The organism is Streptomyces sp. NPDC047014 (genome assembly GCF_040644195.1).
GTDB lineage: Bacteria > Actinomycetota > Actinomycetes > Streptomycetales > Streptomycetaceae > Streptomyces.
Window position 1 is genome coordinate 1 of sequence record NZ_JBEYVX010000026.1, and the last position, 55,023, is coordinate 55,023.

52 protein-coding genes are annotated in these 55,023 nt (G+C 74.1%); 22 read left to right on the top strand and 30 right to left on the bottom strand.

The genetic code is table 11. The annotated features are described in order from the left end of the window. The first annotated feature begins 134 nt into the window (after positions 1-134). Complete coding sequence (locus ABZ873_RS16965; protein ID WP_360871806.1) at positions 135-815, top strand: hypothetical protein; 681 nt, start codon at positions 135-137, stop codon at positions 813-815. A 64-nt stretch (positions 816-879) separates the two neighbouring features. On the opposite strand, the gene ABZ873_RS16970 is transcribed toward ABZ873_RS16965, so the two are convergent. Further along, positions 880-1,800 (bottom strand): hypothetical protein, encoded by a 921-nt coding sequence (locus ABZ873_RS16970; RefSeq protein WP_360871809.1) that lies wholly within the window; start codon positions 1,798-1,800, stop codon positions 880-882. 151 nt (positions 1,801-1,951) lie between these two features. Between ABZ873_RS16970 and ABZ873_RS16975 the strand changes: the two genes are divergently transcribed. After that, a complete protein-coding gene (locus ABZ873_RS16975; protein ID WP_360871812.1) occupies positions 1,952-2,902 on the top strand; it encodes an endonuclease/exonuclease/phosphatase family protein in 951 nt (316 codons plus the stop codon). 28 nt (positions 2,903-2,930) lie between these two features. Here ABZ873_RS16975 and ABZ873_RS16980 read toward each other — a convergent pair whose 3' ends face one another. Together ABZ873_RS16980 and ABZ873_RS16985 are read right to left on the bottom strand one after the other, a co-directional pair. After that, positions 2,931-3,674 (bottom strand): SOS response-associated peptidase, encoded by a 744-nt coding sequence (locus tag ABZ873_RS16980; protein WP_360871815.1) that lies wholly within the window; start codon positions 3,672-3,674, stop codon positions 2,931-2,933. A 73-nt stretch (positions 3,675-3,747) separates the two neighbouring features. Then, complete coding sequence (locus ABZ873_RS16985) at positions 3,748-5,295, bottom strand: DUF6056 family protein (protein ID WP_360871818.1); 1,548 nt, start codon at positions 5,293-5,295, stop codon at positions 3,748-3,750. Positions 5,296-5,548: 253 nt separating this feature from the next. Between ABZ873_RS16985 and ABZ873_RS16990 the strand changes: the two genes are divergently transcribed. Further along, positions 5,549-7,021: a hypothetical protein gene (locus ABZ873_RS16990; protein ID WP_360871821.1), complete on the top strand. Its 1,473-nt coding sequence runs from the start codon at positions 5,549-5,551 to the stop codon at positions 7,019-7,021. A gap of 9 nt (positions 7,022-7,030) precedes the next feature. On the opposite strand, the gene ABZ873_RS16995 is transcribed toward ABZ873_RS16990, so the two are convergent. Both ABZ873_RS16995 and ABZ873_RS17000 read right to left on the bottom strand, forming a co-directional pair. Then, positions 7,031-7,531: a hypothetical protein gene (locus ABZ873_RS16995; protein WP_360871824.1), complete on the bottom strand. Its 501-nt coding sequence runs from the start codon at positions 7,529-7,531 to the stop codon at positions 7,031-7,033. Positions 7,532-7,641: 110 nt separating this feature from the next. Next, positions 7,642-9,780, bottom strand: a complete 2,139-nt coding sequence (locus tag ABZ873_RS17000) for a PIG-L family deacetylase (protein ID WP_360871827.1) — start codon at positions 9,778-9,780, stop codon at positions 7,642-7,644. Between the two features lie 369 nt (positions 9,781-10,149). On the opposite strand from ABZ873_RS17000, the gene ABZ873_RS17005 reads away from it, so the two are divergent. From ABZ873_RS17005 to ABZ873_RS17015, 3 genes are read left to right on the top strand one after another with little or no spacing between them, the layout of a single operon-like run. Then, positions 10,150-10,530, top strand: a complete 381-nt coding sequence (locus ABZ873_RS17005) for a VOC family protein (RefSeq protein WP_360871830.1) — start codon at positions 10,150-10,152, stop codon at positions 10,528-10,530. A gap of 55 nt (positions 10,531-10,585) precedes the next feature. After that, positions 10,586-11,248, top strand: a complete 663-nt coding sequence (locus tag ABZ873_RS17010) for a DUF6357 family protein (RefSeq protein ID WP_360871833.1) — start codon at positions 10,586-10,588, stop codon at positions 11,246-11,248. A 15-nt stretch (positions 11,249-11,263) separates the two neighbouring features. Further along, entirely contained in the window at positions 11,264-12,520 is a 1,257-nt protein-coding gene (locus tag ABZ873_RS17015) for a DUF6357 family protein (protein ID WP_360871836.1), read from the top strand. Between the two features lie 41 nt (positions 12,521-12,561). Here ABZ873_RS17015 and ABZ873_RS17020 read toward each other — a convergent pair whose 3' ends face one another. Both ABZ873_RS17020 and ABZ873_RS17025 read right to left on the bottom strand, forming a co-directional pair. Further along, a complete protein-coding gene (locus ABZ873_RS17020) occupies positions 12,562-13,257 on the bottom strand; it encodes an HAD-IA family hydrolase (protein ID WP_360871839.1) in 696 nt (231 codons plus the stop codon). 23 nt (positions 13,258-13,280) lie between these two features. After that, positions 13,281-14,720 (bottom strand): Ig-like domain-containing protein, encoded by a 1,440-nt coding sequence (locus ABZ873_RS17025; protein ID WP_360871842.1) that lies wholly within the window; start codon positions 14,718-14,720, stop codon positions 13,281-13,283. A 138-nt stretch (positions 14,721-14,858) separates the two neighbouring features. On the opposite strand from ABZ873_RS17025, the gene ABZ873_RS17030 reads away from it, so the two are divergent. Together ABZ873_RS17030 and ABZ873_RS17035 are read left to right on the top strand one after the other, a co-directional pair. Then, positions 14,859-15,365, top strand: a complete 507-nt coding sequence (locus ABZ873_RS17030; RefSeq protein WP_360871846.1) for a GNAT family N-acetyltransferase — start codon at positions 14,859-14,861, stop codon at positions 15,363-15,365. A gap of 83 nt (positions 15,366-15,448) precedes the next feature. Next, complete coding sequence (locus ABZ873_RS17035) at positions 15,449-16,444, top strand: NAD-dependent epimerase/dehydratase family protein (RefSeq protein ID WP_360871849.1); 996 nt, start codon at positions 15,449-15,451, stop codon at positions 16,442-16,444. Positions 16,445-16,465: 21 nt separating this feature from the next. Here the strand turns inward: ABZ873_RS17035 and ABZ873_RS17040 are convergent, their stop codons facing one another. Together ABZ873_RS17040 and ABZ873_RS17045 are read right to left on the bottom strand one after the other, a co-directional pair. Further along, the gene (locus ABZ873_RS17040; RefSeq protein WP_360871852.1) at positions 16,466-18,487 is read right to left on the bottom strand and encodes a prolyl oligopeptidase family serine peptidase; all 2,022 of its coding nucleotides are present in this window, start codon (positions 18,485-18,487) and stop codon (positions 16,466-16,468) included. Between the two features lie 27 nt (positions 18,488-18,514). Continuing rightward, the gene (locus tag ABZ873_RS17045; protein ID WP_360871855.1) at positions 18,515-19,579 is read right to left on the bottom strand and encodes an AI-2E family transporter; all 1,065 of its coding nucleotides are present in this window, start codon (positions 19,577-19,579) and stop codon (positions 18,515-18,517) included. Between the two features lie 184 nt (positions 19,580-19,763). Between ABZ873_RS17045 and ABZ873_RS17050 the strand changes: the two genes are divergently transcribed. After that, complete coding sequence (locus tag ABZ873_RS17050; RefSeq protein ID WP_360871858.1) at positions 19,764-21,062, top strand: MFS transporter; 1,299 nt, start codon at positions 19,764-19,766, stop codon at positions 21,060-21,062. 50 nt (positions 21,063-21,112) lie between these two features. Here the strand turns inward: ABZ873_RS17050 and ABZ873_RS17055 are convergent, their stop codons facing one another. The 3 genes from ABZ873_RS17055 to ABZ873_RS17065 form a co-directional block, all read right to left on the bottom strand. Next, positions 21,113-21,286, bottom strand: coding sequence for a hypothetical protein (locus ABZ873_RS17055; protein WP_360871861.1), 174 nt, complete (start codon positions 21,284-21,286; stop codon positions 21,113-21,115). Between the two features lie 316 nt (positions 21,287-21,602). After that, on the bottom strand, positions 21,603-22,814 hold the full coding sequence (locus ABZ873_RS17060; RefSeq protein ID WP_360871864.1) for an MFS transporter: 1,212 nt from the start codon (positions 22,812-22,814) through the stop codon (positions 21,603-21,605). Between the two features lie 52 nt (positions 22,815-22,866). Beyond that, positions 22,867-23,826 carry an aldo/keto reductase gene (locus ABZ873_RS17065; protein ID WP_360871867.1) on the bottom strand — a complete coding sequence of 320 codons (960 nt, stop codon included), beginning with the start codon at positions 23,824-23,826 and terminating at the stop codon, positions 22,867-22,869. Positions 23,827-23,931: 105 nt separating this feature from the next. Between ABZ873_RS17065 and ABZ873_RS17070 the strand changes: the two genes are divergently transcribed. Beyond that, positions 23,932-24,894 (top strand): endonuclease/exonuclease/phosphatase family protein, encoded by a 963-nt coding sequence (locus ABZ873_RS17070; RefSeq protein ID WP_360871870.1) that lies wholly within the window; start codon positions 23,932-23,934, stop codon positions 24,892-24,894. On the opposite strand, the gene ABZ873_RS17075 is transcribed toward ABZ873_RS17070, so the two are convergent. The 3 genes from ABZ873_RS17075 to ABZ873_RS17085 form a co-directional block, all read right to left on the bottom strand. Then, positions 24,878-26,398 carry a hypothetical protein gene (locus ABZ873_RS17075; protein ID WP_360871873.1) on the bottom strand — a complete coding sequence of 507 codons (1,521 nt, stop codon included), beginning with the start codon at positions 26,396-26,398 and terminating at the stop codon, positions 24,878-24,880. The two genes, ABZ873_RS17070 and ABZ873_RS17075, sit on opposite strands and share 17 nt — an antisense overlap. Then, entirely contained in the window at positions 26,391-30,314 is a 3,924-nt protein-coding gene (locus ABZ873_RS17080; RefSeq protein WP_360872018.1) for a CDP-glycerol glycerophosphotransferase family protein, read from the bottom strand. The genes ABZ873_RS17075 and ABZ873_RS17080 overlap by 8 nt, the downstream gene beginning before the upstream one ends. A gap of 354 nt (positions 30,315-30,668) precedes the next feature. After that, positions 30,669-31,835, bottom strand: coding sequence for a hypothetical protein (locus ABZ873_RS17085; protein ID WP_360871876.1), 1,167 nt, complete (start codon positions 31,833-31,835; stop codon positions 30,669-30,671). A gap of 220 nt (positions 31,836-32,055) precedes the next feature. Between ABZ873_RS17085 and ABZ873_RS17090 the strand changes: the two genes are divergently transcribed. Next, positions 32,056-33,057 carry a hypothetical protein gene (locus ABZ873_RS17090; protein ID WP_360871879.1) on the top strand — a complete coding sequence of 334 codons (1,002 nt, stop codon included), beginning with the start codon at positions 32,056-32,058 and terminating at the stop codon, positions 33,055-33,057. Here the strand turns inward: ABZ873_RS17090 and ABZ873_RS17095 are convergent. Together ABZ873_RS17095 and ABZ873_RS17100 are read right to left on the bottom strand one after the other, a co-directional pair. Next, on the bottom strand, positions 33,021-33,269 hold the full coding sequence (locus tag ABZ873_RS17095) for a hypothetical protein (RefSeq protein ID WP_360871882.1): 249 nt from the start codon (positions 33,267-33,269) through the stop codon (positions 33,021-33,023). The two genes, ABZ873_RS17090 and ABZ873_RS17095, sit on opposite strands and share 37 nt — an antisense overlap. 44 nt (positions 33,270-33,313) lie before the next feature. Continuing rightward, positions 33,314-33,829, bottom strand: coding sequence for a hypothetical protein (locus ABZ873_RS17100; RefSeq protein WP_360871885.1), 516 nt, complete (start codon positions 33,827-33,829; stop codon positions 33,314-33,316). 242 nt (positions 33,830-34,071) lie between these two features. Between ABZ873_RS17100 and ABZ873_RS17105 the strand changes: the two genes are divergently transcribed. Further along, the gene (locus ABZ873_RS17105) at positions 34,072-34,914 is read left to right on the top strand and encodes a serine protease (RefSeq protein ID WP_360871888.1); all 843 of its coding nucleotides are present in this window, start codon (positions 34,072-34,074) and stop codon (positions 34,912-34,914) included. Positions 34,915-34,982: 68 nt separating this feature from the next. Continuing rightward, positions 34,983-35,357, top strand: a complete 375-nt coding sequence (locus ABZ873_RS17110; protein ID WP_360871893.1) for a toxin Doc — start codon at positions 34,983-34,985, stop codon at positions 35,355-35,357. 20 nt (positions 35,358-35,377) lie between these two features. Here ABZ873_RS17110 and ABZ873_RS17115 read toward each other — a convergent pair whose 3' ends face one another. The 10 genes from ABZ873_RS17115 to ABZ873_RS17160 all read right to left on the bottom strand — a co-directional run bounded on the left by ABZ873_RS17115 (position 35,378) and on the right by ABZ873_RS17160 (position 43,204). Next, positions 35,378-35,764, bottom strand: coding sequence for a hypothetical protein (locus ABZ873_RS17115; RefSeq protein WP_360872020.1), 387 nt, complete (start codon positions 35,762-35,764; stop codon positions 35,378-35,380). Positions 35,765-36,094: 330 nt separating this feature from the next. Then, positions 36,095-37,012 (bottom strand): MurR/RpiR family transcriptional regulator, encoded by a 918-nt coding sequence (locus ABZ873_RS17120; RefSeq protein WP_360871896.1) that lies wholly within the window; start codon positions 37,010-37,012, stop codon positions 36,095-36,097. 64 nt (positions 37,013-37,076) lie between these two features. Beyond that, positions 37,077-37,784: an NAD(P)H-dependent oxidoreductase gene (locus ABZ873_RS17125; protein ID WP_360871899.1), complete on the bottom strand. Its 708-nt coding sequence runs from the start codon at positions 37,782-37,784 to the stop codon at positions 37,077-37,079. A gap of 104 nt (positions 37,785-37,888) precedes the next feature. Next, the gene (locus ABZ873_RS17130; protein ID WP_360872023.1) at positions 37,889-38,221 is read right to left on the bottom strand and encodes a TcmI family type II polyketide cyclase; all 333 of its coding nucleotides are present in this window, start codon (positions 38,219-38,221) and stop codon (positions 37,889-37,891) included. A 33-nt stretch (positions 38,222-38,254) separates the two neighbouring features. Beyond that, positions 38,255-38,734, bottom strand: a complete 480-nt coding sequence (locus ABZ873_RS17135) for an SRPBCC family protein (RefSeq protein WP_360871902.1) — start codon at positions 38,732-38,734, stop codon at positions 38,255-38,257. A gap of 1 nt (position 38,735) precedes the next feature. Next, positions 38,736-38,990: an acyl carrier protein gene (locus ABZ873_RS17140; RefSeq protein ID WP_360871905.1), complete on the bottom strand. Its 255-nt coding sequence runs from the start codon at positions 38,988-38,990 to the stop codon at positions 38,736-38,738. 71 nt (positions 38,991-39,061) lie between these two features. Next, the gene (locus ABZ873_RS17145; protein ID WP_360871908.1) at positions 39,062-40,300 is read right to left on the bottom strand and encodes a beta-ketoacyl synthase N-terminal-like domain-containing protein; all 1,239 of its coding nucleotides are present in this window, start codon (positions 40,298-40,300) and stop codon (positions 39,062-39,064) included. Further along, complete coding sequence (locus ABZ873_RS17150) at positions 40,297-41,568, bottom strand: beta-ketoacyl-[acyl-carrier-protein] synthase family protein (protein ID WP_360871911.1); 1,272 nt, start codon at positions 41,566-41,568, stop codon at positions 40,297-40,299. Before ABZ873_RS17150 ends, ABZ873_RS17145 begins: the two co-directional genes overlap by 4 nt. Continuing rightward, positions 41,565-42,008: a cupin domain-containing protein gene (locus tag ABZ873_RS17155; protein WP_360871914.1), complete on the bottom strand. Its 444-nt coding sequence runs from the start codon at positions 42,006-42,008 to the stop codon at positions 41,565-41,567. Before ABZ873_RS17155 ends, ABZ873_RS17150 begins: the two co-directional genes overlap by 4 nt. Before the next feature lie 98 nt (positions 42,009-42,106). Next, positions 42,107-43,204, bottom strand: coding sequence for a SchA/CurD-like domain-containing protein (locus ABZ873_RS17160; RefSeq protein ID WP_360871917.1), 1,098 nt, complete (start codon positions 43,202-43,204; stop codon positions 42,107-42,109). A gap of 278 nt (positions 43,205-43,482) precedes the next feature. On the opposite strand from ABZ873_RS17160, the gene ABZ873_RS17165 reads away from it, so the two are divergent. Then, positions 43,483-45,111, top strand: coding sequence for an FAD-dependent monooxygenase (locus tag ABZ873_RS17165; protein ID WP_360871920.1), 1,629 nt, complete (start codon positions 43,483-43,485; stop codon positions 45,109-45,111). Between the two features lie 50 nt (positions 45,112-45,161). On the opposite strand, the gene ABZ873_RS17170 is transcribed toward ABZ873_RS17165, so the two are convergent. After that, positions 45,162-45,407, bottom strand: coding sequence for an acyl-CoA carboxylase subunit epsilon (locus tag ABZ873_RS17170; protein ID WP_360871922.1), 246 nt, complete (start codon positions 45,405-45,407; stop codon positions 45,162-45,164). Between the two features lie 323 nt (positions 45,408-45,730). On the opposite strand from ABZ873_RS17170, the gene ABZ873_RS17175 reads away from it, so the two are divergent. The 4 genes from ABZ873_RS17175 to ABZ873_RS17190 all read left to right on the top strand — a co-directional run bounded on the left by ABZ873_RS17175 (position 45,731) and on the right by ABZ873_RS17190 (position 48,960). After that, on the top strand, positions 45,731-45,958 hold the full coding sequence (locus ABZ873_RS17175; protein WP_360871925.1) for a hypothetical protein: 228 nt from the start codon (positions 45,731-45,733) through the stop codon (positions 45,956-45,958). Between the two features lie 242 nt (positions 45,959-46,200). Then, positions 46,201-47,619, top strand: coding sequence for a glycoside hydrolase family 16 protein (locus tag ABZ873_RS17180; protein WP_360871928.1), 1,419 nt, complete (start codon positions 46,201-46,203; stop codon positions 47,617-47,619). Positions 47,620-47,831: 212 nt separating this feature from the next. Next, positions 47,832-48,374 (top strand): hypothetical protein, encoded by a 543-nt coding sequence (locus ABZ873_RS17185; RefSeq protein WP_360871931.1) that lies wholly within the window; start codon positions 47,832-47,834, stop codon positions 48,372-48,374. Between the two features lie 67 nt (positions 48,375-48,441). Beyond that, positions 48,442-48,960 carry a hypothetical protein gene (locus ABZ873_RS17190; RefSeq protein WP_360871934.1) on the top strand — a complete coding sequence of 173 codons (519 nt, stop codon included), beginning with the start codon at positions 48,442-48,444 and terminating at the stop codon, positions 48,958-48,960. Positions 48,961-48,980: 20 nt separating this feature from the next. On the opposite strand, the gene ABZ873_RS17195 is transcribed toward ABZ873_RS17190, so the two are convergent. After that, complete coding sequence (locus ABZ873_RS17195) at positions 48,981-50,543, bottom strand: SpoIIE family protein phosphatase (protein ID WP_360871937.1); 1,563 nt, start codon at positions 50,541-50,543, stop codon at positions 48,981-48,983. Between the two features lie 89 nt (positions 50,544-50,632). Between ABZ873_RS17195 and ABZ873_RS17200 the strand changes: the two genes are divergently transcribed. The 4 genes from ABZ873_RS17200 (at position 50,633) to ABZ873_RS17215 (ending at position 53,722) form a co-directional block, all read left to right on the top strand. Continuing rightward, positions 50,633-51,469, top strand: coding sequence for a class II glutamine amidotransferase (locus tag ABZ873_RS17200; RefSeq protein WP_360871940.1), 837 nt, complete (start codon positions 50,633-50,635; stop codon positions 51,467-51,469). Between the two features lie 129 nt (positions 51,470-51,598). Continuing rightward, positions 51,599-52,783, top strand: coding sequence for a glutamate--cysteine ligase (locus ABZ873_RS17205; protein ID WP_360871943.1), 1,185 nt, complete (start codon positions 51,599-51,601; stop codon positions 52,781-52,783). A 103-nt stretch (positions 52,784-52,886) separates the two neighbouring features. After that, positions 52,887-53,153 carry a hypothetical protein gene (locus ABZ873_RS17210; protein WP_360871946.1) on the top strand — a complete coding sequence of 89 codons (267 nt, stop codon included), beginning with the start codon at positions 52,887-52,889 and terminating at the stop codon, positions 53,151-53,153. Further along, the gene (locus ABZ873_RS17215) at positions 53,150-53,722 is read left to right on the top strand and encodes a hypothetical protein (protein ID WP_360871949.1); all 573 of its coding nucleotides are present in this window, start codon (positions 53,150-53,152) and stop codon (positions 53,720-53,722) included. The genes ABZ873_RS17210 and ABZ873_RS17215 overlap by 4 nt, the downstream gene beginning before the upstream one ends. Here the strand turns inward: ABZ873_RS17215 and ABZ873_RS17220 are convergent. Continuing rightward, complete coding sequence (locus tag ABZ873_RS17220) at positions 53,719-54,834, bottom strand: NAD-dependent epimerase/dehydratase family protein (RefSeq protein WP_360871952.1); 1,116 nt, start codon at positions 54,832-54,834, stop codon at positions 53,719-53,721. The genes ABZ873_RS17215 and ABZ873_RS17220 overlap by 4 nt on opposite strands. Positions 54,835-55,023 lie beyond the last annotated feature (189 nt).

Sequence of the window (55,023 nt, forward strand, 5' to 3'; positions counted from 1 at the left end):
TCGGAGTCGCGCCAGCGGCGCAGCAGGAGGCGGTCGGTACGCAGTTCGGTCATGCTCCCCACCCAACGGCGCCGCGGGGCCGCACGACGCGGCCGTCCGCCGGTTCCCCTCATCTCGACCGGAGCACCTCGACGATGCGCATACGAATCGCTCTCTCGGCCGCCGTGACCGCCCTCGGCCTCCTGTTCCTGCTTCCCTCCGTGGCCCATGCCCACGGCGACGCCCTGAAGGTGGTGGTGACCGGGCAGCGGGCGGGCCATGTCACCGCCGAGATCACCTGGGAGAACGACGGGGACGCCGTCGACGAGGCGGTCTCCGCCACCGTGAACGCGGTGAGCGGTGACGGCACCCGCACCATGGGCCCGTGGATCCTGGTCCGCGACCCGGCCGCGGCTCCCGCCGGCTGGACCACGGCCGAGGTGCTGCCGCCGGGCTCGTGGAAAGTCAGCGTCGACGTCGGCTTCCCCGAGCTGGGACATGGCGAACTGGAGGTCGGCGTCCCCGTGGTGGACCCGGCCCCGGGCACCGCGGGAGGCACCGGAACCGCCGGTACCGGAACGGGCGGCACCGCGACGGCGGGCCCCGGAACCCCCGCGCCCTCCGTCCCGGCCCCCGCTCCCAGCACCGCCTCGGGCGCGCAGTCGGCCTCCGCCCCTTCTACGGCGACCCCGCCCTCCCCCGCGCCGACGGCCTCGGGCAGCTCCCAGGGTGCCGCCGTCTGGTGGACCACGGCGGGCGTGGCCGTGACCGCCCTCGCCGGAGCGGGCGTCGGCCTGCTCCTGCGCCGCCGACGGCTCCGCCGCCGCCTGGGCTGAACCGCCGGGCGTACGGACCCGGGCGCGCCCGGCAAGGCCCGACAAGGCCCGGAACGAGACGGCCTCAGGCCGTGGCCCCGCCGGCCACGGCCTCCCCGGCGCCCGCCACCGCCGCCACCAGCCGGTCGAGGCCCCGCGGGTTCATCCCGAGGAACAGGTTCGGCTCGATGAGCTCCAGTTCCATCACCACCGGCTCCCGCCCCTCGTCCAGCGCCAGATCCACCCGCGCGAACAGCGGCCCCTCCGGACCGGGTACGGCGGCCACTGCGGCCCGCGCCACGGCGAGCTCCGCCTCGGAGGGCCGGTACGGGGCGGCCCCCGGGTGCGCCACCCGGGCGTTGTCCACCACCCCGGCCTCGGTCAGCAGGGGCCCCTTGCGGATGGCGTGGCTGAACGTTCCGCCGAGGAAGACGAGCGCCCGCTCCCCCTCCGCCACGAGCCGCAGGTACGGCTGGACCATGGCGGTACGGCCCTGCTCCCGCAGCATGCGGACATGGCGTGCGGCATCGGCGAGCTGGCCGGGCTCGTAGCGTGCGGTGTCCCGCGCCCCCGCCGACACGGACGGCTTGACCACCACCGGCCGCCCCGCCCCGAGGTCCTCCTCCGCCCACGGCCCGCCCGGCTCCACGAACCGCGTCGGCACCACCGGCACCCCGCGCGCGGCCAGGTCCAGCAGATAGCGCTTGTCGCTGTTCCAGCGCACCACCGGTGCCGGATTGCACAGCCGCGTGACCCGGGCGGTGGCATCGGCCCAGGCCAGGAACTCCTCCAGGCGTCCGGCGTAGTCCCAGGTCGAGCGGATGAGCGCCAGGTCGAAGCGGTCCCAGCGCACGTGCTCCGCGTCCCAGTGCACCGCCTCGGCCGCCAGCCCCGCATCGCGCAGACCCGCCACGATCAGCGGAAGGTCCGCGTCCTGGGCCGCACCGGGCCCGCTCGTCACGACCGCGACCCGCGCGGCGCCCGCGCCGTTCCCGCCAGCACCCATGGTGACTCTCCCCGTCCTCGTCCCGGCCGCCCCCTGCGACTCAGCCGTCACTCTCGCACACCCGCCGTACGGGAACCCGGGCCGCCGCCCGTGCGTCCTGACGCGTGACAGCGGGGCGGCGGACGCCGTACGAGCGGGGCGGGGACAAGCAGTGAGAACGAACGGCGGCGCCCGGGGAAGCTCGCGCCGGCCCCGCGGCCGGTGGCTCGCCGCGGCGGCCGTGGCCGCCGCCGGTCCGCTCGCCCTCCACCGGGCCGTACCGAACCGGATCGGCGGCCTCGGCAGTCTGCTGGAGGCGTTCCTGCCCTGGCTCGGCCTGGTGGTGCCGGTCCTGCTCGTGGCGGCGCTGCTGCGCCGGTCGGCCCTCGCCCTGGTGGCCCTGCTGCTGCCCGCCGCCGTCTGGGCGGCCCTCTTCGGCCCGCTGCTGCTGCCGGCGGAGCACCGGCCGGACGACCTCCTCGTCGTCCAGCACAACGTCGCCGACGACAACCCGGATCCCACCGGCACCGCGACCGCCCTCGCCCGCGCCGAGCCGGACCTCATCGCCCTGGAGGAGCTGACGCCCGCCGCGCTCCCCGCCTACACCGCCGCCCTGTCCGCCGCGTACCCCCACCACGCGGTGCACGGCACGGTCGGGCTCTGGTCGAAGCGCCCGCTGGCGGGGGTCCGCGCGCTGGACATCCGGCCGTCCGGCTTCGGCCCGGACTGGAACCGCGGTCTGCGGGCCGTCGTCGGCACCGGGCGGGGTGAGATCGCCGTGTACGTCGCCCACCTCCCCTCCGTCCGCCTCCGCGCGGGCGGCTTCGCCTCGGGGCCGAGGGACGAGAGCGCCCGGCTGCTCGGCGCGGCCCTCGCCGCCGAGGAGGTGGACCGGGTCCTCCTGCTGGGCGACCTGAACAGCACGGTGGACGACCGGGGGCTCGCCCCGGTCACCGCCCGGCTGGAGGCCCCGCGCCGGGGCATGGCCCTCAGCTGGCCGGCGGCCTTCCCGGTGGCCCGTATCGACCAGGTCCTGGGGCGTTCGCTGACCGTGGCCGGGATCCGGACGCTGCCCGCCACGACGGCCGACCACCTGCCGGTGGCCGCCCGGATCCGGCTGTGACCCGGGGCTCCCGTGCAGCGCCGGCGGTTCAGCGCCCCGGGGCCGAGGGCTCCGCCAGAAGCTCGGGCCCGTTGTTGCGGACGTTGTTGACCGCCGTGGAGACGGCCCGGACGTCCAGCCGCCCGCCCGCCGGGGCGGCGAGCAGGGCCCGCAGTTCCTCCGGGTCCTCGTGGGAGGGGTCCAGCCATGCCTCGTAGTCGGCCGGGGCGAGCGCGAGGGGCATCCGCGGGTGGACCCGGCCGGCCGAGTCGGTGGCCTCGGTGGTGATGATGGTGCAGGTCGCCCACCAGGCCGTCGGCGCGTCGTCGTCGGCGACGGCCGGGTCGCGCCAGAACTCGTAGAGCCCGGCCATGGCCATCACCTCCTCGCCCTCGGGGCGGATGAAGTACGGCTGCTTGTACGCCTTGGCCGCGCCGGAGGCGGGCACGGACTGCCATTCGTAGAACCCGTCCGCGGGCAGCAGGCAGCGGCGCTTGGCGAAGGCGCGGCGGAAGGCGGGCTTCTCGTGGACGGTCTCCACGCGGGCGTTGATCATCCTGGCGCCGTCGGCGAGGCTCTTCGACCACGAGGGCACCAGCCCCCAGCGCAGCGGCCGCAGCCGGCGCTCCAGCAGGCCGCTCTCCCGGTCGGCGCGCTCCAGGACGGCCCACACGGTGTCGGTGGGGGCGACGTTCCAGCTGGGCTCCGGCGCCTCTCCCACGTCCGGGGGCGCGGTCTGGAAGAGGCCGGAGAGGTCTTCGGGGCTACGGGTGGAGACGTATCGGCCGCACATGCCCTCCACCCTGCCACCGGAAGCCCTCGTACGGCGGGCACACCGGGAAAACCGCCCGCGCGCGGCGGCCCGTTCAGCGGCGGTGGATGCGGTCCACGCCGTACCAGCGCGACACGCACGCGGCGACCCAGTCCCGGTCGTAGTCCCGGGTGTAGAAGGGCTCGGCGAGGCTGCCGATGGGGAGCGGCCGGTAGCCCACGTCGGTGGCGCCGCGGGCGGTCTCCGCGCGGATCCGGGCGTTCTGCGCGTCCCAGGCGGCCGCGCGGGTGACGGTGGCGGTGGTCAGGTCGCGGACGGCGGGGACGAGTACGGCCACGGAGGCCAGGGTCAGGCAGCCGGTGGCCACCGCCGCCCCGGTGAGCAGGGCGCGCCCGGGGTGCGGGCGGGCCGCCGCGTACCGGCCGAGCCAGACGCCGAGCAGCATCCCGTAGCCGCAGAGGGCCAGTTCCATGAGGACGAGGTGGCTGGTCCAGGTGCGGGCGTACGTCCAGCCGGTGGGGCCGTAGCCGCTGCGCAGGCCCACCATCACGGCGAAGGAGCCGAGGAGCAGCACGGGCACCGGGAGCAGCAGCAGGGCGGCCAGCGCGGGGCGCGGTACGGTCCGCCCGCGCGCGGGCTTCCGTACGGCGTGGCCGTAGCGGGCGCGGCCGAGGGCCAGGCCGAGGAGGACGCCGACGGCGGCGGCTCCCAGGTAGGCCCACTGGCCCGTGACGGTGTCCCACATCCGCAGCCAGTCCTGGAAGGTGGCCTCCAGTTCGGCGGCGGAGAGCGGGGAGGCCGTCTCGGGCTGCTGGGCGCGCCGCCAGCGGGCGCCCGGGGAGGTGTAGAGCACGATCAGGCCGGTGAGCAGTCCGGCGCAGTAGAGCAGGCACCAGGTGAAGGGGCGGCGGTCGCGGGCCAGTCCGATGCGGGGCAGGGCGAGCAGCCCGGCCCCGGCGGCGAGCAGTCCGCTGACCAGCGCGAAGGGCTCGCTGAGGGTGCCGAGGGCGAAGCCGGTGAGGAGGGCGGCGGCGAAGCCGGCGGTACGGGCGGGCGCGCGGGGCTGCCGTACGGTCCAGACGCCTGCGAGGAGCGCCCATACGCCGATGACGGCGGGGACGGTGTGGGAGATGGTGGCGGGGGCCCACAGCAGGACCTGGTAGGTGCGGGTCCCGCCGAAGTACAGGAGGGCCTGGAGGACGAGGGCGGCCGCGGTGAGGAGCAGCAGCAGGGGGCGGCCGCCGAGGAGCCGGACGCACTCCCGGCCGAGCAGGACCAGGCCGGCGGTGAGGGTGAGGACGAGGGCGGCGGGGAGCAGTTTGACGCCGGTCAGTCCGTCGCCGTAGACGATGCCGCTGAGGAAGGCGTTGGTGACGCGGCCGTTCTGGGTGGTGTAGAAGTCGGCGGTGATGCCGAGGACGCCGAGGTCGCGCGCCTTGAATCCGGCGCACCAGTCGTCGGAGGTGGGGCGGAGGTAGAGCCCGAGGAAGCAGCCGACGGCCAGCAGGCCCCCGGCGGCGGCGACGAGCGCGGCGCCGAGGCCGGGCAGGAGGCCGCGCGGCACCGGGGGGCGGCGGGCGGCGCGGCCGGTCGTGGTGGCAGGGGTACGGACGTCCTCGCCCTCGATCGCGGCCGTGCTCATCCACCACCTCTTCGCAGCGGGGCCCGGCGCGCCGGGCGGCCGGGGCGCCCGCCGGTCCCGGGGGCGGGGCGCGCGCGTTCCCATGATGAGCACGGGCGTGCGCCCCCGGCATCCGGAGCCCGTCGCGCGGGGGACGCCCCCGGCGGGCATCCGCTCACCCGGGCGGCGGGTGTTCCGTGGCGGCCCCCGGGGGGCTCTCCGAGGATGGGGGCTCCGGGTCCGCGCCTGCGGCGGCCCCACGGAGGGAGTGCCGATGCCCCGTGCCCTGCTGGTCCGGTGGGCGTTCGTGACGGCGGCCCTGGCGGGGGTCGCCGTGCCGCTGTGCGCGGGCGGCGCGTATCCGCCGCAGCGCTCGGCGCGGCCCGCCGGTCCGCCGGTGATCCCGGTGGTGCCGGAGCGGGGTGCGGTGGCCGGGGTCCCGGCGCCGGTGTCGATGCTGGCCGCACCCACCGTGGGGCTGCTCGCGAACGCGGTCTCGGCGGAGGGGGTTGCGGCGTCCACCGCCGCGGGCGCCCGGTACGTGGAGGGCGGCCATGTCCTGCGGCTGCCCGACGGGCGGTGGAAGTACCTGCCCGACGGCGGCACGGTCTCGGTGGTGGTCCCGGCCGGGGATCCGGCGGCGCTGCGGCAGATCGGCCGCAGCCGCGCCTGGCTCGCCGCGGGCCGGGTGCCCGGTGCCACACCGGCGCGGCGGGCGGCCGCCGAGCGCGCGCTGCTGGCGATGCGTGCCCTGCTGCGGCCGAACGGGGCCCTGGCCGCGGGGTGGACGGACGGCTGGAAGTACTCGTGGCCGCGCGACTCCAGCTTCGTCGCGGCCGCGTTCGCGCACACCGGGCACGACGCCGAGGCGTACCGGATCCTGCGCTACAGCGCGGCGACCCAGCGCCGGGACGGCTCCTGGGAGGCGCGGACCCTGCTCGACGGCTCGGGCCCGCCGGACGCCCGGCGCCGGCAGCTCGACGCCAACGGCTGGGTGCCCTGGGCGGCCTGGCAGTGGTACCAGAAGGCCCCGCGGGCCGACCGGCGCGCCCGGCTGCTCGCGCTCTATGCGATGCTCGGCCGGGCGGCGGACCACGCGGCGGACTCGCTGCGGGCGGACGGGCTGCCGCCGGCCTCCCCGGACTACTGGGAGCTGGCCACGCCCACCCCCAACATCGGTACGGCCGCTCCCCTGCTCGCCGGTCTCAACGCTGCCGCCGATCTGGCCCGCGAGGCGGGCCGCGCGCAGGACGCGGCGCGCTGGTCCCATGCGGCGGGGCGGCTCTCGGCGGGGATCGCCGCGCGGTTCGCCCCGCTCGGCTACCGGCGTACCGCCGACGGGCGGCACGGCCACGACAGCGCGGTGGCGTTCATGGCCCCGCCGTTCAACCGGGCGCCGGCCGGTCTGCCCCGGGCGCTGGACCTCTCGTACCGGGCCCTGCTGCTGCCCAGCGGCGGCCTGACGCCGGGGAACGACCCGGCGGCGCCGTGGGGCGGGAACGCGTGGACGCCCAGTACGGCCTTCTTCGCGCTCGCGTGGGCCGGTACGGGCAGGCCCGTGCGGGCGGGGCGGGTGCTGGACTGGGTGCTGGCGAAGCGGAACGGGCTGGGCGAGCTGTCGGAGAAGGTGGACCGGGAGGGCCGGGCCTCCTCGATCGCGCCGCTGGCCTGGACGGGCTCGCTCGTGGTGCTCTCGCTGGCGGCGCTCGAAGGGCGCGGGCTGCCGACGCCGCCCGCGCGGTTCTAGGACGGCGGCTCAGACGGGGTCCGTGCCCTGGCCCGGCGGCGGGGTGCTACGGGTGGCTTCCAGGGCGGTGAGGAGCTCGCGGTAGGCGCGCCGTTCGGCGGCCACGGCCCGCCAGAGCGGCGGGTGCCGCGGATCGCGGCGGGCGCGGGCCTCGCGGGCGGCGGCGAGGCGGGTCTCCCGCGCCCGGTGCAGGGCCTCGCGGGCGTCGAGGTAGCGGGGGTCGAGGAGCCGGTGGTGGAGGACCTGCGCGAAGGCCCGGTCGGATATCGCGCGGAGCCGGTCGAGCTCTTGGGCGCAGCCGGCGGGGCGGGTGGTGTCGCAGCCGTCCTCCAGGGCGCGGGAGAGCGCTCCGAGGGTGCGTCCCAGCTCGGGGTAGCCCCGGTCGGGGGCGGTGGCCGGCGCGCATCCGGCGGCGAGGGCGGCCAGCAGGGCGAGCAGGCCCGCGGAACGGGCCGGTCCGGCGCGCGGGCGCCCGTACGGGAGGCGGCACGAGCGGGTGCGTGGCGTCATGGGGCCCCGATCGCCGAGGGTGAGGAGCCGGGCCGCGCCGGGTGGGTGCCCGCCGGGCCTGCCCGTCATCCTCGCCCGGCGCGGCCCCCACTGCCACCGGAGGGGACGGCTTACGGCCTGAGCTCCGCCGAGGCGGCGGTGTCCGCGCCGGCGGCCTGCGCCGCCTCCCTCGGGGCGACGGCCCGGTGCCACGGCAGCGGCGGGCGGCTGCTCACCGGCTCGGATCCGGGCGCGGGGGCCGACAGGACGTGCAGTCCGGCGTCCAGGCCGAGCGCGGCCGCGGTGGCCGTGCCGTCGGGCCCGGCCACGGCGGCCGGTGCGCCCGTGAAGAGCATCCGGGACTCGGCCCAGTCGGGCGCCGCCCCGGCCGTGGCGGCGACGCCGACGGTGCCGCTGCCCGCGCGGCCCGCGAGCAGGGGGCCGGCGACGCCGACGGCGCCGTAGCCGCCCCGGCCGCCCGTCTCGGTGACGGCGGACAGGCGTGGCGCCGGGCCGTCCGCCGTGGCCAGGGCGGTGGCGACGGTACCGGTGCCGGGCTGCCGGAAGTACAGCCGGACGCCGTCGCCCTCCGGGCTCGCGGAGAGCGGTCCGGTGGTGGTGGGCAGGCCGGTCGGGAAGGGGCCGGCGGGCGGGGCGCCGGGGGTGGGCCGGGTCCAGGCCAGGACGGTCGTGGTGGTGGCGGCGTAGATGTGGGTGCGGCCCGCCGCGTCGGTGGCGGTGACCGGGTCGCCCTGGAGGCCCGCGCCGCCGAGGGACTGCCAGGGGCCGAAGGCGGCGCCGGGCGCGGTCTCGGTGCGGGCGCGCAGGGTGCGCCGGGAGTCGCGGACGTAGACGGTCAGGCGGCCTTCGCCGTCCACGGCGACGGCCGGGCCGCTGATCGCCGAGGTGCCGGGGATGTCGGCGGTGTCGGGGGTGCCGAGCGAGCGCCAGGGCCCGAACGGTCCGTCGGGGGCGTCCTGGACGGCGTACACGAGCTCGCGGGCGTACGCCTGGGGTGTGGCGCCGAGGGTGGTGCGGGTGCCGAGGACGGCGACCCTGCCGTCGGGGAGCCGGACGGCCGTGGCCCCGGCGTCCATGCCGGTGCCCGCGAGGAAGCGGGGGCCCTCCCAGGTGCCCTGGGGGCCGCTGCGCGTCCAGTACGCCATCCGGCCGTCGAGTACAGCGAAGGCCCACAGGCGGCCGCCGGTCCCTTCGGTCATCCAGTGGGTGCCCTCGCCGCGGCTGTAGCGGATGGCCTGGCTCCAGCCGGCTCCGGCGGGGCGGGTGGCGGTCTTGCGGTCGCCGCAGCCGGCCGGGCTGCCGCACCAGTCCTTGCGGTCCATCCAGGCGTAGGTCTTGAGGTAGCCCAGCTTCTCCTCGGCCGTCCGCGGGTCGAGGACGGGCGGGAGGGCGCTGTTGGGGTAGCTGACGTAGTTCTGGACGGAGAAGTGGGGCCGCCCGGCCGACTTCGCGTACCGCTCGGCGGCGGCCTGCACGAAGCGGGCGCCGTACATGTGGTCCTGGTGGTCGTGGAAGGCTCCGCCGCCCGCGGCCCGGCCGGGGGTGGGGTCCTGGGTACGTATGGTGGTCGGCCGGTAGCGGGCGAGGATGCCCGCTATGGCGTCCACGGCCTGGTCCTTGGTGTACGAGAACGGGGCGCCGACGGGGGTGGCGGAGGTGAGCTGGGATCCCAGCGCGGGGACCTTGGCGTCCCACAGGCCGCGCAGGCTGTCCGGGTTGTCGCCGGAGATGCTGCGGGCCTCACGCAGCTGCATCCACACCAGGTTGACCTCGGGCCGGGCGAGGAGGACGTCGACCTCGGCGCTGCCGCCGCCCGCGGTGGGTACGGCCTTGCGCTGCCAGGCACTGGCGCGGCTGCCGGTGGCCATCTCGGCGTAGGCGGCGCGGATGCCGTTCTGGCGGGCCTCGGCGTAGGCGGCGCGGTCGGCGGGGCCGGCCGGGTCCTCCAGGTGCGGGCTGTGGGCCTCGTTGCGGCCGTCGGACTCGCCGGAGGTGAGGTAGACGGTGGTGACCTTGACGCCGGTGGATATGGAGCGGCTGACGTCGGGGTTCATGAAGAAGAGGTCGTCGTCGGGGTGGGCGACGATCTGGACGACGGAGCCCTCGGTGACGCTGGGCCGGACGGCGGCCTCGGGGGCGACCCGGGGCTGCGCGCTGCCGGGGCCGGAGGCCCAGGTGGTCACGCCCACGGCGCCGACGGACAGCGCGGCGACCAGGGCCGCGAGGCGGGTGCGGCTGGGCAGGGACATCTACAACGCCTTGAGGATCGGTCCGGTGCGGGGTTCCGCCGAGGAGGTCGGCCGGCTCCCCTCGGCTCCACTGCTTCCGGAGACGACCGGGGCCGATTATGTATCGCCCGTGCGACGCTGACACACCGTCAAGCCGCATATGAGATAAACCGAGTTGATTGCACGATTTGCGCATTTTGTCCCATTCGGAAGCGTCTGACGTGCGACGTCTCGACCGCCGTCCCGCCCCGCCGTGAGCGAGGTCACGCACGCGGCCGGGCCCGGTGTGATCCGGCCCACGGGCCCGCGCTGCGCCCCCGCCGGATCGGAGGGACGATGAGACGGGCAGGGCCGCGTGCGGCCGCGAACCGGGTGGAGGGAGCGAGGACGATGCTGGGAGCCAGCGAGGCGTTCAGCGGCTTCTCGGTCGACTCGATCGAGAACGTGAGGGAGTTCTACGGCTCGACCCTCGGGCTGCGGGTCTCCGAGGAGAGCGGGATGCTCGTCCTGGACCTCCAGGGCGGCACCAGGATCCTGCTGTACCCCAAGGAGGGCGGCCACGCCCCCGCCACCTTCACCGTGCTGAACTTCCCCGTCCCGGACGTGGAGGAGGCCGTGGACGGCCTGAGCGCGCGCGGGGTGGTCTTCGAGCGCTACGAGGGCTTCGGCCAGGACGGGAAGGGCATCGCCCGCGGCGAGGGCGGCCCCCCGATCGCCTGGTTCAAGGACCCGGCGGGCAACGTCCTCTCGGTCCTGGAGACCGGCCCGTAGGGCGGCTACGGAGGCGGCTAGGCTGCGGGAGTCATCACCCGACCGAAGGACTCCCATGGCCCGCCCCTACGCCCCCGGACCAAAGCGGTTCGTCTTCGCCGCCGGTGACGGCAATGAACAGCAGGTTTCCGTGGGCGACGCCCAGGAAGCCTATGTGGCCTTCTCCGCGTTCTTCCGGGACCGGGGCGCCCAGGGCGCCGGCACGTACACCATCACTGACGAGGCGACGGGGCAGAGTCTGGTCCTCATACCGGGTCAGGGTGTGATCACCCGTACCGAGGGGGCGGACCGTCCCCGGTCGGAACACCTCCGGATCGACCGGCCCAACCGCTACCTTCTGAGCGCGATGCTGTTCTTCGAGAACGGCTGTGCCGGCCTCGACCACTTCGGCCAGTGGTTCTCCGACCCCGCCGATCTCGACGCGCCACCGGAGACCCGCGGCGCGGCCCGCGCCGCCGCGTTCACGACGGAAGCGGCGGCGCTCGGAGAGGTCGCCCGGATCTGGGCGGATTCGGGCTTCGTGGACCCGAGCGACGCGTTCCACGTCTTCTTCGACTCGCACGGCGCCGACGAGGACCGGGCCGACCGCGCGGAACTGCTCGCGCTCATCGCGTTCCTCGGCCTCGAACAGGTCGCCGCCCCGGCCGGGGCTGCCGGCGGCGAGGTCTGGGTGCGTACCGAGGCACGCCTTGCGGACGCATGCGCGCGGTGGGCGTGACGAGGCCCTGAGCTCATGAGGGACATCGTGTTCACCCGCGGCAGCGGCTGGATCCCGGTCGTGATCCGCGAGAACGACGGGCTGAGACTGATGCTCGGCGCCGGGGCCGACGCCAACCACGAACCGCGCACGTTCACCTTCCCGGTCGAGGAGGCCCACCTCGCGGTGATCCGGGAGGACCTGGCCCGGCATCTGCTGCTGTGGAGTGCGGTCCTTCCGCTGTGCGAAGCCGCCGGAACGCGTGGCCCGCTCGACGAGGACGCCGCCGTCGCACTCCTGGACCCGGTTCTCCTCTCCCCGCCCGCCGACGTCGACGCTCTCTTCCGCCGCATCCGGTGGGACAGGAACCGGCTCGTCGCCCACGGGGCCGACCTCGCGCTGCTCGGGCGCGGACAGGTCTGCGCGGCGATGCGGTCCGCGACCGGCACGCCGAATGAGAAGCGTGCCCAGGAGCATCACGCGGACCGGCGTCGCGCCGAGCGCGGAGTGGTCCTCGGCCCGCTCGACGCCGCGATTCTGCGGTACACGGGCCAGTACGCGCACGGCGCGACGATTCCCCGGCGGCTGCCGGACGCCGTCGACGCCGCGCTGCTGCCGCGAGTGATGCGCGTGATCACCACCGCGGAGCAGGCGTGCGCCGGGATGCGCATCGGCCTCGATCCACGACGGGGAAACCGCGCCACGGACAAGCAGGAGTGGGAACGGGTGGCGGCGACGGTCAGCGCGGCCGTCCGCCGCGCGCACCCCGCGCTCGCCGACGACGCGGTCCGCACGGTGAGCTCCCTGATGTGCGCGGAGACCGCGGCCCGCTCCCGGAACACACCCGCTGAGGACGAAGCGAAGCCCGCCGCCCAGCGCGCGGGGAGCGCGGAAAAGACGGCCCTGACGTTCACCGACGACAAGGGCGCCGAGAGGAAATGGCTGCGGAACGGCCCGCGCAGCGCCTCCGCGGAGTTCTGGCAGTTCGTAGGCGACCGCTCCGCCGCGGACAACGAGGTCTTCACCATCGAGGACGAGCAGCGGGGCGAGGGCATCCAGCTCCACTTCTACGCGGACTCCGCCGCCCGGATCACCACGGTCCGCGAGGGCAGGGGCGGCGCGGATCCGGCGTACCGGGTCGAATACGTCCTGGTCGACGGCCTCGCCGCGTACCGGGACCTGGTGACCGCCTTCGCCCTCGGCGGCTGCGCCGCGCTCGACCCGTTCGGCCCCTGGATCCCGGACGCCGCGGCCTTCGAACGCGCCCGCCGGGCACGCCGCAACGCCCGGTAGGGCGCGGCGCGGCCGGTCCCGCCCCGCCCCCGCGAGGGGATTCAGCCCGGCAGCAGGTCGAGGACCGGGGTCAGGGACGCCGGGCGGTGGGTGACCGGGAGGTGGTCCACGAAGTGGACCGGGCAGCCGAGTTCGCGGGCCGCGCCGTCCGCCGTGCGGTCGTCGCCGACCATCAGGACCTCGGCCGGTGGCAGGCCCAGCCGCTCGCAGGCCGCCCGGAACATCCGCGGGTCGGGCTTCTGCGTGCCCAGCTCGAAGGAGAGCACATAGGTGTCCACCAGCTCGTCCAGCCCGTGCGCCCGGAAGATCGGCCGCAGGTCCCAGCCGACGTTGCTGACCACGGCCACCGGCACACCGCGGCGCCGCAGCTCGCCCAGCGTCTCCACGGCGTCCGGGTACGGGCGCCAGGCGGCGGGGCTCATGTGCCGCTCGTACAGCGGCCCCACCAGCTCCGGATCCGGCAGGCCCGCCGCCTCGGTCAGCCCTCCGTAGGCCGCGCGGTGCAGGGCGGCGCTCACGTCCCGCTCGTCCCACGCGGCCCGGAGGTGGTCGGGCACGTGCTGCGGCGCCGGGCCGCCCGGCAGCGCGCCGTACTCCGTCAGCCGCCGTACGGCCCCCTCGAACTCCGCGTCGGACAGCCGCGCCCCGGTCTCCTCCAGGGTGGCCCGCAGCCACTCCTCGACGGACTCGATGCGCAGCAGCGTGCCGGAGAAGTCGAACATCACTCCCTTGATCATGAGCTGATCGTACGGGCCGCCGCTCAGGTGGTCGGGTGCAGCCTGCTGGGCGTGTGCGGGGCCGCCGCCGGGGCCGTGTCGGTGTCCGCCAGGGCGCTGCCCGCCAGCCAGGACCGCCAGTCGACGTTCCAGTCCCCGAAGCCGTTGTCGAAGGGCGCCATCGGCTCGCCGCCGCTGTTGACCACCTCGACGATGTCCCCCTCGCGGACGGTGTCGAAGAACCAGGCGGCGTTCTCGGTGCTCATGCCCGTGCAGCCGTGGCTGACGTTCTCCTCGCCCTGCGCCTCCACCGACCAGGGCGCGGCGTGGATGTACTCGCCGCTCCAGGTCACGCGCGTCGCGTAGGAGACCGGCAGGTCGTAGAACTCCTTGGTGCCGCGGGCGATGCCGACGCTGTCCCCGCGCATGCGCACCTTCTGCTCCTTGCGCAGCACCACCTTGATGCCGCTGCGGGTGCGGAAGCCGGCCTTTCCGGTGGTGACCGGGATGGTCCGGATCACGCGGCCGTTGCGGCGTACGGTCATCCGGTGCGTGGCGGAGTCGGTGACGGCCTCGATCCGGTCCCCGATGGTGAAGCGCAGGTCCTCGGAGGGGCCGCCGTGGTGCTCGCCGACCTCGACCCCGTCCAGCCCGCTGCGGACGCGGACCTCCGTGTGCGCGGGCCAGTAGGTGCGCGGCCGGAAGTGCAGGGTCGCGGGGTCCACCCAGTGCCAGGCCCCTTCGACGTGCGGCTCCGAGGTCACCTCCAGCGCCTGCTCCACCCGGGCCCGGGCGAGCGGGTCGGCGGCGGGCACCGGCCGGCTGAGGGCGGCGGTCACGATCTCGCCCGCGCCGTACGTGCCGGGGCCCGGCCCGAACTCGGCGGTGAGCCGGCCCCCGTCCGCGGGCGGGCTGGTACGGAAGGCCATGGCCACGCCGACGGGGGTGCCGGCCGCGTCCTGGGCGCCGACCCGCACCGTGTACGTCTCCCCCGCGCGCAGCGATTCGCGGTTCGCCCACCGGTCCCCGTGCGGGCCGAGCACCCCGGCGAGGTGGCGGCCGCGGCTGTCCCGGACGGTGACGTCGGTGATCCGGCCGGGCTGCGCCAGGCCGATCTCCAGCGGCCCGCCGGCGTCGGTGGGCCGTCCCTCCGGGCGTACGGGGTGCGTCCCCCGGCCGGGCGAGGGCTCCGGCAGGACGGCTCCGGCGCCGCGCGCGGTGGCCCGTACGCGCTGCTCCTGCCAGCCGCTGCACAGTCCGGGCCGGAACACCCGTGCCGCGCAGGGCCCGGCGCCGGAGGCCGGTCCCTCGTCCAGCACCCGGCCCACCAGCAGGGTGACCGACGTCTCCCGCCCCGGGCCGGAGGAGGTCCCGTCGGCGGTGGCCCCGTCGGGGGTCCGGCCGGGCGCTGCGGCGATGGCGAGCATGGCCCCCGTCACCGCAGCGACGGCGCCCCACGCCTTGGTCGGTCGTGTCCGTCGCATTCGTGGCATAGCCGTATCAAACCGATGGAGGGCCAACCCGATGATCATGCGCTCGGGCGGTGCGGCCGAACGGGCTCCCGAAGAGAACTCGTACGGAGCACAGCGCCCCGGCCGGAGGGGTCGGGGAGAATGGCCCCCATGCCCATACGAGCGGTGCGCCCCGACGAACTGACGGTCCTCCAGGACATCGAGAGGGCCGCCGGGCTCTGCTTCCGGGAGGTCGGCATGGCCGAGATCGCGGAGGACGAGCCGCCGACCGCCGCCGAGCTCGCCGCCCACCTCGACGCCGGACTGGCCTGGGCCGCGGCCGGTGCCGACGACCTCCCGGTGGCCTACCTCATCGCCGAGCGCGTCGAGGACGCCCTGCACGTGGAGCAGGTGTCCGTGCACCCGGACCATGCCCGCCGGGGCATCGGCCGCTCGCTGCTGGAGCACCTGGCCGAGTTCGCCGCGGGCGAGGGGACGGCCGCCCTGACGCTGACCACCTTCGCCGCGGTGCCGTGGAACGCCCCGTACTACGCCCGCTGCGGCTTCCGGGTCCTGGACGAGGGCGCGCTCACCCCCGGGCTGCGGGAGATCCGGGCGCGCGAGGCGGCCCACGGCCTGGACCGGTGGCCGCGGGTGTGCATGCGGCGCGACCTCTGAGCCCGGCCGCCGTGCGCGGCGGCTTCCTTCGCCCAGCGCGAAGCGGGCTCCCGGGCGCGGCCGGGGTGTGCTGAGGTGGCGGTATGGATCTTCTGATACTGGGCGGGACCGCGTGGCTGGGCCGTGAGCTGACCCGGCAGGCGCTGGAGCGCGGGCACGAGGTGACCTGCCTGGCGCGCGGGGAGAGCGGTGAAGTCGCCCCAGGGGCACGGCTGGTGGCGGCGGACCGGGCGGAGGGGGCCGCCTACGCCGGGCTCCTCGGCCGGGACTGGGACGCCGTGGTCGAGGTCTCCTGGCAGCCGGACTTCGTCCGCGACGCGCTCACGGCGCTGGCCGGCCGGGCCCGGCACTGGACGTACGTCTCCTCCATCAGCGCCTACGCGAGCCATGGCACGGTCGGCGCCGACGAATCGGCCCCGCTGCTCGCCCCGCTCGGCGCGGGCCGGGCGGACCGGGAGGAGTACGGGGAGGCCAAGGTGGCCTGCGAGGCGGCCTCGCGGGCGGCCGTGGGCGACCGGCTGGTGATCGCCCGGCCCGGCCTGATCGCCGGTCCCGGTGACGGCAGCGGCCGCTCGGGCTACTGGGTGGCGCGCTCGGCGCGGCCGGTGGAGCAGCCGGTGCTCGTGCCGCGCTCCCCCGGCCTGCCCACGCAGGCGGTCGACGTCCGCGATCTGGCGGGCTGGCTGCTGGACCTGGCCGAGCGGGGCACGACCGGCACCTACGACGCGGTGGGCCCGGTGGTCCCCTTCGAGGCATGGGTGGAGCTCTCCCGGGAGGTGGCCGGGCACACCGGGCCGGTGGCGGAGGCGGAGCCGGGGTGGCTGCTGGACCAGGGCGTCGGGCAGTTCATGGGCCCCGAGTCGATGGCGCTGTGGATGCCGGATCCGGAGTGGGCCGGTTTCTGCGCCCGCGACGGCTCCGCCGCGCACGCGGCCGGGCTGCGGCACCGGCCGCGGGCCGAGATGCTGGCGGACCTGCTGGAGTGGGAGCGGGCGGAGGGCCTGGACCGCCCGCGCCGGGCGGGTCTGAGCACCGCCCGGGAGCGCGAACTGCTCACCGCGCTCGCCGGGCAGGCGTAGGGCCCGCCGTCCGCCTCCGGGTCAGCGCGGGCTGAGGCGGTCCCACAGGAAGGTGTGGACCAGGGCCTTGTTGAAGGCCGTCTGACGGTGGTCCGTGGCCCCCGCGTGGCCGCCGCCGAGGTGTTCGTGGAAGAGCACCGGGTGCCCGGCCTCCCGCAGCCGGGCGGCCATCTTGCGGGCGTGGCCCGGGTGCACGCGGTCGTCGCGGGTGGAGGTCAGCAGGAGCAGCGGCGGATAGGCCGGACCGTCCGAGGCGATGCGGTGGTACGGGGAGATGGCCTCCAGGTGGGGCCGGTCGGCCGGGTCGTCCGGGTCTCCGTACTCGGCGGTCCAGCTGGCCCCGGCGAGCAGCTTGTGGAAGCGGAGCATGTCCAGCAGCGGCACGTGCGCGACGACCGCGCCGAAGAGCTCCGGCTCGCGGGTGAGCATGGCCCCCATCAGCAGGCCGCCGTTGCTGCCGCCCTCGATGCCCAGCTGGGCCGGGGTGGTGATGTCCCGGGCGATGAGGTCCCGGGCGACGGCCGCGAAGTCCTCGTAGGCGCGGACCCGGTGGGCGCCGAGGGCCGCCCGGTGCCAGGCCGGCCCGTACTCGTGCCCGCCCCGGATGCCGGCGACCACGTACGTGCCTCCGCGCGCGAGCCAGGCCCGGCCGGTGAGGGCGCTGTACTGCGGGACCATGGAGACCTCGAAGCCGCCGTACCCGTAGAGCAGGGTGGGGCCGGGGCCGGGCCGGTCCTCGGGGCCGACGACGAAGTACGGGACGCGGGTGCCGTCCGGGGAGGTCGCGAAGTACTGGCGCACACACAGCCCGGCGGTGTCGAAGAGCGCCGGGCTGCGCTTCACGCTCTCGGTGTCCTCCTCGCCGGCCGTGCCCCGGTACAGCGTGGAGGGCTGGAGGAAGCCGGTGACGAGGTGGAAGTACTCGTCCCCGACGTCGGGGTCGGTGGAGGTGACCGAGGCGGTGGACAGCGGCGGTACGCCGGGCAGCGGCGCGCGGCTCCAGCCGTCCGGGCCCGGGGTGAGCAGTTCCAGCGCGGAGGAGACGTCGGCGCGGGTGCCGAGGATGAGGTGGTGGCGGGTCCAGGTGTAGCCGGCGAGCGCGGTGCGCTCGTCCGGGGTGAACAGCACCTCGGCCCGCCGGTCCCCGGCCAGGAAGGCGGGGAGGCCGAAGGCGAGCAGGGCGCCCGCGGGGTGGCCGAGCCACGGCGTGCGGAGGGTGACGGTCAGCCAGTCGCGGAAGACGGAGGCGTTGGCGTCGTCCGGTACGTCGATCTTCACCGGCGGGGCGGCCGGGTCCTCGGGCAGGAGGAAGAGCTCCTGGTTCCAGAAGTCGATCTGCCGGTGCACGAAGTCCCGTTCGAAGCCGGGGGTGTCGTCGTGCCAGCCGGAGGCGGACAGGTCCGAGGCCCGGCCCTCGAAGACGAGCTCCGCCTCGCCGGGCGGGGTGCCGCGCCGCCAGCGGCGCACCTGGAGGGGGTAGCCGGAGGGGGACATCGATCCGGGGCCGAAGTCCGTGCCGAGCCAGACGCTGTCGCGGTCGATCCAGTCGATCCGGGTCTTGGCCTCGGGGACGGTGAAGCCGTCCGGGACGAACTCCAGGGTCTCCAGGTCGAACTCGCGCACCACGCAGGCGTCCGCGCCGTCCCGGGACAGCTGGACCAGGGCGTGCCGGTGCTCGGGGGCCAGCACCCGGCTGCCCGCCCAGGCCCACTTCTCGCCCTCGGCCTCCGCCAGGGCGTCGAGGTCGAGCAGCACCTCCCAGTCGGGGCGGTCGGTGCGGTACTCCTCCAGGGTGGTGCGCCGCCACAGCCCGCGGACGTGCTCGGCGTCCTGCCAGAAGTTGTAGAGGTGGCCGCCGCGGCGGACGGCGTACGGGATCCGGCCGTCGTCGTCCAGTACCTCGCGCATCTCCTGTTCGAGGACCTTGAACCCGGGCGCACCGGTCAGCGCGTCCACGGTCTCGGCGTTGCGCTCCCGGACCCAGGCGAGGGCGGCCTCGCCGGATACGTCTTCCAGCCACAGGTAAGGGTCTTCTTCGCTCATCAGGCGATTGTGCCGGACGGCGGCGGTTCAGTCGCCGGCCGTGAGGCGGGCGCCGAGACGGGCCTCGCGCAGCGCCGAGTGGACCGACCAGGTCACCGAGACCAGGGGGACGGCGACCACGGCGCCGACCACCCCGGCGGCGATGGCGCCCGCGACGACGGAGATCGCGACGACGAGGGGGTGCAGGCGCACGGCCCGGCTCATCACCAGGGGATGCAGCAGGTGACCCTCGATCTGGCCGATGACCACGATCAGCGCGACCACGACGGCCGCGACGACCGGCCCCTTCGCCGCCAGTGCCACCACGGCGGCGATGGCGAGGGCGACCGGGGAGCCGATGAGCGGGATGAAGGCGGCGAAGAACTCCAGCAGGGCCAGCGGCACGGCCAGGGGCACGCCGAGGAGGTAGAGCGCCAGGCCCACCAGGACGGCGTTGGTCGCCGCGACGACGACGATGCCGTGGGTGTAGCCGGTGAAGGTCCGCCAGGCGGCCCGTCCGGCGATGGCCACGCGCTCGCGCGCCGAGGCGGGCAGCTGGGCGCAGAACCAGGCCCACTGCCGGTCCCCGCCGTGCAGGAAGAGCACCGAGCAGAAGACGCCGAGGGCGAGGACGGTGAGGACGTGCACCAGGTGCCCGGCGCCGCTGACCGCCTGGCTGAGCAGGGTGGAGCGGTGGCTGGAGAGGTATTCGGCGGCCTTGGCCTGGACGTCGGACAGGGCGCGCGGACTCAGCCGGAAGGGGGGCCGCTCCAGCCATCGCTCGATGCTGCCGAGGCCCGCGCGGAACTCGCGGACCAGGGTGGTGCTCTCCCCCGCGACGGCCTCGCCGACGAGGGTCAGCACGCCCAGGAGCAGCACCGTACTGCCGAGCAGGCAGCAGGTGACGGCGAGCGGGCGGGGCACGGCGCGCGCGAGACCCCGGGTCGGCGCCCACAGCAGGGCGGTGACGACCAGGCCGAGGAAGACGGCCACGGCGATCTCGTGGAAGCGGCCGAGGACGGCGAAGACCACGTAGACGGCGGTCCCGACGACCAGCAGGCGCCAGGCGTACGACGCGGCCGTGCGCAGGAGTGGTGACACGGGCTGCGGCATGCTCCATGGGTGCCACGGCGGGGCGGGGATGCCACGCGCCGGGCCCCGGATTCGCCCGTCCGGGGCGGGCCGGGCCGCTGCCCCGGCCCGGCCCTGGCTGGCCCCCCGCCTTCGCCCTCGCCTTCGCCCTCGTACGGAAAAACCGTTTGCCGGAGCAAGGCGCGGGCGCCGACGATGGCCTGTCGTGAGCACTTCCCGATGGACCGCCGTTCTGCCCGATCTCGCCCCGTGGCGATCCAGCCGTGATTTCCGGCTGCTGTTCTACCAGGGGACGGTCGCGTACTTCGGCTCCTTCATGGCGATGATCGCGTTGCCGCTGCAGATCAAGCATCTGACGGACTCGCCGCTGGCGGTGGGTGCGATGGGTGCGGTGGAGCTGATTCCGCTGGTGGTCTGCGGGCTGTACGGGGGCGCGCTCGCCGACGCCGTGGACCGCCGCAGGATGATCCTGCTGACCGAGGCGGGGCTCGGGCTGCTGGCCCTGGTCCTGCTGGTGAACGCGCTGCTGCCGGATCCGCTGCTGTGGCCGCTGTACGTGGTGGCCGCAGGGGTGTCGGCGCTGGCCGGGCTCCAGCGGCCCGCGCTGGACTCGCTGATGCAGCGGATCGTGCCGCACGACCAGCTGAGCGCGGCGGCCGCGCTGAACGGACTCCGCTACCAGTTCGGCGCGATCGCCGGCCCCTCGCTGGCGGGCCTGGTCGTCGCCTACGCCGGGGCGTCCTCGGCCTATGCCGTCACCGTGGTGGGCTTCGCCCTCTCCGTCCTGCTGTGCCTGCGGCTCAGCCCGGCGCCGCCGGTGGAGGGCGCGGAGCGGCCGTCCCTGCGGGCCATCGGGGAGGGGGCGCGGTACGCGTGGAGCAGGCCCGTGCTGCTGGGGACGTACGCCGTGGACCTCGCGGCGATGTTCTTCGCCTTCCCGAACACCATCTTCCCCTTCCTCGCGGACGAGCTGGACGCCACCTGGGCGCTGGGCCTGATGTACGCGGCGGGCGCGGTCGGGTCCCTGCTGCTCGGGCTGACCAGCGGCTGGGTGTCGCGGGTGCGCCGGCACGGGCTGCTGGTGGTGTTCGGGGCCACGGCCTGGGGCCTGGCGATCGTGGGTGCCGGTCTGGTGCCGGGGATCTGGCTGGTGCTGGTGTGCCTGGCGGTGGCGGGTGCGGGCGACATGCTGAGCGGGCTGGGCCGCGCCACGATCTGGAACCAGACCATCCCCGAGGAACTGCGGGGCCGGCTGGCGGGCATCGAGGTGCTCTCGTACAGCGTGGGGCCGCAGCTGGGCCAGGTGCGGGCGGGCACGATGGCGGGCTGGACGGGGACCCGGGCCGCCGTCTGGAGCGGCGGTCTGGCCTGTGTGGCCTCGGTGGCGGTGCTGGCCGCGCTGCTGCCGAAGCTGGTGTCCTACGACGCGCACACCGACGAGGACGCGCTGCGCCGGCGGGCCGCGCGGGAGGCGGAGGAGGCGGGGGCTCCCGCGGCGGGGTGAGGCGGGCGCGGCCGGGTGGACCGGGTCCCGGCGGACGGGCCCCGACGGGCTCAGCCCTCCCGTTCGGCGAGGATCCGGTCGGCCGCGTAGTGCGGGCAGTCGACGGCGTGCCAGGTCACCGAGAGGGAGCCGGATCCCGTCCGCAGGGTCCGCACCACACCGTCGTCGGCGGTGGCCTTGCAGAAGGGGCACAGCTCGGTCTTCGGGCGCAGTAGATCGAACATGCCCTGTCCTTCCCGCAGCTTTCTCACACCGGACCAATCCAGAACTATCAAATCCGGCGCCATTCGGCCGCAGTACCCGCAAGTACGGATGGATTTTCGATGCGGCGGCCCGGCCGACGGGCGCCCGAGGGCGGCGTTCGACCGGTCCCGGGGCCACCACCGGACGCGTGAAAGACCGTACCGCACACGGCAGTTGGGCGCGCCGGAGAAACGGTCGGGCCGGGTGCGCCGTCAGCCGGGCGTGGCGCGATACGTCGTACGGGTGGCGCGGTGCCGGTGGGGTGACGGGCGCCGCCCCCTCCCCCGGACCGGCCGCTCATGCCTCACGGCGGGGCAGCAGCAGGGGTGTGAGCAGCATCAGCAGACCGGCGGCGCCGATGGCCGCGCGCGGGCCGGTGAGCCCGGCCAGCAGCCCCCACAGCGCGGTCAGCGCCGCGACGGCGGTCTTGCCCGTGACCGACCACGCCGCGAGGGTGCGCGCGATCCGGTCGGCGGGGAGGTGTTCGAGGCGGTGGGTGGCGAAGACCGGATTGAACACGCCCATGCAGGTGATCAGCGCGAACTCCACGGCGACGACCAGCGCGAGCCCTTCGGCACCGGGCCGGACGAGGACCAGCCCGAGCGGCCAGCAGGCGCGCAGCGTCCCGGCGGTGCGCAGCACCCGGTGCCGTCCGTACCGGGCGACCAGCGGCCGGGCCAGCCGGGCGCCGAGGATGCCGCCGAGGCAGGGCAGGCCGAAGGCGAGGCCGTACTGCCAGGGGGCGAAGCCGAGCTCACCGAGCATGAGGACGGCGAGCAGCGGCGAGGTGGCCATGATCAGGCCGTTGACCAGGACGGTGTTGAAGAACAGCGGGCGCAGGGCCGGGTGGGCCAGGACGTACCGCCAGCCTTCGAGGAGGTCGCCGCGGCGGATGCGCCTTCCGGGCTTTCCGTGCTTTCCGGGTTCTCCGGGCTCTCCGGGCCTGTCGGCGTCGCCGCCGATGGCGCGGAGCCCGGCGGCCGAGAGCAGGTGGCTGACGGCGTCGGCGGCCAGGGTCACGACCGGGCCGAACAGGCCGATCGCCGCCGTGCCGAGGGGCGGCCCGAGCACGGTGGCCGTCCAGGTGGTGGACTCGAAGCGGCCGTTCGCCCGGAGCAGGTCCTCCGCCGGTACGAGCGACTTGAGGTAGGCGCCCGCGGCGGCGTTGAAGGCGATCCCGGCGGCGCTGACGACCACGGAGACCACCACGAGCTGCACGAGCCCGAGCACCCCGAGGGCATAGGCGGCGGGGATGCTGAGCAGCGCCGCGCAGCGCACCAGGTCCATCGCGATCATGACGGGCCGCTTGGGGCGGAACTCCACCCACGGCCCGAGCGGGATCGCCGCCGCGGTGCCCACGGCGAGCCCGGTGGCCGCCAGCAGGGAGACCTGCGCGGGCCCGGCGTCCAGGGCGAGGATGGCGATGAGGGCGAAGGCGTCGAACGCGAACCAGGTGCCGAAAGCGCTGACCCCGTAGGCCGCCCACAGCCAGCCGAACCGGCGGCCCACCGTTCTCCCCCGCTCGTCCTCGTCCTGGATCCCCGCCCCCCGTCCGGCCGGGTCAGGGCAGCGGAACTCCTCGGGCCGCGACCCAGAGCCCGTACCACTCCTCGTGCGTGAGCTCGGGCTCGCGTACGGCCGCGTCGCGGCAGGCGCGGATCCGCTCGGGCCGGGCGCTGCCGATGACCGGCGCGATCCGGGCGGGGTGGCGCATCAGCCACCACAGCAGCACGGTCTCGGGCGTGGTGTCCTTGCTCCGGGCCAGCTCGGCCAGCAGCTCGGCGGTGGCGTGCTCGGCGGGCGTCTCCTGGCGGCCGGTGAAACGTCCCTGCGCGAGGGCGCCCCATGCCTGGAGGCGGATGCCGTGGTCGCGGCAGTGCTCCAGCGTGCCGAAGGGGAAGCCGTTGTGCGTTGCGGCGGGGGTGTTCAGCAGCACCCCGGCCTCGACCCAGTCACGGCTGTGCAGGCTCATCTCCAGCTGGTTGGCGACGAGCGGTACGTCGAGCCGGGCCTGGAGGTGGGCGATCTGCGCGGCGCCCATGTTGGACACGCCGAAGGACCGTACGAGGCCCTGCCGGTGCAGGGAGTGCAGGGCCTCCGCGACGGAGTCGGCGTCGGCCAGCGGGTCGGGGCGGTGCAGGAGGAGGACGTCGAGGACGTCGGTCCGCAGCCGGGTCAGGCTCTCCTCCACCCGGCGGACGATGCTCCCGCCGCGCAGGTCGTACATCCCCGGGCGCTCCGCGTCGCCGAGCCGGATGCCGCACTTGCTCTGGAGGGTGATGCGCTCGCGCAGGCCGGGCGTGCGCGCCAGCACCTCGCCGAAGACGGCCTCGGACTTGCCGTGCCGGTAGATGTCGGCGTGGTCGAAGGCCGTGATCCCGCTGTCGAGGGCCGCCTCGACGGCCGCTTCGGCGGCGTCGATGTCCTCGGGGGCGTAGGGGCCCGGTTCCCAGCTCCCGCCGAGGCCCATGCAGCCGTACAGCAGTCGGTCTTCGTCCGCGCGTGTCGCTTCGTTCGTCACCGGGACACCCTATGCGGTCTCCCGTACCCCCGGTACGGGCCGGGTACGGAGTCCGGCACGGGGCCCGGTTCGCCCTCTGACCGGCGCATACCCAATGATGTCCGCATGCACAGACACGAGGAGACCGGGCGGCGGGCAGCACGCCGCCGGATCGGCCGCGCGGCCACCACGCTCAGCCTCCTGGCGGCGGTGGCGTGCACGTCCTCGCAGACGCCGGCCTCCGTGGCCGGGGCCGGGGCCGGGGCGGGCGGCGGGAAGCCGGACGAGGTCTCCGTCGCGACGTGGAACATGTGCGGGGTGCGGCAGTGGAGCTGCGAGGAGACCGGCAGCCCCAAGGAGAAGTTCCAGCAACTGCGCGAGCTGATGGGCGACTTCGGGGTGCGGGTGCTGCTGCTCCAGGAGGTCTGCTCGGAGGACCTGAAATCCTCGGCCCTGCGGCTGGGCCCGGAGTGGCACTCCCTCTTCGAGCCGTACGAGAACGTGGACGCGGAGGGGCGCCGCAGCGGCGTCGACTGCACCGGCCAGGGCAGCGGCAGCGCCGGCTACGGCCTGCTGGCCGCCTCCCCGCTCACCGACGCCGAGGTGATCCCGACGCAGCAGCCGACGGTGGGACTGCACCGCGGCATCCTGTGCGCCCGTGTGCCGGCGCAGGGGCTGCGGGTGTGCAACGCGCACCTCTCGCTGCGGGAGAGCGACGACGCGCATCCGGAGTGGGACTTCCGGGACGACCAGCTGAGCGCGCTGGTCGCCGCGGCGGCGGCGGACGAGCGGACGGTGTTCGGCGGGGACTTCAACTCCCCGCCGCCGACGGGTGACCGGAACAAGTCCGCCTGGATCTGGCCGCCGGAGGCGTACACGACGTACCGGGAGTGCGACCAGAAGGGCGGCTCCCGCGGCGGCCGGGCCACCCACCAGGACGGCACGAAGCTCGACTACCTGTTCACGGCACTGGCCCGCACGGGCTGCGAGGTGGCCGAGACGGAGGCGTCCGACCACCACGTGCTGGTGATGACGGTGCGCCGGCCGGCCGAAGCCTCCGCCTCGCCGGAGGTCAGTACCGCTGGTTGAAGTAGCGGCCCTGCGCGGGGGCGGAGTACATGGCGGTCACTGTGAAGGGGACCGAGGCCCAGGCCGAGGTGGTGCCGACGGCGTCCACCGCGACCACCTCGACGAAGTGGTCCCCCTCGTTCCAGGCCCAGCCGGGCTCCCACACCCAGCTCCCGTCGGGGCGCACCTCGCAGGTCCCCAGCCGCATCCCGGCCTCCTGGAGGTCCACGCGGACGGCGCCGGGGGCGTATCCGGCGAAGCCCGCGGCGGGGTTCGTCAGCCGCTGGTGGGCCACCGGGGCGGTGACGGACAGCGCGAGCTGCTGCGCGGGGGGCTGCTGCTGGGCGGGGGCGTAGGCGGGCTGCGGCTCGGCCGCGTGCTCGACGGCGATGAAGGTCACCTCGGCGCGCTGCGTCTGGTAGTTGTTGGCGTCCGCGGCGAACAGGCGCACCACGTTCTTCCCCTTGGGCCAGGGGCTGCTGCGCTCCCACATCCATGAGCCGTCGGGGGCGACCGGGGCCGAGCCCTGGTGCTTGCCGTCCAGCCAGAAGCTGACGCGCACCGCGCCCGGCGCGGAACCGGTGAAGCGGACGGTGTTGGCGGGTACGCGCTCCTGCGCCCGCGGGGTCACCACGACCGGCTTGGGGAAGGTGTCCGCGCCCCTGACCTGCGAGGTCTGCTTGAGGTAGGCGTCGATGGCGGAGGTGTCGCGGCCGGGCTGCTCCAGGCCGCCCCGGACCATCCCGATCCGGGGAGCCATCCCGTCGACCAGCAGGGTCAGCAGCGCCATGAGTGTGGGGAGGTCACGGGGTGCCTCCTTGCCCTTGGCCGCTCCGCGCGCGGAGTCGTCGTAGAGGAAGTTGAAGTTCTCCCGGCCCTGGAAGAGGCCGACGAAGGGCTCCACCTGCCGCTGGTACTGCACGTCCTGCGCGGAGGCGATCAGGTAGATGTTCGCGGCCGGGTTCGCCCCGCTGCGCACCAGGTCGGGCAGGATCGAGTCGAGGACGTGGACGCCTCGGTCGCTCGGCTCCCCCATCATGACGCGGGCCGTCTCGGGCTTGCCCTCCTTGACGAAGGTGCCGATCTGGAACTGGGGAGCCTTGGCGACGATGTTGCGCAGCCCGTACTTGAGCCCGAAGAACAGGGCGGCGCTGGCGCCCTTCGAGCTGCCGAACAGGGTCACCTGGTCCGGGGAGAGGGACAGCGCGCCCATGACACGCGAGATGAGCCCGGCGACGGACTGCTCCAGGGAGAAGTCCATGCCCCGGCACAGGTAGTAGGTGTGGGCGCCGTCGAAGTCGTCGCGGATCCAAAGAACGTTGGACCGGATGTCGTCCAGTACGCCGTCGGACCAGCCGTATCCGCCGGGCGCGGCGAAGTCCGCGAAAACGACGAGGAGATGGCGGCTGCCGCCCCGCGCGTGGGAGAAGCGGTACTCGACGGGGAGCGCCCCGGAAGCGTCCACGCCGGTGGAGGCGCGGCGGGTGCTCCGGGGTGCCGGGGTGCTCTGGGATGCCTTAGACATGCTCGGTGTCCATTCTCCTCACCGGCTGGCGCGGCACCTGACCGAGTGTGCCTCCGTTCCAGGGGTCCGCCTGGACCTGGGCGGGCTGACCCTGGCCGGGGTGGCCCTGGCCGGGGTGGCCCTGGCCGGGGTGGCCGGGATGGCCCTGGCCGGGGTGGCCGGGGTGGCCCTGGGCCGCGTGGCCCTGACCGCCGTGGCCCTGGGCCGCGTACCCCGCGTGAGCCGTCTGCTGGCCCGTACGGGTCTCCGGGCGGGCGGGGATCGCCGTGCCTGCCGCGGGGGCCTGGGCCCGGGACGGGTCGAGTTCGCCGCCGGCGATCAGGATGCGGTCGGCGAGGCGGGCCGAGGCGTAGCCGTCGTCGAGGTCGCAGAACTCCTGCTGGAACCAGCGGTAGCGGGCGGCGTAGCCGTGCTGGATGCGGTCGATGTTGCGGATCGCGCCGATCAGCTCCGGGGAGCTGAACACCAGCGGGCCCGGCGCGGACTTCTCGAAGTCGAAGTAGAAGCCGCGCAGCGTGTCCCGGTAGTGGTCCAGGTCGTAGGTGAAGAACAGGATGGGCCGCCCGGTGTTGACGAAGTCGAACATCAGGGAGGAGTAGTCCGTGATCATCACATCGGCGATGAGGGAGAGGTCCGCCATGTCCGGGTAGTCGGACACGTCGAAGACGAAGCCGTCGCCGGCGCCCGGCACCGGGTCCACGACGTTGGGGTGGCGGCGCACGAGCAGGATGTGGTCCTGGCCGAGCCGGGCCCGGGCGTCGTCGAGGTCGATACGGAAGTCGAGCTTGTACTTGCCGGGTGCGTAGAACTGGTCGTCGCGCCAGGTGGGCGCGTACATGATGACCTTCTTGCCCGGCGGCAGCCCGATGCGGCGGCGCACCTCGGCCGCCCGGTGGGCGGAGTCCGCGCGGCGCAGGACGTCGTTGCGGGGGTAGCCGCTCTCGACCATCTCGCCGGGGAACTGGAAGGCCCGCTGGAGGATGGGGGTGCTGAAACTGTTCGGGGACACCAGCATGTCCCAGTTCTGCACCTCCTTCTCCACGCGCTCCAGGTACCGCTTGTCGGCGAAGTGCACGGCCTCGATGTCGTGGCCGATGCGCTTGAGGGGGGTGCCGTGCCAGGTCTGGACGACGACCTGGCCCTCCCGCTTCTCGAACCAGTCGGGCAGGTGGTTGTTGGCGACGACGTACTTCGCCCGCGCCATGGCCTCGTACCAGTCGGGCGACCACATGCGCACCGGGCGCGCGGTGGGCGGGACGGCGACCTGGTCGTCGCGCACCACCCAGAGGTGTTCGAGGTCCAGTCCGCGCCGGACCATCTCCTCGTGGAGGGCGCGCGGGCTGTCGGAGTACTGGGTGCCCTTGAAGGCGTCGAAGAGCACGGCGCGGGTGAGGGGCTTGCGGCGGGCCTCCGGGTACGCCTTGCTCCGCAGCAGCTTCTGCCGGTAGGGGCCGCGGGCGTCGTCGGGCATGGCCGAGTGGACGAGCAGGGAGAGCCGGTCGTACGCCTCGGACTGGAGCTCGTAGCGCCGCTCGTTGTGCGCCATGTCGCTGGGCAGGGCGGGGATCAGGTCCTGGGTCATCTTGACCATGAGGTCGCCGGAGCGGTCCTCGGGCGTGACGGCCGAGGGGTCCTGGCGGCGCAGGAAGAAGTCCCAGCGGCCCGAGGCCAGCGGGATCTCCCCGGCCAGGGTGCGCATCGCGGCGGGGCTGACGACGAAACTGAAGTCCTCGCCGCCCTGCCAGCGGATCGGCACCACGCGCTCCGCGCCGTGCGCGCGGGAGCGTACGACGATGTGGGCGGTGGCGTACTCGGAGGCGTCGAGCCGGTCCTGGGCCGCGTAGCCGACGATGACCTCCAGCGAGCCGTCGGCGAGCCAGACGGCGGACTTGGCGAGCGGGAGGGTGTCGCGCTCGAAGAGCACCAGGTAGCCGGAGCCGTTGCGGTGGACGAAGACCTCGCGGTCGCCGGCCGCGGTCTGGAGCCCGGCCGGCACCCGGTAGTGGCCGTCGGCGGTCCCTTCGGCCATGACCGGGTAGATGGGTGCCTTGCGGCCCTCGACGTGGAAGGTGGTCTTCCAGCCGTTGGCGCCGGTGTTCCAGGTCTCGGGGATCCCGTCCGAGGAGTTCGTACGGTGGCCCGGGACGAGCGCCTTGACGGGGACGCGGGTGACGAAGGTGTACCAGCCCTCGCCGCCGGGCTTGAAGTTCACCCAGGCGTCGTGGCGGCCGGCGCCGCTCATGCTGGCCACCCGGAACTTGCCCCATTCGGGCAGCTTGGGGCCGAGGTAGACGCCGCCGAGTTCGAGGTGATCGCCGACGACGCGGTGCCGGGTGATGCGGCAGCGGACGGTCTCCACGCGCAGCTTGAGCTTGCCCTGGAGGAAGAGCGGGACGACCCGGACGTTCTTGTCGACGTACCGGTAGGGCGGGTTGGCGGCGCTGCCGGCGCCGCCGCGGAGTATGCCCTTGTAGCGGAAGAGGCCCCGGCTGAGGACGCCGGCGGCGACGTCCCAGGTGCCCTCGACCCATTCGCCCTTGCGCTTGAGGCGGCTGGTGTCGAAGCGGACCTGGAAGCCCGACCAGTCGTAGCAGTAGCGGCTCTGCTGGGAGTGCTCGGTGGCCTGCGGGTAGTAGGTGGTCTTCGCCTTCGCGACGACCATGCGGCCCTGCTTCTTGTTGCGCAGGGCGATCGCCTTCATGGACATGTGCCGCTTGTGCACATTGATGAAGCGGACGTAGGCGGACCCTTCGAGGGTCAGGTGGTCCTGGTCGTCCCAGTCGGCGCGGGACAGGGAGCCGTGCAGCGAGAGCTCCTTGTCCAGCCGGTAGGCGCTCTTGCCTATGCCGACCGAACGGTCCCCGAGGTAGGGGTAGTTGAGGTAGCGATGGAAGCGGCGCTGGACGGGGAGGGGGCCGCCCTTGCGCTCGAACTCGACGACGTCCAGCAGCTCCTTGAGCCGCCCCTCGCGCACCAGCAGCCACTTCACGCGGGCGTCGGCGGGGAGTTCGTCGATGATGTCCTCGTCGGCCTCGTCGAGGAAGTCGTTCGCCCACTGCATGAAGGCGTCGCGGTAGTCCTCGTCGGCGTCCGGGAGCACCTTGAGGTGCAGCATCAGGTCGGACTTGAGGCAGGCGAGGTCGTACTTGCGCTTGTGGTCGGAGTAGGAGCGCGCCCGGTGCCCGGCCAGGAAGCGGCTGACGGACTGCACCGCGGACACCCGGTCCTGGAGGTTGCTGAACTCCGTGTGGCGCTGGGTGATGGAGGGCGCGGCACCGCCCTCGCGCCGGCGCCAGAAGTAGACGATGTCGGTGAGGATGTCGACCTTGGCCGCCCGGAAGTGGGCGAACATGTTGACCCAGGAGTCCTCGTACATGACGCCTTCGGGGAAGGCAATGTAGTGGTAGTCCCAGAAGGAGCGCCGGAAGAGCTTGTTCCAGACGGTGCGGTCGTAGATGAGGTCCGGCACCTTGGTGATGTGCGTGCCGCGCTTGGCGGCGCGCATGGGCGCCTTGTGCAGCGGGGACTGCCAGCGCTTGGTGGAGTTCATCATCTGGACGTTGCCGGAGACGAAGTCGGAGCCGCTGGCCTCCAGGGTGCGGACCAGCAGCTCGTAGGTGTACTCGGGTATGACGTCGTCGCCGTCGACGAAGGCGAGGAACTCCGCCTTGGGGTGCGCGGCGCGGATGCCGACGTTGCGGGCGGCGCCCGGTCCGAGGGAGTCGGTGCGCAGCAGCCGGAAGCGGGGGTCGCGGCGGGCGAAGTCCATGGCGATCGCGGTCGAGGCGTCCGTGGAGCCGTCGTCGACCATGAGCACTTCGAGGTCGCGGAACGTCTGCCTTGCTATCGATTCCAGGCATTCCTGGAGATAGATCTCGACGTCCTGGAAGGGCACGACGACACTCAGGCGGGGCATACCTGCCACTCAGCAGACTCCTCGGTAGACACACTGGGCCCGGCGCATCGGGATCCGCCGGGGGGCGACGCCAGACCCGCCCCTGAATCCGGTCACCGCCGCTCCCCGCACGCTCGTCCCACCCGGTCGCCCCTGCCGCACACTTATACGATCCTCACAAGGTGTCCGCAGCGTAGGCCAACTGCGTGAGGGCGAGCAACTATTCACAAGCTCTCAAGGCGTCCGTTCGTTCACGAAAGCGAAGGCGCGGATCCAGCAAAGCCGATCAGAACCGGCCAACTCCCCACAGGATCGGGCCACTGCGGACGAGGTCCGTCACCGGATACCGGAACGAATCGCCCGTCGTGAGGTAGGTCACCCGACACGGCACCAGGAGCCGAAGACCAGACCGGGATCCCGCGGGTCCTGCCGGGCGACCAGCAGGCCCCCGTCGGGGTCGAGCATCGCGATCGTGACGGCGCCGCGCGCGTCGAGCGCAAGCGCGGGCAGACCGGCGCACCGGTCCCCCACCGGCGCCCACCAGGCGCCGTACTGCTCGCCCTCGGTGGGGTAGGCGGCGATCTCCGGACGCCCCTCGGCGCCGCGCTGCAACAGGACGGTGCAGTCGTAGCCGTTGACGCGGGTACGGGTGACGGCCACCGGGCCGACCCCGCCCGCCCCGCCCAGCGGCATCAGCGCGGGACTTGGCCCTGCGGGGGCCTGCGGGCGGTAGGCCACGACGCCGCCGTCGGCCGGGTGGCGCCAGAAGTAGGTGCCGGTGCCGCTGCCCGTCTCGCAGGAACTGTGCGTCCCCTCCACGGCGTCGGCCGCCACCCGACCGAACCACCGGAAGTCGGCGGCCGGACCGTCCTGGCCCCAGTACGAGGCCCCGCCCCGGAAGGGGGCCAGGAACTCGGTGCGCCCGTGCGCGGTCACGAGGGGTACGACGGAGCCGCGCACCCATTTGCCCTGATAGTCCTGCCAGTCGCCCCAGGTCCCGTCGGTCCGCCGGGTCCGGCCGCGCACGCCCGAGCCGAAGCGGGTGGCGAGCACGTGCAGGGCGCCGGAGCCGTCGGGCAGCACCACGGGAGCGGCCGGCTCGGGCAGGGGCTCCTCCCCGCGCTCGGACTCGCGCTCGGGGAAGGGGTTGCCGAGGGAGCGCCAGTCACCGAGCGGACGCCCCGTCTGGTACTGGGCTGCGACCACCAGCTCGCGGCCGCCGGGCGCGCCCTCCCGGTGGCGGGTCCCGGCGAACCAGACGAAGCCGTTGTGGTCCTGCGCCAGGGTGAACCGGCCCGCCCAGCCCTCCACGGGGAACAGCTCGGGGCCGCTCCAGAGGTCCGAGCCGGGCCGCGACTCCGTCCAGCGCACCAGACCCTCGGCGCAGCTCGCGTAGGCCGTCAGACGGCCGTCCCGGCCCAGCCGCAGCCAGCCCGGCGCCGTACGGCCGGCCTCGGCGGCCTCGGCTATGCCGGAGCCGGGCACCGCGGCCTCGGCGGAAGGGACACCCCGCTCGGCTTCCGCGCGCCCGCGTCGTGCCATGTCCTGCCCACTCCTGCCCGCAGTTGTACCTTTTGCCCATGCCGGCCCGAGGGGCCGGGGGCCAATGTACGTCAGTACGACCGCACGCAGGACCCACCCCCGGAATCTCCCCTTCCCCACCCCGGGGACGTCTCGGGGCGAACCGGATCGGGCGGGCGCGGACGCGCCCCGGGGCCGGTTCGCCGAAGATCATCCGGAGGAGACGGCCTAACCTCCTGGGATGGCTCCCTCCTCCCGCTCCCTCCCGCTCATCACCCGGCTCGTCGGCGGAAGCATCTGCGCCTACGCCCCGGCCCCCGACGCCCGGGGCGTGCTGTCGCCCGTCGCGGTCTGGCGGCCGTCCGCGGGCGACGAGGCCGAGGAGTGCGCCGTTCCCGCCGGTCTCGGGCGCGCCTGCTACACGACCCGGGACGCGGCCGTCTGCCTCGCGGAGGACGGGGCCGAGGTCTGGCGGTCGGAGCTCGAACCGCGCTCCGACGAGCGGTTCGGGCATCGGCCCGGCTGCGCGGTGTCGGTGGACGGCCGGGTGCTCTGGGTGTACCGGCCCGATGTCATGGCAGGGCGCGGCCGCCACGACCGGTGGGTCGCCCTGGACGCCGGGAACGGGGCCGTCCTGGCACAGGCGGACCTGGACACCGCCGGGCACGGCGGTGAGCATCTGGTGCACCCGGCGGACGATCACGTCCTTCTCTGCGTGGGAGAGGGGCAGGACGGCGCGGTCGTCCACCGTGCGTCGGTGACCCCGGGCCGGATGGACCTCCGCCCCTACCCCTGGCCCGACCGGGTCCTCATCGACCTGGCACCCGACGGCAGCCAGTTCATGACCGTCGACCACGGCCAGGCCGACTTCGCCCTCCACACCTACCCCGACGGCAAGGTGACGCTCACCCTCTCCGTCGACGCCTTCGGCGACCTCCCGGAGGAGAGCTGGGTGGCGTTCAGCGGCGGCTACCTGGACCAGGACACCGTCGTCGTCACCCTCGCCCGCGAGACCGAGGAGGAGCAGGAGTGGTTCCGCCACTACCGCGTCGACTCGGGCTCCGGTCGGATCCTGGGCGAGTTCGACTCCCACGCCGAGCACCCCTACGACATCCAGCTCCTCGGAGACGGGACCTGGCTGACCCGCGACCCCTCCGGGCACCCGGTCCGCCGGTGCGGCGCGGCCGTGGCCGCGCCGGAGGGGGGTCAGGGGAGGTCGTCCGGGGGTGCTTCGGTTTCGTAGACGTGGGGGGTGTCCGTGTCCCATTCGACCAGGGCCGTGCCGCCCAGGACCACGTCGTCCGGGTCGGGCATGCCGGCGCGGCGCAGGAACTCGATGACGTCCGCGTCCGAGCGGGCCAGGCCCAGGGGTTCCTCCCGGCCCGCTGCGCGCAGGGTCACCTGCCGGCCCCCCGAGGGCGAGATCCGGTGCACGACGACGGGTGCATGATGCATGCCCCCACCCTCGCCCGGTCCGGCCCGCCCGGCATCCCGGGGGCTCAGGGCGTTCGGCCGACGGTGGTGATACGGCTGCCCGCCGCGCCGCGGACGCGGAAGGACGCGGGGTCGGGGTAGGTCGCCTTCTCGGCGTTCAGGACCTCCTCGATCTCCGCCGTGAACGCGGGCCCGAAGAAGCCGGTCTCCAGCAGCAGGCGCAACGCCTCGCGCGTCGGGCCGGGCAGCGGCCGCGCCATCCGGGCCCCACCGCCGCCGACACCGCCGAATCCGGCCCGGAGGGCGGCGGTTCCGCCTCCCGTACGTGCTTCCACGCCGGCCGTGGCGTACCCGAGGAGCAGCGCCAATTCGGCCAGGAACTTGCGGCTCCCCCGGGCCATCTCCTCGGCGCCCTGGAGGGTCTGCACGGAGCCTCCGGCCACCTGGAAGTCGTCGCCGGTGCGCTGGAGGCCGCGGGCCTCGCAGGCGGCCAGGGCCTCCTCGAAGAGCCGCCCCGCCTCGTCGACCGCCTTCATCACCGTCACCAGCTGGTCGGTGTCGATGTCGCTCTCGCTCTTCACGCTGCCTCCCGGTCCGGACCTGTGCTGCACGACCGTAGGAGCCAAACGCCCCCGGCGGAACACCTTTACGTGGCCGGATCTCGCCCTTTTGCCTTCCCCGGGGCGCCGCGCCGGGCCGTGGCCTCAACTCGCCCTGCCCTCTTGCGGCTTGAACCCCTCATTTCAACAATGCACATGACAAGCGATCGGGCCTCGGTCGCCCGTCGTCCACGGTCATCCATGTCATCTGAGGGGACCCCCACATGAACAAGCCTCTCGCCGGTGCGCTGCTCTCCCTCCTGTTATCGGGAGCGGCGGTCACCCCCGCCGCGGCTGCGCCCGCACCGACAGCCCCCGCCACAGCGGCCCCCGCCGCCGTCGACTTCGCCGGCACGGTCGCGCTCAGCAACTGCTCCGGCTCCGTCGTCCGCGCACCCGGCTCCCAGCCGAACGACCCCGCGCTCGTCCTGTCCAACGGCCACTGCCTGGAGTCCGGCTTCCCGGCTGCCGGAGAGGTCGTGAAGGACCGGGCCTCCAGCCGCTCGTTCTCTCTCCTCAACTCCTCCGGGTCGAAGATCGGGACGGTGCGGGCATCGAAGATCGCATATGCGACGATGACCGACACCGACGTCTCCGTCTACCAACTCACCTCGTCCTACGCCCAGATCCAGAGCCAGTACGGCATCACCGCCCTGACCCTGAGCGACGTACGCCCGGCCCAGGGCTCCGCCATCAAGGTGGTCTCCGGCTACTGGAAGCGCATCTACAGCTGCAACGTGGACGGTTTCGCCTACCTGCTCAAGGAGGGCGGCTGGACCTGGAAGGACTCGGTTCGCTACACCCCCTCCTGCAACACCATCGGCGGCACCTCCGGCTCCCCCGTGGTCGACGTCGCGACCGGGAAGGTCGTCGCCGTCAACAACACCGGCAACGAGGACGGCGGGCGCTGCACGGTGAACAACCCGTGCGAGGTCGACCGGAACGGGACTGTGACCGTCCGCCGGGGCATCAACTACGCGCAGCAGACGTACACCCTCGTCCCCTGCATCGCCCCCGGCAACAGGATCGACCTGAGCCGTCCGGGCTGCGCCCTCCCCAAGCCGTAACCGGCCCCGTGTCCCCGCTCGGGCCGAAACGCCCAACGGCCGGGCCCCGGGCGGGGATACTCGGAGGTGTGGAACTGCACATCGATCACCGGTGGCTGCTGGAGCGGCAGGAGGCGCTGTTCAAGGACGTGGCGGTCGCCGACCACTCCGCCCTCGTCGCCGCCGTGGCCCGGCACCGGGTGAACACGCCCAGCCTGGAAGTGGACACCCCGGACGCCTACTGGCGCGCGGCCGCCCTGCTCGACGCGATCGTGCTGCTCCGGCCGCTGCCCGAGTCGAACGAGTACTTCGCCTACGGGGTCGCCGTCGCCTACATCGAGGCGTCCGGCGAGGCCGTGGAGGGCTCGTACGAGCAGTGGCGCGACCTCGTCACCGACATCCGCGCCCTGCGCGTGAGCGTCTTCGACGTGGCGGCCCGCCTGCGCTCCTGGCGGCCGGCCTAGGCAGACGGACCGTACGGCCGTCAGCGGCGCCGCTGGGCCGGGGTGCCCGCCACCAGGGCGTCCGAGACCAGGCGCGCGCCGCGGGCGAGACGGCCCAGCTGCTCCAGCTCCAGGGCGTACATCCGGATCGAGTTCTCGATGACCGACTCCGCGATGCCCATCGTCGGCAGCTCGGCGCGGCTGGTCTGGAGGGCCGCCCGCACCGCCCGCATCTCGTGCTGCAGCTGGAGCTGGACGTGCCGGGCGAGCAGGGCGTGGTGACGGGTCAGCGTCAGATAGCCGCCGTAGCGGGCCGGGAGCAGGTCCCGCAGCCAGCGCGTGGCCGTGCGCTCCCAGTCGTGCGTCCCGGGCGCCTTGACCTGCAAGGGCCAGTCCGGGCTGAGCGTAAACGTGGCCGTCTGGGGCATGCTCGTCACTTCCGGGGTGGTGTCGAAGCTCTGATCGAGACGTTCTGAGGGGCGGCCTCGGCCCAGGGGTTGACCGAGGCCGCCATGGGCGCTCTGCGGGATCCGAAGCCTGGACTCGACCCGCGGTCACGACGTGAGGAGGTTCGCCGTACCGCGGTGCGTTCGAGAGGACGTGGGGTCCTCCTTGGCATCTGTCGGATCAGGAGCGCCGTCGTCAGTAAACATATATACCGTCGAGTAAGCAAGAGTATGAAAAATTTCATGCACCAGAAAGGCTGAATATCCCCTGGTGGAACCGGGCCGGACACCCCTGGAGTCCCCGGAGTGGCTCTAGAGGAAGAAGCCGTGCTGGTCGGCCACCTGCTCGTAGTCCTCCAGCCGGGCCTGCGTCCGCTCCGGATCCGCGTCCGCCATCGCCTGGAGCAGGGCCGCCGACAGCATCCCGGGGGCCGCGTACGAGTCGAAGACCAGCCGGGATCCGGTCGCCGCCGTCAGCGCCACGTCCGCCTCGTCCACCAGCGGCCCGAGCGTCGGGTCCGTGATCAGGACCACCCGCAGCCCGGTGCTGCGCGCGGCGCGGATCGCGGACAGGGTCTCCTTCGCGTGCCGGGGCATCGCGAAGGCCAGCACCCAGGTGCCCCCGGCCGCCCGGGACTGGAGCAGCGCGTCGAAGGCCACGCTGCCGCCCCGGGTCACCAGCCGCACGTCGGGGTGGATGCGCCGGGCCGCGTACGCGAAGTACTCCGCCAGGGAGACCGAGATCCGCAGGCCGAGCACGGTCAGCGGCACCGAGGCGGCCAGCTCGCGGCCGATGTCCAGGACCTGGTTGGTGTCGGCGAGCAGCCGGCGCACGTTCTCCAGGTTCTCGATCTCGGCGTCCACGGCGGCCTGCAGCTCGTTGCGGCGGATCTGCTCGCGGGTGTCCGGGACCCGGGCGACGGCGCTCAGGGCGATCGGCTGGAGCACGTCGCGCAGGGCCGGGTAGCCGCTGAATCCCAGGGAGGAGGCGAACCGGGTCACGGAGGGCTGGCTCACGCCCACCCGCTCCGCGAGCTCGGTGATCGACAGGAAGGCGGCCTCGGTGAGGTGGTCGATCAGGTACTGGGCGATGCGCCGCTGGCCCGGCGAGAGCCGCCGGCCGTCGAAGAGCGCGAGGAGCCGGTCGGCCGGGGGGCGGACCTCCTCGGACGGCTGGCCGCTCGGCGTGATCGCGGCCGCCTGGGCGCGTGCCTGCTGCCCCGATGACACCGGCGGGCCTCCTTCTCACGTCACTGCGGCTCAAACATAGCTCACCCCCCGTGGCCGATGATGATCAGTCCTGGGCACGGGCGGTGACCGGGGCGTCGGTGCTGTCGCCCAGGAACTCGTACCAGCGGCGCTGGAGGCACAGGTAGCGGGTGTCCGCCTCGACGAGGTCCAGGAAGGAGCCGACGGTGTCCGTGAGGCGGCGGCCCAGCGCCTCGTCGGCCAGGGCCCCGGCCCCGGTGAACGCGTGGTGGGCGTTGGGCAGGCTGAACATGTCCGGGTAGACGCGGGCGCCCAGGTGCTCCAGCGGGACGCGCAGGGCCCACAGCCCCCGGTTGCCGCCGAACATCGAGGGCGAGGCCGAGACCAGCAGGGTCTGCTTGTCCTTGAAGGGCTGCGGACGGTAGCGGGAGACCCAGTCGACGGCGTTCTTCACCACCCCGGGCACGGAGGCGTTGTACTCGGGCGAGGCGATGATCAGCGCCTGCGCGTCCGCGATCCGCCGGCACAGCTCCTCGGCGCCCGCCGGCAGTCCCTGGCCCGCCTCGGTGTCCCCGTCGTACACCGGCATGGGGAAGTCCCCGATGGCGACGGGCTCGGCGACCACCCCGGCCTTGCCCACCTCGGTGGCGACCAGCGCCGCGAGCCGGGCGTTGACCGAGCCGGAGCGGGAGGACCCGGACAGGACGAGCGCGTGCAGGGAGGCCCGGGGGTGGCCGCCGTCGTGCGGCCGGGCCGGATCCGTCGGGAAGCGGTGCGGGTCGGTCGGGTTCATGCCGGTGCCTGCTCTCTGTGCGTGCGCGGGGGGTGGTGCGGGGGCGGGGCCACGCACGGCGGGACCCGCACACCGGGTGTGCGGGTCCCGTCCGGGCCGCCGGGTCACTGCGCGCCGGGGTACTCCCAGCGGTAGAACTCGTGGGCCATCGCGTCCTTCGGGCCGCGCCAGGTCTCCGGGTCGTGCGGGCTGATGTAGGCCGTGAGGCTGTCGCTCAGCCGGCGGAACTCGGGGTGCTCGGTGACCCGGGCGATGGCCGGGCCGGGCGGCCGGTCGGCCTCGATCAGGTGCATGTAGACGTCGCCGAACTGGAAGAGGCTGCGGCGTGTGACGCCGACCAGCTCGGGCAGTTCACCGGCGTCCGACTCGGCGAACAGGCCGGCGATGTCGGGGGCCGACCCCGGTGCCATGCGGGCCACGATGAGCGCCCGGTGCATCTGCTTCATCCGCGTACTCGCCTTTCGTCGCTGTCAGACAGTGCCGACGCGGGCGCTGCGGCCCTCGCGCTCGCGCTGCTCGATCTTGTCCCGGATCAGGGCCATCTGGATCGGGGAGTTGCGGTTGATGTTGTCGGTCATCCACGCGTCGTCCACGGGTGCGTCGGGCTTCATGGCGAAGTCCTGGGTCCACTTCATCCGGGTGCCGCCGGGCACCTGGAAGTACTGCCAGTGGATGTCCATGTGCGCGAAGGGGCCCGTCTCCACCCGGCGGGCGCGGACCGTCAGGCCCTCGCGGTCGACGGTGCGCTCCGAGACCCAGCTCCACACCGTGCCGTTCTCGTCGGGGTGCATGGTGAGGCGGAAGGTGGTGGTGTCGCCCTGCTGGTCGAGGACCTCCAGCGAGGCGTACTCGCTGAACAGGTCCGGCCAGGACGGGAGGTCGTTGGTCATCTCCCAGACCAGCTCCACGGGCGCGTTGACGGTGATCTCGTTCTCGGTGTGTCCTGCCATGTCAGGCTCCTGTCATGAGGCTGTTGTTGACGAGGTCGAGGAATTCCCCGGGGGTCCTGCAGCGGTCGGCGTCGGTGGGCAGGGCCCGTCCGCGCCGGTTCTCCAGTTCGCCGACGATGCCGAGCAGGCCCAGCGAATCGAGGCCGAACTCGTCGAAGGAGGAGTCCGGTCGGGTCTCCATCTCGGTCGGGTCGACGGTGATGCCGGCGGTCTTCATCAGGGCCGCCAGCTCCTCCAGGGTCAGTCGGTCGGACATGCGCGTGCTCTCTTCCTAGGGGCTTCCTACGGGGCTTCCACGGGCCGGCGCTCCGGGCAGGCTCCGCCGGTTCAGGCCCGCGCCGGCGAGCCCTTGCGGACCACGAGCGCCGCGTTCGACCCCATCCGGCCGCGGCTCAGGACGAGCGCGGTACGCAGTTCCGCGGGCCGGGCCGACCCGGTGACCACGTCGAGGTCGTGGCACACGTCGTAGACGTTCGGGGTCGGCGGGAGCACGCCGTGCTCCAGGGCCAGCACCGCCGCCGCCGTGTCCAGGGCGGGCGCGGCGCAGTAGGCCCGGCCGGTGCCGGACTTGGGCGCCGTGACGGGGACCCGCCGGCCGTACGGGCCGAGGGCCGCGGTGATCGCCGCGGCCTCCGCCCGGTCGGCCTCCGGGGTCCCGAGGGCGTCGGCGAAGACCACGTCGATGTCCTCGGGGGCGCAGCCCGCCTCCCGCAGGGCGCCGCGGATGGCGTGGGCCAGGCCCTCGCCCTCCGCGTCGGGGCGCCGGGTCCCGCTGAACGTCGCGGCGTGGCCCGCCACCACCGCCCGTACGGTGGCGCCGCGCCGGCGGGCGGCCGTCTCCTCCTCCACGACGAACATCGCGCCGCCCTCGGCGGGGACGAAGCCGCACGCCTGCTCGGTGAACGGCCGGTACGCCCGCTCGGGGTCGTCCCGGGTGCTCAGCCCCTCGTACCCCAGCTGGCAGACGATGGAGTACGGCGCGAGGGGCGCCTCCGTGGCGCCGACCAGCATGGCGGTGCTGCCCTGCCGGATGGCCCGCCCGGCGTGCGCGAAGGCGTCCAGTCCGCCCGCCTCGTCGCTGCAGACCACCCCGCAGGGGCCCTTGAGCCCGCGCCGGATGGAGATCTGGCCGGTGCTGGCCGCGTAGAACCAGGCGATCGACTGGTACGGACCGACGAAGCGCGGGCCCTGCTCCCAGAGGTGCTGGAGCTCGCGCTGGCCGAACTCGCCGCCGCCCGAGCCGGCGGCGGTGACGACGCCGACGGAGAAGGGGTCGTCCTCGTAGTCGGCCCGGCCCAGCCGGGCGTCCTCCAGGGCGAGATCGGCCGCGGCGAGGGCGTGGTGGGTGAAGCGGTCGGTCTGGACGAGGAACCGGTCCTCGACCAGGGCGCCCGGGTCGAAGCCCCGGACCTCGCCCGCCACGCGCAGCGGCAGGTGCTCGCAGCCGGCCCGGGTGACGCGGTCGAGCACGCTGACGCCGGACTGGGTCGCCTTCCAGAAGGCGTCCGGGCCGACGCCGTTGGGCGCGACGACCCCGATGCCCGTGATGACCGTACGGCTGGTCACGAGACCTCCTCCTTGGGCCGGGACATGACCACGGCGGACTGGAAGCCGCCGAAGCCGCTGCCGACGGAGAGCACGCTGCGCAGCTTCCGCTCCCGGGCGACCTTGGGTACGTAGTCCAGATCGCATTCGGGGTCGGGCGTCTCGTAGTTCGCGGTCGGCGGCACCACCTGGTGGACCATCGCGAGGACGCAGGCCGCGAGTTCGATCGCCCCGATGGCGCCGAGGGAGTGCCCCACCATGGACTTGATGGAGGTCATCGGCGTCTTGTAGGCGTGGTCGCCCAGGACCCGCTTGACCGCCGCGGTCTCGTGGCGGTCGTTCTGCTTGGTCCCGGAGCCGTGCGCGTTCACGTAGTCGATCTCGTGGGCGCCGACCCCGGCCTGGGCGAGGGCGGTCTCGATGGCGCGGGCCATCTCCAGGCCCTCGGCGGTCAGCCCGGTCATGTGGTGGGCGTTGCCGAAGGTGGCGTAGCCGCCGATCTCGCAGTAGACGGTGGCGCCACGGGCCCGGGCCCGTTCCAGCTCCTCCAGGACGAGCACGGCGCCGCCCTCGCCGAGGACGAACCCGTCCCGGTCGGCGTCGAAGGGCCGGGAGGCGTGGGCCGGGTCGTCGTTGTTCGGGGAGGTGGCCTTGATCGCGTCGAAGCAGGCCACCGTGATGGGCGATATCGGGGAGTCGGAGGCGCCCGCGATGCAGACGTCCATCCGGCCCTCCGCGATGGAGTGCACGGCGTAGCCAATGGCGTCCAGCCCCGAGGTGCAGCCGGTGGACACCGTCTGTACGGGGCCCCGCGCCCCGGTCTCCTCCGCGACGGCGGAGGCGAGGGTGGCGGGGGTGAACGCCCGGTGCAGGTGGGCGCCGGCCAGCTTGTGGTCGACGTCCCACCAGGAACCGGACTGGCTGACGGCGACGTAGTCGTGCTCCAGGCGGGTGGTGCCGCCCACGGCCGTGCCGAGGGAGACGCCGGTCCGCCAGGCGTCGTCCGTGCCGAGGTCGAGTCCCGCGTCGCGCACCGCCTCGCGGGCGGCGACCAGGGCGAACTGGATGTACCGGTCCGCGCGGGCCGCGGCCTCCTCGTCGAGGCCGTGGGCGGCGGGGTCGAAGTCGACCTCCGCGGCTATCCGGGAGCGGAATCCCGCCGGGTCGAAGAGGCTGATGCCGCGTGTCGCCGTACGCCCGTTGGACAGCAGGTCCCAGAAGGCGCGGACGCCGATGCCGCCGGGTGCGACCACGCCCACTCCGGTGACGGCCACCCGCCGGCGGGTCACGAGACGGCCCCGGTGCGGTCCGGGGGCTGCTCCCAGGCGGTGCCCTCCGGGTGCGGTGCCTCCTCGGTGTCCACGTGGCCCAGCTCGGGGCGCGGGGCGAGGGGGCCGAGGTGGAAGACCATGCGGGCCTCGGTGTCGCCGACGTTGCGGAAGCGGTGGCGTACGTTCAGCGGGACCAGCAGGCCCTGGTCGGTGCGCAGCGGGTGGGGCTCGCCGTCGAGGTCGACCTCCAGCCGCCCGGCGACGACGTACACGAACTCCTCGGAGTACGGGTGGTAGTGCTCGGCGATGGACTCCCCGGGGGCCATGATGGCCAGGCCCATGAAGCCGCTGGTGGAGCCCACCGAGGTCGGGGTGAGCACAGCCCTCAGGTCCCCGCCGCGCCGGCGGTTCGGCGGCGTCTCGCTGAGGTCCACGATGCGTGGGCGCTGTTGGGTCATGGCGGGTTCCTCCAGGCGTGGGGGGAGAGCCCCGAGGGGGATCGGGACGGGGTGCGGGGACGGGGGCGTGGCCGGGGCGGTGCCGCCGGCCGGGCGGATCACGACTGCGCCGGTGCCCGGCGGTCGGTGATGAGGCTCATGGTGTGCCGCTCGGGGCGGACGTGCTCGCCGGGAGTGGGGACCAGCTGGGCCAGGACCTCGGCCCGGTGGGTGCCCGTGATGCCGAAGACGGCGTCGGGCTCGGCGTCCAGGGGGCCGCGTACGTCGATCAGCCGGACGACGATGTCGTCGCGCTGGAAGATGCTGCTGCTCCGGACGGGGCAGTCGGGGCGCTGCGCGGCCTCCTCGTCCTGGCGGGCCAGGAATTCGGCGAGGGCCTGGCCGCGGCCTTCCTGCGCCGGGTAGAAGACCGCGTGCCGTTCCACGTCAGCGGAGTCGCTCTCGGAGGCGGCGATGTGGTGGACGGCGGGGAGCGCGGCGCGCATGAAGAACATCCGCGCGGACTCCGGGTCGGCCAGGTCCCGGTCCTTCTCCAGGTACGGGTTGATGGCCTCCTCGACGGCCCGCACCTCGGGCTGTTCGGAGACATGGCGCAGGGCGGCCATCAGGTCGCCCTGGACCTCGACGGTGCGGACCACCCGGTTGCCGTGCATGAACAGCGAGGTGCGGCACAGCCGGGTGTGGTCGTCGACGCGGGCGGCCGGGGAGGCGTAGCTGGAGAGGATCTTCGCCACGGCCTCCTCGCTGCCCGGCCTGACCGTGAAGGTGAGGGCGTGGCGGACGATGCCGGCGCCGAGCCGGGGCGTGGCCTGGAGGCGTGCGGTGGTGGGCCGGGACGCCTGGTCGTAGCCGCGGCCGGTCTCGCGCAGGACGGTGAACTTGAGCGGGCGCATGGAGCGCGCGCACGCGCCGAGGGGACGGACCTGCTCGGCGTGGTGCTCGCTGTTGACCCAGGCGAGGTACTGCGGGGCGCTCTCCCACTCGCTGGTGATCAGCCACTGCGAGGGGTTCTCGAAGGACTGGCAGAGCTGGTCGCTGATGTGGCCCGGGACCGACGCGATGTCGTTGCGGAGCTTTTCGTATGCCTCGAAGAACTGCTGCTGGGTCCCCTCGTGGAGATCCATCAGGAGGACGACCCGGAGCATGGAGCCGTCGAAGGCTGACTGCGACACCCGTTCGGACAGGGTGGTTGTCATCTACTCACTCCTTCATGAGGGGGTGGAGATCCATCGCGTACGGACCCCTCGTCCGCCACCGGTGGCGTCCGCCCGGTCCGGCGAGCGCCCCGGATCGGGGAACGGCAGGCCGGCATGTCTTCGGGGGGAGCCGCTGTCGCTCATCGTCATCCGGGAGAGGGCGTACCGCTACATGTCGGGATCAAGCGGGTGACAACCGGCGAATCAACTGGGCCTCAACCCGGATCGGGGGCATAAAGAGTCCACTTCCCCCCACAGAAACCAGGAGCCCGCAGCTGATGGAAGACAACGCCGATGTTCGCGTACCGGTTCTCGTCGTGGGCGGCTCCCTCGTGGGCCTGTCCACCTCGCTTTTCCTGAGCCGCCACGGGGTGCGGCACCTGCTGGTCGAGAAGCACTCCGGCACCTCCGATCACCCGCGCGGCCGTGGCATCAACGCCCGGACGATGGAGCTGTTCCGCACGGCAGGGGCGGAGCACGCGATCCGCCGGGCGGCGTCCGTGCTGGAGGGTGTCCAGGGCATTCTGCAGACCCGGTCGCTGACCGATCCCGACGACCACAAGTGGCTGGTCAAGTCGGTGGACCCGACCGGGGCGATCGCCCGGTTCAGCCCGACCGGCTGGTGCCTGTGCAGCCAGAACAACATCGAGCCGGTGCTGGCCGAGCAGAGCGCGGCGATGGGCGCCGACATCCGCTTCTCCACCGAGCTGATGAGCTTCGACCAGGACTCCACCGGGGTGAACGCGGTGGTCAAGGACCGCCGTTCGGGTGAGCACATCACGGTGCGCGCCGACTTCCTGATCGCCGCGGACGGCCCGCGCAGCCCCGTCCGGGAGCAGCTGCGGATCCCCCAGACGGGTAACGGCGAGCTGTTCCACAACGTCAGCGTCACCTTCCGCTCGCGCGAGCTGATCAAGGTGCTGGGCGATCTGCGCTTCATCGTCTGCTACCTGATGCGGCCGGGTGCGGACGGGGCGCTGCTGCCGGTGGACAACGACACGCAGTGGGTGTTCCACGCGCCGTGGCACCCGGAGCGGGGCGAGACCATGGAGGACTTCACCGACGAGCGCTGCGTCGCGCAGATCCGCGAGGCGGTCGGCGTACCGGATCTGGACGTGGAGATCGGCGGGAAGGCGCCGTGGCACGCCGCCGAACGGGTGGCGGAGCGCTACTCCTCCGGACGGGTGTTCCTGGCGGGCGACGCGGCCCACGAGATGTGCCCGACCGGCGCCTTCGGCTCCAACACCGGCATCCAGGACGCGCACAACCTGGCGTGGAAGATCGCCGCCGTGCTGAACGGCTCGGCGGGCATGGGCCTGCTCGACACCTACGAGGCCGAGCGGCTGCCGGTCGCCCGCGCCACCAGCGAGCGCGCGTCGGCCCGTTCGGCCGAGCACAGCCACCCGGGGTACGTGCCGCCGCCCACCATGGGCGGCGGACCGGGCAGCGGGGTCCTCACCACGGCCATGGGCTACCGCTACACCGAGGGCGCCCTCGTCGGCGGCCGTACGGACCTGCCCGTCATCCCGGAGAACCTGCGGATGACCGGCGACACCGGCACCCGCGCCCCGCACATGTGGGTGTCCAAGGACGGCGAGCGGATCTCCACCCTGGACCTGTACGAGCGCTCGTTCGTGCTGCTCAGCGGTACGGGATCGCCCTGGCGGGCGGCCGCGCAGGGGGTGGCCGGCCAGCTCCCGGTGGGCCTGGACGCCTACACCGTCGGGCCGGCGGGCGCCGATCTGCTGGAGGAGTCCGCGGCGTGGACGGAGGTCCACGGCACGGGTCCCGAGGGCGCGGTGCTCGTACGGCCGGACGGGTTCGTGGCCTGGCGCTCGGAGGGCGCCGTGGCCGACCCGGCGGGGACGCTGCGCGAGGTCCTCTCGACGGTGCTGCGCCGGGCGTGACCATCTCGTCCCCCCGTCCGCCGGCCGTGCGCGCGGCCGGCGGACGGGGTTCAGCGGCAGGTCCAGCAGCCCGCCCAGCAGCCGGCGGCCGACCGGACGGTGCGCCGGCGGGCACCGGCGTTCCCGGTCCCGTCCGCGCCGTCACGGGCGCGGTCGCGGCCCCGTTCCAGGTCCCGGTCCAGGGAGGTGCGGTGCGCGTAGCACGCGACGACGACCGCGATCGCGGCCAGTTCCTCGGGGGCGGCGACGCCCCTCTCCACCCGCAGCAGGCTCGCTATCGGGGCGTCGTTCGACATCGGCACGGCCTCTCTCACGGGGGCTGCGCGTGCGCCCTGGCGCGTCGCGGGCGGTGTTCCGGGGGCTCCGGCTGGTCCGGCTGTTCCGGCTCGTCCGGCTCGGCGGCGACGCGGGCGGCACACGGATGGCTCGGCGCTCCGGCGGGACGTGTGCCGCGGCGGCGAACCGGCCTGCGGAAACCTTTCGGTTCCCGCGGGCTCCTGTCGCGACCGACGCTACAAGCGCCCGGCGGACCCGGCACTCCGGAGCGGGGGCACCGGGAGCCGGTCACCGGGCCTCGCTCCGGGCGGAGTTCGGCCCGCGGCGCCCGGGGAGGTGGGCGGTGAGGAAGAACCAGCACCACGGGCCCCTGCTGTGCCGGGGCTGCGCCGGACGGCTGTACGCGGTGTGCACCGTGGACCGCACCGGCGGGAACAAGCTCGGCCAGTGGGAGGTCGACCACGAGATGCCCGTGGCGTGTCCGCTGTCCGGGTTGCTCCCGCTGACCGGACGGGCCGCGTCCGTGCACGACCTGCCCGGCGCGGAGGAGGTGATCGGCCCGCCGCGCTGAGGCGCGCCGGGCTGAGGCGCGACGCGCTGGTCCGTACGGGTGAGGGCGGCGGAGTACCGGCCGGCCGCCTTCACTGTTTGAACTCCCTCATCTCTCAAGTCCTTTCCCGGTTCCATCTCTTGACGGTCGCGGGGCCGCGGAGCACAGTGTCCAGCGGCGCCGTTCTGAGAGCGCTCTCAGAATGCGTCGCCCGGCTCCTCCCCCCGCACCGCGCCTCACCGCGCACACCAGAGAGGGCACCCATGCGTGAGACATCCGGCAGGAAACGCTCCACGGTCCGGCGGGCCGTCGCGGCCGCGCTCGGAACGGCGGTCCTCGCCGCGGCCGCCGCCGGCATCACCCTGCCCGCGAGCGCCGCGGCACCTCCCGTACCGGCCGGCTGGTCCCAGGTCTTCCTGGACGATTTCAACGGACCCGCCGGATCCGGGGTGAACACCGCCGACTGGCAGTACACCACCGGCACCAGCTACCCGGGCGGGCCCGCCAACTTCGGCACCGGCGAGATAGAGACGATGACCGCCGACCCCTCCAACGTCTCCCTGGACGGGTCGGGCAACCTGCGCATCACCCCGCGCCGGGACGCCGCCGGCAACTGGACCTCGGGCCGCGTCGAGACCCGCCGCTCCGACTTCCAGCCCCCGGCCGGCGGCACCCTCCGTACGGAGGCCCGCATCCAGATGCCGAATGTGACGGGCCCCGCCGCCAAGGGCTACTGGCCGGCGTTCTGGATGCTCGGCGCGCCCTACCGGGGCAACTGGTGGAACTGGCCGGGCATCGGCGAGATCGACATCATGGAGAACGTCCAGGGCCTCAACAACGTCTGGTCCACCCTGCACTGCGGCACCAGTCCGGGCGGCCCCTGCAACGAGACCAGCGGCATCGGCGGCCAGCGGCCCTGCCCCGGCGCGACCTGCCAGGCGGGCTTCCACACGTACGCCGTCGAATGGGACCGCTCGACGGCGGTCGAGCAGATGCGCTTCTCGGTGGACGGGCAGACCTACCACACCGTCCGCGCGGACCAGGTGGACGCGAAGACCTGGACCGACGCCACGAACCACGGCTACTTCATCATCCTGAACGTGGCCATGGGCGGCGGCTTCCCCGACGCCTTCGGCGGCGGCCCGGACGCGGGAACCGTACCCGGGCACTCCATGGTCGTCGACTACGTCTCCGTCCTGCGCTCCACCGGCGGCACGACTCCCCCGACCACGCCGCCGACCACCCCGCCCACCACTCCCCCGTCCGGCAACCGCGACGCGTACACGGCCATCCAGGCCGAGTCCCACGACGACCAGGCCGGTACGGCCAAGGAGACCACCACCGACACCGGCGGCGGCCAGAACCTGGCGTCCCTCGGCAACGGCGACTGGGCCCTCTTCAAGGGCGTCGACTTCGGCTCCGCAGCCGCCCGGCAGTTCCGCGGCCGGGTCGCCAGCGGGGCGGCCGGCGGGGTGAGCGGGCTCGTCGAGGTCCGGCTCGACAGCCGCACCGCGCCCCCGGTCGGCAGCTTCTCGATCGCGTCCACCGGCGGCTGGCAGAACTGGCGCACGGTCCCGGCGAACATCACGGGCGTCACCGGCAGGCACGACGTCTACGTGACCTTCACCAGCGGGCAGCCCGCCGACTTCGTGAACCTCAACTGGTTCGACTTCGGCCACTGACCCGCCCGGACCGACCGGCCCCTCCGGCCCGTCCGGCCCGCCCGACCTGCGGGGCCGCCCCGGTGTCACCCACCGGGGCGGCCCCGCACCCCTGTCCGGCACCCGTCCCGGGGCCCGGCCGGGGCCGGATGCGCGGCGCCCGCGTTTGCTCCTCCCCATGCAGGGCAGCCGCCTGGACACACACTCATATGGCCCCGAACGGAGGCCCGGACATGTCAACCACCACACTCGTCGTGGGAATCGTCATCGCGGCGATCGTCGTGATCGCGATCGTCGCGACACTGTGGACGATGGCCCGACGCCGCCACCTGCGCGAGCGCTTCGGCCCCGAGTACGAACGCACGGTACGGGAAGAAGGCGGCACCCGGGCCGCCGAGCGGGACCTGCGGGCACGCGAGCAGCGCCACGACGAACTCGACCTCAAGGAACTCCCCGCAGAGCGCCGGCGTCAGTACGCCGACGCCTGGAGCGGGGTCCAGGAACACTTCGTGGACCAGCCCGAGGACTCCGTCGCCGAGGCGGACGAGCTGGTCTCGCGGCTGATGAGCGAACGCGGCTACCCCACCGAGGGGTACCAGGACCGGCTCCGCCACCTGTCGGTGGAACACGGCCGGACGCTGGACCACTACCGCGCCGCGCACGACGTCCGCATGAAGAGCGGCGGCGAGGGCGCGACGACGGAGGAACTGCGCGGGGCGATGGTGCACTACCGCGCCCTGTTCGAAGAACTGCTGACGGACCAGAGGAGCCGGTGACATGCCTACGCAGGGAGGCTCGTCGTTCAGGGACACGGACGGTCCCGGACCGACGACGGAAGACATCATGAACACGGGCGCGGGAACCGAGCCGGAGCCCGGCCGCGAGGCCGGCCTGGAACGCGACGCGGGTCTCGACCGCGACACCGGCCTGGAACGCGAGCCCGGTCTCGACCGCGATCGTGACCTGGACCGCGACCAGGACCCGGACCGGTCCGCCGTCTACCCCGGCGAGGCCACCACCGGCCTCGGCGCCGGCACGGCCGCCGACGACCGGGGCGGTACGGACGCCACCACCGCCTCACCGGCGAGCGACGACGAGCCGCTGCTCGGCACCGCGGACACGGAGGGGTACCGCAAGAACTGGAGCGAGATCCAGGGCCGCTTCGTCGACGACCCGCAGGAGGCCGTGCGCTCCGCGGACACCCTGGTGGCCGAGGTCATGCAGGCCCTGGCCGGCACCTTCTCCACCCGCAAGCAGGGGCTGGAGGCCCAGTGGAGCCGCGGCGAGCAGGTCGCGACCGAGGACCTGCGCGTGGCGCTCCAGCAGTACCGGTCCTTCTTCAACCGGCTGCTCAACACCTGAGCCCCGCACCCCTCTCACCCTCACTCGTCCGGGACATGGATGTGCAGTACGCAGATGTCGTCCCGGTTGCCCACGCGCCGCGCCGCGAGCGTACGGGCGAGGGTTTCGCCGAGACCGTCCCGCAGCAGCTGCCGGGCGGTCTCGGCGAGTCTGTCCAGCCCCTGCGCGATCTCCTCGTCCGGCTCCTCCACGAGCCCGTCGGTGTACAGCAGGAGGTCGTCGCCGGGCCGGAGGTCCACGGACGCCTGTCCGTAGACGGAGTCGAACACGGCGCCCAGCAGGGCGCCTTCGGGCTGTGGCAGGAAGGTCGCCCGGTCCTCGCGGATCAGCAGCGGAGGCAGGTGCCCGGCCCGCGCCCAGGTGAGCCGGCGGTCCTCGGGACCGTAGCGGGCCATGACCATGGTCGCGGTGGCGGGCGGCTCCGGACCGGGGTGCAGCAGCAGGTGGTTGAGCCGGCGCAGCACGGTGGTCGGGGCCGAGCCGGTGATGACCATGCCCTTGGCGGTGAACCGCAGCTGGGCCATGGTGCCGACGGCGGCGAGCCCGTGTCCGGCCACGTCGCCGACGACGAACAGGGCGCTGCGGTCCGGCAGTTCGATGGCGCTGTACCAGTCGCCGCCCACGTTCACCCCGCTGTCGGCGGCCACGTAGGCCACGTCCACGCACAGCCCGGCCAGCTCCACGGACTGCTCCGGCACCGGCAGGAGGGTGTCCTGGAGCCGGGCGGCGAGGGCGTGCTCGGCCTGGACCTTGCCGCGCTGGACGAGGACGGCACGCTCGCTCTCGCGCAGGGCCAGCTCGGCGTCGCGCAGCGCGGTCACGTCCTGGAAGAAGCCGTGCACCTCGACGGGGGTGCCGTCGGCGTCGGGCCGGGCCTCGACCACGAGCCGCAGATGGCGCACACCCTCCCCGGCGGTGATCCGGAACGGCTGGTCCACGGCCCGCTGCCCGCCTCCCAGCAGGCGCCGGACGGCCGCGCCCAGCCGGCCCCGGTCCTCGGGCAGCGCGTACCGGGGCAGTTCCTCCAGCCCGAGCGGGCCGAGGGCCGGGGCGCGGCCGAAGATCGTGTAGACCTGGTCGGACCAGGTGGCGGTGGCGTCCGTCAGGTTCCAGCCCGCCCAGCCGAGGTTCCCCAGGCGCTGCATGTCGGCGAGGCGGCGGGCCTCGCGGTCGCTGGTGTCGTGGCGGATCCAGGAGACGAGCAGGCGGCCGTCCAGCCGGGTGGCGCGTACGGAGTACACCGACTCGCGCGGGAATCCGGCGCCGGACTCCTGGTAGGTGAAGGGCTCGCCCTCGTACACCTCCCCGGTGGCGAGGGTGTGGGCGTAGCCCTGCCAGAGGGCGCCGCCGGAGACGGTGGGGTAGGTCTCCAGGACCCGGCGGCCGATGAGCTCCGCGCCCCGGCGCCCGGCGATGTCGACGGAGTCGGGAGCCGCCGCGTCGATGCGGTAGTCCTCGATCTCCCCGTCCGGGGAGCGCAGCGGGGTGAGCAGGACGGCGGGCCCGGAGAGCACGTCCAGGATGCGCTGGACGGCCGCGGCGCCCGCCTCGGCCGGCCGGGACGGTACGGCGTCGCCGTTCATACCTTGAGGATGGCACGCCCCAGGTCGTACGCGCGCTCCCGCGGCGGCCCGGGTTAGGCTCGGAGCAGGCCGCGAAAGGGATGGTGCGCATGTGTCGCTGGCTCGCCTACTCGGGTACGCCCGTGCTCCTCGACACCGTGCTCTACCGCCCTGAGCACTCATTGATCAACCAGAGTCTGCGTTCGCGCATGGGCGTCGAGTCCACCAACGGTGACGGTTTCGGCCTGGGCTGGTACAGCGCCGACGGCAACGGCACCCCGGCGGTCTTCCGGGACATCGGCCCCGCCTGGAACAACCGCAACCTCCAGGAGCTGGCCGCGCATGTCCGCTCGCCGCTCTTCTTCGCGCATGTCCGCGCGTCCACCGGCTCGGCGATCCAGCAGACGAACTGCCATCCCTTCCGGCACGGCCGCTGGCTGTGGATGCACAACGGCGCGGTGGGCGATTTCCAGCGGCTCCAGCGCGACCTGTGCATGGCCGTGGACCCGGCGCTCTTCCCTTCCATCGAGGGGTCCACGGACTCCGAGGTGATGTTCTACCTGGCGGTGACCTTCGGGCTGGACCAGGATCCGCCGGGCGCCGTGGCCAGGATGGCCGGTCTCGTCGAACGGCTCGGCAAGGAGCACGGAGTGGCCGAACCCCTCCAGATGACCATCGCGGTGAGTGACGGGAAGACGGTCTGGGCCTTCCGGTACTCCAGCCAGGGCCGCGCCCGGTCGCTGTTCTACAGCAGCAGGGCCGACACTGTCAGGGACCTGTACCCGGAGCTCGACTACCTCAGGGAGGTCTCCGACGACACGCGTATCGTGGTCTCAGAGCCCTTGGGAGATCTGCCCGGCATCTGGAACGAGCTTCCCGAGAGCAGCTACGCCGTGATTCCGTCCGGTCCGGAAACGGACTACCACCCCTTCATCCCGGAACTCTGACCCCACGCGCTGCGTGCGGGGTTCCGCGACGGGTACGCGCCCGTCAGCAGGGAACGTCCGGCGCCCGCCCGCGGCCCCCGGTGCATCCACCGGCCGCCCGGCGGCGTCCCCCGGCCGAAAGGACTCCCCATGGCACTGGCCCTGTCCCCGGCGACGCCCGGCCTCGACCTGGATCCGCTCGCCCCGCCCGCCGGCCGCGGGCAGCCACCCGCCGCCGCCCGGATGACCATGGGCGTGGAGGAGGAGTTCCTGCTCGTCGACCGCCGCACCCGGGCCCCTGTGGGCCGGGCGCCGCGCGTGATCGAGTCGGCCTCCCGGGCGCTGGGCTCCCTGGTGCAGCCCGAGCTGTTCACCGCACAGGTGGAGACGTGCACCAGCCCGACGGCGAGCACCGCCGTGCTGCGGGCCGAGCTGGCGTGGCTGCGGGCCGGGCTGGTGCGGGCCGCGGCCGCCGAGGACTGCCTGCTGGTGGCTTCGGGTACGGCCGTGATCCCGCCCGAGCCGCCGCTGACGGTCACCCCGGACGAGCGCTACCGGCGGATGGCGGTGCGCTTCGCCTCCGCCTTCGGGGACTACGACCAGGTGGTGTGCGGATGCCATGTGCACGTCGGGGTGGCCTCGCGTGCGGAGGCCCTGGACCTCGCCAACCGGATGCGTCCCTGGCTGCCGACCCTCCAGGCGATCGCCGCCAATTCCCCCTTCGACCGGGGCCGGGACACCGGCCAGGCCAGCTGGCGGGCGGTGCAGCACGCGCGCTGGCCCACGGTCGGGCCCGCACCGGTGCTGGACGAGGCCGCGTACGAGCGGATAGCCGGTGACCTGGTGCGCTGCGGGGCCCTGCTGGACCGCCGGATGATCTACTGGTACGCCCGCCCCTCCGAGCACGTGCCGACGCTGGAGATCCGCGTGGCCGACGTGAACGCCAGCCTCGACACCGTCGTCCTGATGGCGGCGCTCGTCCGGGGGCTCGCCGCCGTCCTCGGGGCCGAGGCGTACGAGGGCAGGCCCGCCCCGTCCCTGGAGTGCGGGCGGCTGCGCGAAGCCCACCGGCTCGCGGCGGTGCACGGGCTGGGCGGTGAGGGGCTGGATCCGGTCGGCGGGGCCCGGCTCCCGGCGTGGGAGCTGGTGGAGCGGCTGCGTGAGCGGGTGGCTCCGGGGGTGTGCGCGGCGGGTGACCTGCCCTTCGTGGACGGCGTACTCGACCGGCTGCGCGCGGAGGGCGACGGGGCCGCGCGGCAGCGGGCCGCCCATGACCGGCGCGGGCGGCTCACCGATGTGGTGGACGGCCTCGCGCGGACGACGGCCCGCGCCTGAGCGGCGTACCGGCGGGGTACGGCCCGCGCCAGGTTTCCCGTACCCCGCTCCGGGCACGCGCCCGACGAGGGGGGCCCACCGGCGACGCGAGAGGACCCACGCCATGGACGACCAGGGCGGAGCGGGCGGCGTACCGCTGCACGGCGACGACGAAGAGGCCCGGCGACGGGCACCCCATCCCGCACCCGGGAAGAAGGACCCCGGCGGAGACGGGACCACGCGCGCCGCGGACACCGACGAGGCGAGCCGGCTGGACCGGCCGGTCGGCGAGGAGGGCCCCGGCGGGACGAAGACCCGCTGGAAGGGCCCCGGACGCGGCGGCTCGGAAACCCCCCGGCGGCAGCACGGGCGTACGGGAGACACCCCGTGAGCCGGGGCGGCCGCGGCCACCACCGGTCACCCACCGGCCCGTCCCCGTCCTTCCTCGGCATCTACCTCAACGACCACCTGACCGGGGCGAACGGCGGCGTGGAGCTGCTGCGCCGGGCCGCGCGGGCACAGCGGAACGGCCCGTACGGGGCCTCGCTGGAATCCCTCGCGGAGGACGTGGCGCAGGACCGGGCCAGTCTGCGCACGCTGATGGCGGACCTGGACGTACCGGTGCTGCGGGCGCGGGCGGTGCTCGGCCGGGTCGCCGAACGGGCGGGCCTGCTCAAGCTCAACGGGCGGCTGCTGTCGCGCTCCCCGCTGAGCGACGTCCTGGAGCTGGAGGCGATGCTCGTGGGCGTGGAGGGCAAGGCGGCCTGCTGGCGCTCGCTGCGCGGCCTGGCCCGCACCGATCCCCGGATCGACGCCGCGGCCATGGACGAGCTGATCCGGCGCGCCGAGCAGCAGATCCGCACCCTGGAGGCGCTGCGCAGCGCCGCCGCGGTGAGCCTGTTCACCCGCGAGGCGCCGGACACCCCCGCCCGGCGCCACCACCGCGCTGCGTTCGGTTAGGCCGCCATCCGGTGCCGGGAGAGGCGCCGGGTGAGTTTCGGGGCCGGGGCGAGCGGAGCGGTGGCCATGCCCGCACCGGCCCGGAGGCCGTCGAGGAATTCCTCGACGGCCTCCACCGCCGTGTGGCGCGGCTCCCAGGACAGCTCCGCCCTGGCGCGGGCCGAGTCCATCAGCGGCAGCCGCAGGACGGCGTCGAAGAGGTCCGGGGAGGCGGGCACCAGGTGCAGCCGCCAGGCGGCGGCGAGCGCGGCCCGTACCGGGGCGGTGGGCACGGGAAGGCTGCGGGTGTCGAAGACCCCGGCGAGCACGTCCGCGTCCAGGGGAGGCTCCGCCGCCAGGTTGAAGGCCCCGCGCACCGGGAGCAGCGCGGCGGCCCGGTAGGCGGCGGCCGCGTCGTCGGTGTGCAGGGCCTGGAAGCGCAGCCCCTGGAGGTCGGGGAAGACGGGCAGCAGGCCGGGGCGGACGAGCCGGACCGGGAGGAGCCGCCCGGCGAAGATGCGGCGCTGCTCGGAGGCCGCCTGCCGCTTGAAGAGGAAGGCGGGGCGCATCCGTACGACGCGGATGCCGGGGTGGGTGTGCTCGTAGCCGTCGAGGAAGCGTTCGAGGTATGCCTTCTCGCGGGTGTAGGCGGCCTGCGGCCAGCCGTGCGTGGGCCAGGACTCGTCGACGGAGTGCTCCTCGGTGCCGGGCGAGTAGGCGCCGACCGAGGAGGCGTACACGAGGGCGGGGACCCGGGCCTCGGCCACGGCCTCGAAGACGCGGATACCACCGAGGACGTTGGTGCGCCAGGTCTCGGCGGGATGGTGGGTGGGCTGGAACTTCCACGCGAGGTGGACGACCACGTCCGCCCCGGCGAAGAGCCGGGCCAGGTCCGCGCCGCCCGGTTCCACGTCGGCGGCCTCCCAGCGGGTCTTCGGCGGCCGCCAGTCGGGCACCCGCCGGGCCAGGCCCAGTACGGAGGCCACGGCCGGATCCTCGGCGAGGGCGAGGACGACGCTGGTCCCGGCGTTCCCGGTGGCCCCGACGACCACGACGCGGATGCCCTCGCGCCGGGTGCCTTTTCCCCCGATGCCTTCGCCGTCTTCCTTCGGGTGCGGTGCGTGACGGGTCATGGTGCCGGCTCCTCTCGGACGGTTCGGTGACCGGCGGCGCCTCCGGTTCGCCTACCCGGGCCTTCCCTGCGCATGCCTTGTCCCCCGGCCGGCGGACACGGGTGCGTGAGGAACGGTTTTGTGGGGAGGCGTCCGGTGCGGGCACGCCCGCCCGGCCGGATTCCGGCGGCCGGAGCACGCAGCACAGCG

Bases quoted from the DNA above. Each gene is read 5' to 3' on its own strand.
- ABZ873_RS17195 (WP_360871937.1), bottom strand. From the start codon at position 50,543: ATGAACGGCGACGCCGTACCGTCCCGGCCGGCCGAGGCGGGCGCCGCG.
- ABZ873_RS17210 (WP_360871946.1), top strand. From the start codon at position 52,887: ATGGACGACCAGGGCGGAGCGGGCGGCGTACCGCTGCACGGCGACGAC.
- ABZ873_RS17180 (WP_360871928.1), top strand. From the start codon at position 46,201: ATGCGTGAGACATCCGGCAGGAAACGCTCCACGGTCCGGCGGGCCGTC.
- ABZ873_RS17140 (WP_360871905.1), bottom strand. From the start codon at position 38,990: ATGTCCGACCGACTGACCCTGGAGGAGCTGGCGGCCCTGATGAAGACC.
- ABZ873_RS17165 (WP_360871920.1), top strand. From the start codon at position 43,483: ATGGAAGACAACGCCGATGTTCGCGTACCGGTTCTCGTCGTGGGCGGC.
- ABZ873_RS17040 (WP_360871852.1), bottom strand. From the start codon at position 18,487: ATGAGCGAAGAAGACCCTTACCTGTGGCTGGAAGACGTATCCGGCGAG.
- ABZ873_RS17070 (WP_360871870.1), top strand. From the start codon at position 23,932: ATGCACAGACACGAGGAGACCGGGCGGCGGGCAGCACGCCGCCGGATC.
- ABZ873_RS17005 (WP_360871830.1), top strand. From the start codon at position 10,150: ATGCTGGGAGCCAGCGAGGCGTTCAGCGGCTTCTCGGTCGACTCGATC.
- ABZ873_RS17170 (WP_360871922.1), bottom strand. From the start codon at position 45,407: ATGTCGAACGACGCCCCGATAGCGAGCCTGCTGCGGGTGGAGAGGGGC.
- ABZ873_RS17075 (WP_360871873.1), bottom strand. From the start codon at position 26,398: ATGTCTAAGGCATCCCAGAGCACCCCGGCACCCCGGAGCACCCGCCGC.
- ABZ873_RS17115 (WP_360872020.1), bottom strand. From the start codon at position 35,764: ATGCCCCAGACGGCCACGTTTACGCTCAGCCCGGACTGGCCCTTGCAG.
- ABZ873_RS17205 (WP_360871943.1), top strand. From the start codon at position 51,599: ATGGCACTGGCCCTGTCCCCGGCGACGCCCGGCCTCGACCTGGATCCG.
- ABZ873_RS17095 (WP_360871882.1), bottom strand. From the start codon at position 33,269: ATGCATCATGCACCCGTCGTCGTGCACCGGATCTCGCCCTCGGGGGGC.
- ABZ873_RS17125 (WP_360871899.1), bottom strand. From the start codon at position 37,784: ATGAACCCGACCGACCCGCACCGCTTCCCGACGGATCCGGCCCGGCCG.
- ABZ873_RS17085 (WP_360871876.1), bottom strand. From the start codon at position 31,835: ATGGCACGACGCGGGCGCGCGGAAGCCGAGCGGGGTGTCCCTTCCGCC.
- ABZ873_RS17015 (WP_360871836.1), top strand. From the start codon at position 11,264: ATGAGGGACATCGTGTTCACCCGCGGCAGCGGCTGGATCCCGGTCGTG.
- ABZ873_RS17130 (WP_360872023.1), bottom strand. From the start codon at position 38,221: ATGCACCGGGCGCTCATCGTGGCCCGCATGGCACCGGGGTCGGCCCCC.
- ABZ873_RS17200 (WP_360871940.1), top strand. From the start codon at position 50,633: ATGTGTCGCTGGCTCGCCTACTCGGGTACGCCCGTGCTCCTCGACACC.
- ABZ873_RS17190 (WP_360871934.1), top strand. From the start codon at position 48,442: ATGAACACGGGCGCGGGAACCGAGCCGGAGCCCGGCCGCGAGGCCGGC.
- ABZ873_RS17105 (WP_360871888.1), top strand. From the start codon at position 34,072: ATGAACAAGCCTCTCGCCGGTGCGCTGCTCTCCCTCCTGTTATCGGGA.
- ABZ873_RS17160 (WP_360871917.1), bottom strand. From the start codon at position 43,204: ATGACAACCACCCTGTCCGAACGGGTGTCGCAGTCAGCCTTCGACGGC.
- ABZ873_RS17090 (WP_360871879.1), top strand. From the start codon at position 32,056: ATGGCTCCCTCCTCCCGCTCCCTCCCGCTCATCACCCGGCTCGTCGGC.
- ABZ873_RS16995 (WP_360871824.1), bottom strand. From the start codon at position 7,531: ATGACGCCACGCACCCGCTCGTGCCGCCTCCCGTACGGGCGCCCGCGC.
- ABZ873_RS16985 (WP_360871818.1), bottom strand. From the start codon at position 5,295: ATGAGCACGGCCGCGATCGAGGGCGAGGACGTCCGTACCCCTGCCACC.
- ABZ873_RS17030 (WP_360871846.1), top strand. From the start codon at position 14,859: ATGCCCATACGAGCGGTGCGCCCCGACGAACTGACGGTCCTCCAGGAC.
- ABZ873_RS17010 (WP_360871833.1), top strand. From the start codon at position 10,586: ATGGCCCGCCCCTACGCCCCCGGACCAAAGCGGTTCGTCTTCGCCGCC.
- ABZ873_RS16980 (WP_360871815.1), bottom strand. From the start codon at position 3,674: ATGTGCGGCCGATACGTCTCCACCCGTAGCCCCGAAGACCTCTCCGGC.
- ABZ873_RS17155 (WP_360871914.1), bottom strand. From the start codon at position 42,008: ATGACCCAACAGCGCCCACGCATCGTGGACCTCAGCGAGACGCCGCCG.
- ABZ873_RS17025 (WP_360871842.1), bottom strand. From the start codon at position 14,720: ATGCGACGGACACGACCGACCAAGGCGTGGGGCGCCGTCGCTGCGGTG.
- ABZ873_RS17045 (WP_360871855.1), bottom strand. From the start codon at position 19,579: ATGCCGCAGCCCGTGTCACCACTCCTGCGCACGGCCGCGTCGTACGCC.
- ABZ873_RS17055 (WP_360871861.1), bottom strand. From the start codon at position 21,286: ATGTTCGATCTACTGCGCCCGAAGACCGAGCTGTGCCCCTTCTGCAAG.
- ABZ873_RS17185 (WP_360871931.1), top strand. From the start codon at position 47,832: ATGTCAACCACCACACTCGTCGTGGGAATCGTCATCGCGGCGATCGTC.
- ABZ873_RS16990 (WP_360871821.1), top strand. From the start codon at position 5,549: ATGCCCCGTGCCCTGCTGGTCCGGTGGGCGTTCGTGACGGCGGCCCTG.
- ABZ873_RS17135 (WP_360871902.1), bottom strand. From the start codon at position 38,734: ATGGCAGGACACACCGAGAACGAGATCACCGTCAACGCGCCCGTGGAG.
- ABZ873_RS17035 (WP_360871849.1), top strand. From the start codon at position 15,449: ATGGATCTTCTGATACTGGGCGGGACCGCGTGGCTGGGCCGTGAGCTG.
- ABZ873_RS17080 (WP_360872018.1), bottom strand. From the start codon at position 30,314: ATGCCCCGCCTGAGTGTCGTCGTGCCCTTCCAGGACGTCGAGATCTAT.
- ABZ873_RS16965 (WP_360871806.1), top strand. From the start codon at position 135: ATGCGCATACGAATCGCTCTCTCGGCCGCCGTGACCGCCCTCGGCCTC.
- ABZ873_RS17220 (WP_360871952.1), bottom strand. From the start codon at position 54,834: ATGACCCGTCACGCACCGCACCCGAAGGAAGACGGCGAAGGCATCGGG.
- ABZ873_RS17020 (WP_360871839.1), bottom strand. From the start codon at position 13,257: ATGATCAAGGGAGTGATGTTCGACTTCTCCGGCACGCTGCTGCGCATC.
- ABZ873_RS17000 (WP_360871827.1), bottom strand. From the start codon at position 9,780: ATGTCCCTGCCCAGCCGCACCCGCCTCGCGGCCCTGGTCGCCGCGCTG.
- ABZ873_RS16970 (WP_360871809.1), bottom strand. From the start codon at position 1,800: ATGGGTGCTGGCGGGAACGGCGCGGGCGCCGCGCGGGTCGCGGTCGTG.